The following is a 54647-nucleotide window of genomic DNA, read 5'->3' on the forward strand; positions in this document are numbered from 1 at the left end:
TTCCACGATGGTTGAGTTCGACGACCTGCCCTTCGATCCACACGCTCGACATGCGGTCGATGTAGGACTTCATCTTGTTCGAGAGCAGACTCAGCGGCCACGGGTTCTCCGCGGTGGTCTCGCCTGCAGTGGCCGCGAGTTCCTTGGGCTCGACCGATTCGCCGAGTGTGCCGGGTGTTCCGGAGATGCGTTGCGCCATGGTGTGCCCCTTTCGACCTCCACCCTAGCGAACGGCACTGACGCGGAGCACGCCGCGACGCACGCCGGTGAGGCCATCAGAGCTGAGGCGGTGATCTTGCGGCATTGAGTTCCCCGGGTTCCAGGGAACTCACTCGGTTCCGGTGCCGCGCGTCCTCAGATCGGTCGGGCTCTGCTTCCCGAACTCACCGAAGCGCGGCCGGGTGAGCTCCTCGGCGCTGATGCCCCGGGAGCGTGAGTCCAGTTCGGCAACGGCGTCGAGTTCGTCGGCGACAATGCCAGTTGAGGGGAACTTCCGCGCGGTGACGAGGAACCTCGACTCCAATGAGGAGACGAATCGGTTGTAGTCCTCAACGGACCGATCGAGGCTCGAGCCCATCCGGGAGACGTGGGTGACCAGAGTTCCGATGCGTTCGTACAGTTCGGTGCCGAGTTTGAGCACCTCGGCGGCGGAGGTCGACATATCGGCTTGGCGCCAGTTGAGGGCCACCGTCTTGAGCAGCACCAGCAGCGTGGCAGGGGAGGTGAGGACGACGTTCTTGCCCAGGGCGTGGTCGATCATCTTCGGGTAGGTGGATGCCGCCGATGACAGCAGGCCGTCTGTGGGTACGAAGCAGACGACGAAGTCGGGGGAGGTCTCGAACGATTTCCAGTATTCCTTCGAGGCCAGGGAATCGACGTGCCGCAGCAGGGCTCTGGCATGATCCTCATTCATCGCCTCGCCGTTTTCGCCCCCGTTCATGCGCGCCGACATGGGCGTCTTGGCGTCGATGATGATCGTGCCGCCGCCGGGAAGATTGACGACCATATCGGGACGGTGGCGCTGCCCGTCTCTCGATGTGCTGACCTGGGTGTCGAAGTCGACGTGGGGGAGGAGCCCTGCGTATTCGACGATGCGTTTGAGCTGGACCTCGCCCCAATCGCCTCGTTGGGTCGTTGAGTTGAGGGCATTGGCCAGGGAGCCGGTGGACTCCTGGAGGCGCAGATTCTGTTGGCTGAGATGTCCGATCTGCGAATTCAGCCGGGTGATCTGTTCGATCTGTGAGCGGTCCTGGGCGTGCAGGTTCTCCTGCAGATTCTTCACACTCGCGGCCAGGGGGCCGATCGCCGCGGTGATCTCTCCGGCCATTTGGGCATCGGCCTCGAGGTCCTCCGTCCGGTTCGTGAGGATCCGTGACGTGGTCTCGGCACGGGTGAGTCGTTCGATGTAGCGCGAGCGGGTGAGCGCACGACCGAGCAGGAAGCCGAGAAGGGCACTGAGGACGATCGCCAGGACGAAGGCGACGATGACACCTGAAGCGGGGAAAGCATTCATGGTCTCAGCGTGACAGAGGGCACTGACACGAGAATTCTTCGCCCACCTCGGCGCCGGGATAGACTTGACTACCGTGGCTCTGACTATTGGAATCGTGGGACTGCCCAATGTCGGCAAGTCGACCATGTTTAACGCACTGACAAAGAATCAAGTTCTCGCGGCGAACTACCCGTTCGCGACGATCGAACCCAATGTGGGCGTCGTGCCCCTGCCCGATGCGAGGCTGGGCCGATTGGCCGAGATCTTCGGCTCCGAGCGGATCCTCAACGCGACCGTCGACTTCGTCGACATCGCCGGAATCGTCCGAGGCGCCTCGGAGGGGGAGGGGCTGGGCAACCAGTTCCTCGCGAACATCCGCGAAGCCGATGCGATCTGCCAGGTCATCCGCGGATTCGTCGATGACGATGTCGTCCACGTCGACGGCAAGATCAGCCCCGCCGATGACATCGACACGATCAACACCGAGCTCATCCTCGCGGACCTGCAGACCCTCGAGAAGGCTCGCCCACGCATCGAAAAGGACGTCAAAGGCAAGCGGGCTCCGGCCGAACAGCTGACCGCCATCGATGCCGCCACCGAGGTGCTCGAGGGTGGCAAGACCCTCTACCAGGCCATGCAGGCCGACAATTTCGACGTCACCGAACTGCGCGAACTCCAGCTGATGACGGTCAAGCCCTTCCTCTACGTCTTCAACGTCGACGACGATGTGCTCGCCGATGAGGAGAAGAAGGCGGAGATGCGGGCATTGGTCGCACCCGTCGAGGCAATCTTCCTCGATGCGAAGTTCGAGTCCGAGCTGGCCGAACTCGATGAGGAAGAAGCACTGGAGATGCTCGAATCGACGGGGCAGGACGAGGCCGGACTCGATCAGCTCGCTCGCGTCGGCTTCGACACCCTCGGCCTGCAGACCTATCTGACTGCGGGTCCGAAGGAATCACGGGCCTGGACGATCCCGAAGGGGGCCACCGCACCCGAGGCGGCTGGCGTGATCCACACCGACTTCCAGAAGGGCTTCATCAAGGCCGAGGTCGTCTCCTTCTCCGATCTCGACGCCAACGGATCGATGGCTGCCGCCAAGTCCGCCGGCAAGGTCCGCATGGAAGGCAAGGACTACGTCATGGTCGACGGGGACGTCGTGGAATTCCGCTTTAACGTATAGCGTTATTGACGCGGTGCGTTAAGGATGTCATGCTGGTCTCGTGATCAGATCCTTCGCTGACAAGGCGACCGACCGTCTCTGGCGGCGTGAGAAGGTGCCATCGATCGATCCGCGTGTCCAGAAGGTCGCCATCCGGAAGCTGACGCAGATTCATGCGGCCCGATTTCTCGAGTCTCTGCGTGTCCCTCCGGGCAATCGACTGGAGCTGCTGAAGGGGGACCGCGGGGGTCAACACAGTGTTCGTGTGAACGATCGGTGGCGGATATGCTTCACCTGGACAGAAGGAGGTGCCGACAATGTCGAACTCGTCGACTACCACTGAGAAGTGGGATCCCATCCACCCGGGTGAAGTCCTGATGGAGGACTTCATTGAGGGATTTGGGATCACCCAGAACAAGCTCGCTGTGTCGATTGGTGTTCCGCCACGGCGCATCAACGAGATCGTGCACGGCAAGCGAGCGATCACCGCTGACACTGCACTGCGCTTGGGTCGCTATTTCGGGATCGACCCGCAGTTCTGGCTGAACCTGCAGACTCACTACGAGCTGGAGCTCGCCGAAGACCGAGCTGGGGAGCAGATCTCTGCGATTGCGCCACTGCAGACTGCGTGAGCGACGGATGGTCGAACACACCAAGGACGAGTTAGGGATCGCTCACAGTTGGGGAAGTGGGCCCGAGGTGATCTTCCTTAGCAACCCTCTCGCTGACCCAGCGGTATGGGCTACCGGGGTTTGCGGTGAACTCGTATCACTGGGGTATCAAGTGACTACGTTCGAGCATCGCCCGAGCGCTTTCGACTGGAGAAGCGTAGTCGCCTGCGTATCGGAATTCGTTGGTCGGCGGAGCGAGTCGGTGTCGCTAGTGGGGCGGTCTCAAGGGGCTGCGATCACCCAAGAAGTCGCGCTCGAAACCGGTGACCAGATACAGGCCGCAGCCCTGCTCGCTACGTACGGCCGACAGAACGAGATGGACAAGCTGCTGCAGCAGTCGTGGGACCACCTCGCCCAAGACGGCTCCGACAGCCTCCGGGCAGTGCTGCGATTCCTGACTTCGTTTCCCGCCGAGCAGTTGTCGGACGATGAGTTCATCCGAAGCCTAATGTCACCTCAAATCGGGTGGTCCAGCAGACCCGACCTCGATCTGCGGCTACGGGCAGCGACGTTCATCGAGACTTATCAGGATCGTCTTTCTGCTTTGTCTGGCGTTCTGGTTCCTTGTCTAGTGATGGGGTTCGAGTTAGACACCGACACCTTCGCCGCGCGAGCACGAGAAGTAGCCGAAGCTCTGCCGCGTGGGTGCTATCTGGAACTGGCAGCAATGGGCCACGCTGCGCCGATAAGCGATCCAGAGGCCGTCTGGCCTCCAGTCATCGATTTTTTTAGAGCGGCATTACCTGCCATATTAATCGGTTCTAGGTGTACTTCACCGGCTTGTCGTGATCGCACGCGCAGACTGCCTTGTAAGTGAGCACGCGGTTGGACTTAGTTTCAAAGTTCAAAAAGGGGTCGCCGACTACGGCTTTTAGGTTTCGGTCGACTCGTGCATGTCGTTCCTCGCGTTCCGATCTAGCATCTGTTGCGAAGCTCGCAGGGTGCTGACCTGGGCCAGAAGACGGTTCAAACTATAGTTCAAGACGGTCCAATCCGATTTCAGCCTCGCCCATTCACAGGCGTTCCGATTGTCGGTCCGGTCGGGAAGACTGTCGTCAGCACGAAGGGGTCTGCAGTTGATATCGGAGAGGCGCGCAGATGCGCGACTTAGATGCACTTGTGTGGGTGAGGCTGATTATTCAGGTGCGACTGCGGAGATGGTGCACGCATGACCGGCAAGAAGAGCACAGCGAAGCTACATCACTATGTGCCACAGGGGTACCTTCGTGGTTTCGCTACGAGCCAGGAACGCATCAGAGTCATCCCCCTTGACCGTTCCCGTCAGCCTTTTACGTCGAACGTGAAGAACGTAGCCGCGCAGAACCACTTTTATACCGTCGGTGAGTTCGAGGAGCCGGATGTGTTCGAGAAGGCGCTGAGCGAGGTTGAGGGCAAGGTACTCGCCATCATCAACGGCTTCGCCAACGGCAAGTTCCCTCCCTCCGAGGAGGATAGGTGGGCCTTCTCCCACTACGCGGCGTTGCAGAGCGTGCGTGGGCCGGCTACTCGGAGGACATCTGAGCATGTCCGTGCAACCATGGTCCGGCTGGAGGTGGGGGTCGGTGGCCGCGAAAACGTCGGTGCCTGGATCCGTGACAATCTCGGATTCGACCCGACGTCGGAGCAAGAGGATCGGATTTGGGGCGAGGCCACTCAGTCTGGTGGGCCGCCGATCGGATTCTCCAACCTGGTTCACATCCAGAACGCAGTCGAGACCGCGATCGAGCTGACTCCATACCTCGCCACCCGCCCATGGACGCTCGTTCGCTTCGAACAACGCTCCCTTATTACATCGGATGCTCCGGTCAGTCTGGTGCCCCGACCGGACGGCGAACCGCGGGAGGGAGTCGGCTTCGCGACAGCATGGGGCGTCACCTTCCCACTCACACGCAAGGTGGGGCTCCTAATGAGTGATCCAATGGCGGTGTTGGAGGGCACCGAAGCGGACGATCTGCGTGTCCGGCAGGTTCGAGAGATGGTGCTTTCCGGACGGATCGACCGAATCCAATCCGGGATCACGGCAATTGAGAAAATGTTCAACCTGCAGACTGCGTGGTCGGCTAGAGAGTACGTATTCCACCACCCTGAGGACGAGCAGCACGTTCCTGACAATCTGCCCGACGTTGAGCTGGTCAACATCAAACCGATGGGAGGACTCGTCGACATGGATTTCGACGGTGAGCCACTGTTCGCGCCCCATGGGCGCGATGGTCAGACGTGACATTCGGAACCGACGCGGGCTGATATCTACGGCAGGCGTACCGCCCACGAGCAGACTGCCAGACATGTGGGCATGTGGTGGAGTTCCGGTTCAACGTCTGACCGGCGCTGGGCGGTGCCGTGGTCGTCGCGGGCGCTGGTCTCGGCAGCGAGCCTGATTCGGTACCCGTTAAGCGCGCGATCGACATGGAAGGACACCCCTGTTCGTGGGATACGAAACGCTTCCTCGAAGCCAAGGACTTAGTAGAAGCCCGTGGCGACGGGCGACGGGAGTTGCGTTCAGTCGTCTAAGTTGATGGCGCGGAAGCGTCATTAGTTGTACTGCCCTACGTGTGGGTATGTGGTGGCGTTCTGCTGCACAGTTTGAACCACCCTCTTGGCCATTCCTATATCCGGAAGATATATTCCTGTTTCGTGAAGAGTCTTCCTCCACAGCTGACGCCGTTTGTGCGTTCCGACGCTGTCGGCGCGATCCTTGCTAAGACGCTTGGGCACCCTGACCGCGAGATTTCGCTCGCCGAGTTGGGCCGACAGACCGACGCGAGCAGTCCAGTTGTGCACAGAGGGGTCGGTCGCCTCGTTGACAGCGAAGTCCTCCGTGACCGTCATGATGGGCGTAACCGCCTGGTGAGCGCCAACTCCGAGCACCCTCTGTTCGGACTAATGCGAGATCTGGTTGCGGCTACGTATGGACCGATCCCGGTGCTTCGCGATCTCTTCGAAGACGTTGGTGGAGTTGAGCGATTACTCATCTATGGATCCTGGGCATCGCGACGAACGGGAGAAAGCGGGGCATTCCCGAATGACATAGACGTCCTCGTAGTAGGCGACACCTCGCGGAAGATGCTGACTAGGATCGCCAAAGATGCGAGTAGTCGGCTCGATGTGCCGGTCAACATCACAAGACTTGCGGTCGAGGATTGGGTCGCCGAAGAGGAGTCGCCTTTCGTTGAAACTCTCCGGTCACGCCCCACTGTTGACGTAATGTCTGGTGAAGTTGATGTCTGACGTAATCGAGCAGATGAAAGTCGCCCTACATGTAAGCATGCGGTGGAGTTCCGCTTCAACGTGTGACCGCAATCTGTGAACGACGGGTCTTCTGCCCGGCTTCCTCTCGCACTGGCGGATGAGCGTGTAGTACCCTGGCCGTGGGAGCGAATGCTCCCGACTGCACTTCCAGGCACCGATCGCCTGAATCATTGCGGAGAGACCCGACTCGCTCGGGACATGTCCGGATGGGGTGCGGCGCATATCTGCGCCGACTTCAACCACCGATGCGGAGCATCGGATGACGAGAGGACATGTAATGACATCGAAGGATGAGAAGAACCTCGCTCAGGTGATCGACAAGATTGCGAAGATGGACGAACCGGAGCAGTCACTGATGCGGAGAGTGCATGAGGTCATCGTGGACGCTGCGCCTGCGCTCAAACCGCGAATCTGGTACGGCATGCCCGCCTATGCGCAGTCCGCGAGCACACCCGCACTGGTGACGCTGCGCAACGACGAACGGGTCAATCTTGCGCTCACCGAGAAGGTTACGCTGCGCCCCGCAGGCGGTTCCGATGGGACACTGATGCCCGCTGCATGGTACTTCGAGAGCATCGACGATGCCACGGAAGAACGCATCGGGGAGATCGTCCGGTCGGCGATGTCCTGAGCTGGGCGAGTCTGCTCGACCGGCCTTGAGGCGCGCAGCAGCTGGATAACCTCACCGGAGCGTTGCGGCGCCACATCTTCGTCGACGGAGCTTCGCTCCTGCCGCCGGCGTGTTCGGCCTTGCCATTGTGAGCATGCCGCAAGGCAGGAGGTGCGCCTTGATGGCCGGTGCCGGAACGTGGTGGAGATCCGCTTCAACGTGAAGCAGGTGGCCAGTGCGTCACTGGATGTAGGAATCCTTCAGCTGATCGGTGATGCTGCGGGGTCTGCGCCCCAGGAGGCGCGTGAGCGTGGGATTCGAGGCCGAGAAATACCCGCTCCGCGTCGCCTGGAACATCGACACGGTGAAGCGCGCGACCGCCTCGGGCACACCGCTGGATGTCGCTTCGGCCACCCAGGCCTCGTCGTCGATGACGACGCGATCGATGCGGCGACCGGCGATATCTGAGGCGGAAGCAGCGAAGTCTGCGAGGGTGACCGGCTCAGGCAGCGTCAGATCGATCGGGCCGTCGAAGGGATCATCGGCCGTGAGGATCACCGCGGCGGCCTCTGCGGCATCGCGGCGATCGACCCAGGAGAAGGGGCCGTCGGCGGGCATGGCAATCACGCCGGTCTCCTGCCAAGCGCCGAGCAGCTGAGCGGGATCTCCGTAGAAGCCGTTGCGCAGCGAGGTCCAGTCGACTCCGGATTCTGATAGGTGCTGTTCGGTGGCGGCGTGGATCGCGAGCGGCGGGTAGGGAGAGTCGAACGCCGCCCCGTGGGTGCTCGTGTACAAGATCCGCTGAGCCCCTGCGTCGACGGCGGCATCAATCGCCCTGTGGTGCTGTGCGACGACGTCGGCAGTGAGGTCGCTGGAGGAGACAAGGAGCACCTGTTCGGCGTCAGCGTACGAATGACGCAGAGCCGCGGGATCGTCGTAGCTGCCCTGCCGTACGCGGACTCCTCGATCCGCCAGGTGCGTCGCACTCGTGGGGTCGCGGACGCTGACGCCGATGTGGTGCGGAGGTATTCGTTTCAGGAGGTGGTCGACCGTTGCCCCGTTGAGGGTGCCTGTTGCTCCGGTGACGATGATCATCCGCGTGCCTTTCGTGTGGGCGGTGACTCGACGGGTGCTCTGAGCTCACGTCGGTCAGGTGGCGAATCTGAAGTTGACTCACCGAGTCAATTTCATGATGGCCCCATCTTGCACTAACTTGACTGCTAGGATCAAGTTAATTGTCCATGCGGAAGGAAGCTTCATCGTGTCCGACTCCAGTGGTGCGCCGACCCTCCGTTCGGATGCCCGACGAAACGTCGATCGAATCCGCTCTGCTGCGGTTCAGGTGTTTCGTGAGCAGGGGTTCTCTGCGCCGCTCGAGGATGTCGCCGCGGCCGCCGAGGTGAGCAAGGCGACGATCTTCAATCGGCTCGGCGGGAGGCTCGGGCTGATCGATGCCGTCATCGACGAGGTCGTCGCGGTGGAGCTGCGCAATGTCATCGAGGATGCGCGATCCGTTGTTGATATCCGAGAGCGGATCTGTAGGTACATCGTGGCACTCCGTGACCTGCAGTATCGACTTCCAGCGGTCAACGATGTCCTGTTGCAGGAGTATCGCGACTCCGAGCCGCTGCTCGCCCTGTGTCATGCCGGAACGGCGTTCCATGACAGCCTGGTCGCTGAAGGCCTGGCTGCAGGTGTCCTGACTGCCGACATCACGCCGGCAGACTTTCAGGCACTCGCCCGAGACAACGCCCTGGCTCTCAAGCACGGCGGCCGGCCGCCTCGCGCCGACTACGATCGACGGACCGCATTCGTGCTCAAGGGGATCTGCGCATCGTCATGTGCCTCCGCCTCGTGACATGAGGCGACAATGCTGCTGTGTCGATGCGGTGCCTGTCGGCCCTCAGCCCTTCACCGCAGCCAGCTCCTCCCGAAGCAGCTTCGTCCCCGCACTCAGAGCGCTCATCTTCGACAGCGCGACATCACGTGCGAACGGGGCCATGCCGCAGTTCGTGCTCGGAATGAGCTTATCCGCGTCGACGAATTTCAGCGCCTTCCGCAGAGTGGCCGCGACCTCCTCCGGTGTCTCGATGGTCTCGTTCGCCACGTCGATGGCGCCGAGCATGACCTTCTTGCCGCGGATCAGCTCGATGAGGTCCATCGGGACATGGGAGTTCTGGCATTCGAGTGAGACGATGTCGATGCTCGAACGCTGCAGAAGAGGGAATGACTCCTCGTACTGGCGCCACTCGGACCCGAGGGACGCCTTCCAGTCGTTGTTGGCCTTGATCCCGTATCCGTAGCAGATGTGCACGGCGGTCTCGGCACGCAGACCTTCTGCTGCCCGCTCGAGCGCGGCGACACCCCAGTCCTTCATATCCTCGAAGAAGACATTGAACGCGGGCTCGTCGAACTGGATGATGTCCACCCCAGCCGCTTCCAGATCCTTCGCCTCCTGATTGAGGAGTGTGGCGAATTCCCAGGCGAGTTTCTCGCGGCTCTTGTAGTGGTCGTCATAGAGGGTGTCGATCATCGTCATCGGTCCGGGCAGAGCCCACTTGATCGGCTGATCGGTCTGCTGACGGAGGAACTTCGCATCGTCGACGAACACCGGCTTCTCGCGGCTCACGGCGCTGACCACCGTGGGCACGCTGGCGTCATAGCGGTCGCGGATGCGCACCGTCTCGCGCTTCTCGAAATCAACTCCGCTGAGATGCTCGATGAAGGTCGTGACGAAATGCTGACGGGTCTGCTCTCCGTCGCTGACGATGTCGATGCCGCGGTTGGTCTGCTCATGAGTCGAGATGCGCAGGGCATCGCGCCTGCCCTCGACCAAGGCCTCACCCTGGAGATTCCAGGGCGACCACAGGGCCTCCGGCTGCGCGAGCCAGGACGGCTTCGGCAGACTGCCGACGATCGAGGTGGGCAACAGCGGCTGCGTCATCGATTCTTCTCCTGCGCTCATGCGACTGGAACGGGTTGGTCGGATGCCCACTGCTCGAGCATTTCACGGTGCGGGTTGACGAAGTGCTCCTCGGTGAACTTCCCCTGTTGGATTCCGAACTGGCTGCGTTCGACGCGGTCGTAGGTGACTGGTGTCTCCGAGAAGTCCTGCCGGTCCAAGGTGGGTCGGTAGATCTCTCCGGCGGCCGCGTTCGCGTTGTAGATCTCGGGGCGATAGATCTTCTGGAAGGTCTCCATCGTGCTGATCGTGCCGATGAGCTGCAGGTCGGAGTAATCGCTGAGGAGGTCGCCGCGGTGATAGAAGGCGAGTGGTGCGACGCTGCCGGGCGGCATGAAGTATCGCACCTGCATCCCCATCTTCGCGAAGTAGTCATCGGTCAGAGAGTAGTCGTCCTGCCGGTACTCGACTCCGAGGATCGGGTGGCGAGCGTCGGTCTGCTGGTACGTCTTGCTTGTCGACACGCTGATGCAGATCACGGGTGCCACCTGGAAGCGTTCCCGGTAGGCGGGGGAGTCGAGGAAGTGCTGGAAGAGTTTGCCATGCAGATCACCGAAGTCATCGGGGACAGTGAACTCGGCCGCGGCCTCATTGGCCGCCGGCAGTCGCACGCTGAAGTCGAAATCGCGGACATAGGACGAGAAATTGTTCCCGACGATCCCAGGATGGCGCTGACCGGTCAGTCGGTCGTTGATCTGAATATCAAGGACCTCGAGAAGCGGGAACTCCTGCTTGCGACTATCCGAGGTGAAATGCAGCCCTCCGGAGACGATGTCGAGATCGAGAGCATAGCGATCCCGATCGGGGTTGTCCCACGATGCGAGCTCATTGAAGCGGCGATTGATGGTGCTCAGGGCGATGCGGAGGTTCTGCTGACGGTTCTCGCCCCTGGCGAGGTTGGCGAAGTTCGTAGTCGCCCGCGAGCTCTCCGCCGGCGAGTAGTCCTCGTCGAATCGAGTCGTGGTGATGCTGAACGTGAATTCAGGTGTCATGAACGTCCGTTTCGCTGGTTGATCGGCCGTTTGTAGCCGCTTGCAAAGCTGTGATCCATCCTGCACGTCCCGAGCGGTCATCGGGTAACTCGGGTGAGCTATGGATTCCTATAGTCTTGGTCTATGTCCCGAGGTCTGAAGAACATCACGCTGCTGCAACTCCAGTACTTCATCGAGGTCGCCTCGGAAGGGTCGATCACCGCCGCTGCCGATCTCCTCTATGTCTCCCAGCCGACCATGTCTGCCGCGATGAAGGACCTTGAGACCCGCGTGGATCGCGCTCTGCTCGTCCGCTCCGCCCGCGGGGTGACGCTGACCGACGACGGTGTGGAGTTCCTCGGCTATGCCCGACAGGTCGTCGAGCAGGTGGAACTCCTCGAGCAGCACTACCTCGGTCGCCCGCCGTCACGGCGTCTGCTCGGGGTGTCGGCGCAGCACTACTCCTTCGTCGTCGATGCCTTCGTCCGGATGGTCAAGGCCAGCGATGCGGCCGAATACGAATTCTCACTCCGAGAGACGCGCACATGGGACATCATCGAAGACGTCCGCACACTCCGCAGCGAGCTCGGCATCCTCTACCGAAACGACTTCAACAGGAAGGTCATCGACAAGCTGCTGCGGGATTCCGGGCTGGTGTTCCACCCGCTCTTCCGTGCCGCTCCGCATATCTTCATCTCTCGGACGAACCCGCTTGCCGCGCGGGATCGCGTGACTCTCGACGACCTCGCCGAACTGCCGCGACTCACCTTCGATCAGGGCGCGAACAACTCGTTCTCCTTCGCCGAGGAGATCCTCTCCACGCTGTCGAGCAGACAGGAGATTAGGGTCTCTGACCGTGCGACCATCTTCAACCTGATGATCGGACTCGACGGTTACACCATCTCGACGGGCATCATCAGCGACGACCTCGATCCGGCGATCGTCGCGATTCCGCTCGAGGTCGACGAACGCATCGAGATCGGCTGGATCGATCATTCGGGGATCCCCCTGACCGACCAGGCGCGGCGCTACCTCGACGAAGTCCGGGCCGTCGTCGCCGGATTCGGCATCGCGCTGCTCGACCAGCCATAACCGCTGACAGCGCCGAGGCGGTTCCCAGTTCCGTCGAGGTCGTCAGTTCGTCACTGCTCCCGCCGCATAGGCCGCCTGACCGACGTGCTGGATCGCGTCGTCGATGATCGAGATGAGACGAACTCCGCGAGTGACTGCGGGAGTCCAGTTCTCGTCGATGACCTCATCGAGGTCGGATTCGCTGAGCCCGCCGACATACCGGCCCAGAGCGGAGAGCGTGGCGTGGAGGTAGTCGCCCAGCAGTCCCTGATCGTCGACGACGACCTGTGTCGCCTGTTCTCGGGTGTGCCCGTAGCCGACGGAATCGCCGATCTCGCCGAGATCGAACCGGTCCCGGAAGTCCTCCCACACCTCGGTGCCGCCGGTGAGGTCGGCCAGCTGCACATCGGCTTCGCGCCCGCTGTGCCACAGCAGCCAGGCAACGGAATTGGGATGCCCGTCGGAATGGGCGTTGAGCTGCTCCGAGGTGAGCTCGGGCAGAGCTCTGGCCGCATCCACTGGGCGCTGGGCAAGGTCGGTGAGAATCTCGATGCTGTTCATAGGGCCATTGTGCTCCGCACAGGCCCACCTGTCATCCGAACGGTCTCAATCGGGCAGAAGATCTCAGTCGGTGCCGGGGCGGCGTCGATTGCGTTTGATCTCCGATCGCCGCTGCTCGCTGCGCGCCCGTCTGCGTCGTGAATTCCGGGACGGTTTGGTGGCACGCCTAAGGACGGGCGGAGCCAGTGCCTCACGAATCAGTTCGGCCAGTCGCTGCCGCGCCGCCTGACGGTTCTGCAGCTGGGACCGTTGATCTTCGACGGTGACGGTGAGCACCGTCCCGGCCAATCGCGAGGCCAGAGCGGACAGCAGCCGTGCCCGCTGGACCTCATCGAAGGCCCCGCAGGACCCGAGGTCGAGGCTGAGCTGGACCCGCGTGTCAGAGGTGTTCACGTGTTGACCGCCCGGGCCCGAAGAGCGAGAGAACTGCTCGACGAGTTCGGCGGCCGGGATCACCAACCCCTGGGGAGCACCCGGGCCGGAGGTGATGCGCAGATCTTCGGCCACGACTCAGTCCGCCTCGGTCCCTTCGGCGTCGCTGCCGTCACCCGTGCGGCTCTGGCCGTCACGCTTGTCCGGATCCTCCTCGCGCAGCCTCGGGACAACCTGCTGATCGGGCCTGATGCCTACCTTGTCGGCATAGAAGGCGCGAATCCGGTCCATGTCCCCGCCGATGTCTCCGCTCATCTCAATGGTCGGCCCCAAGCCGGTCGTACCCGTCGCCGAATCGACGAACCCGAGGGTGACCGGCATGCCGGTGGCCATCGCGATCCGGTGGAAACCGGACTTCCAGTGAGTGTGCCCGCCGCGCGTGCCGTCGGGGGTGACGACGAGGCCGAAGACCTCACCGGCATGGACACGGTCGACCACCTCGGCGACGATCTTGCTGGGATCAGTTCGATCCACAGGAATCCCACCGAGGCCGCGCATGATCGGACCCCGCCACCCGGTGAACAGACTCTTCTTGCCCAGCCAATGGACCTCGACGCCCAGGGTCCAGGCGATGGAGAGCATGATGGGAAAGTCCCAGTTCGAGGTGTGCGGTGCGCCGATGAGGATCGTGGGCCGCTTGGGGGCGGGCTCGGTGACGAGCTTCCATCGGCTGAAGGTCCAGAAGGCGCGGGCGGCGAGGCGACGAAGCATGCTCACTACGGTAGAGCACGGAGGTCGGCGAACCTATCGGAAATCGTGGAGGCGTCCCGAATAGCGGGCATGAGCCGCCACGAGGAGAGAGAAGAGACGGCGGTGGTTGAGGGCGAATCTGTATCTGAGGTAGAGCTCGCGCCTGTTCGGGTCCTTCAGCCCGCAGTGGAGAGCCCCCTCGGGCGTGAGGACGTATCTTAGGGTTCGGGGCAGTGCCCAGGACCCCGGAGAGTCGGGCTTCGAGCAGACGAAACCTTCGATCTCCCGCCACGGCAGAAACGTCTGCGGCAGGGCGATCCCACGTCGGGTTTCGACGATTCCGTCCCGGGTGAGCACCAGGGCAGGTGAGCGAACCCTCCCGATGGCCACGGCGATGGGGGCGAGCACCAGGCAGCCGAGGATGCCCACCACAAAGGCCCAGACTCGGAGATTGAACACGTAGAGGGCCCAACTTGTGCCCTCTTCGATCCCACCCCTGACCATGAGGAAGAAGATCCCGAGTAGGAACAGCCCTGTGACGAGGGCGAGGACGAGGGTGCCGTATTTCTTCGATGCCGGAATGGTGATGCTGCCACCGTGGTCGAGCCGGTGGATGACGGCAGCGGGGGTGAGATCTCTCGACATGAACTCGAGTTTAGTCAGCGGCGGGAGTCTTCTGTGCAGACGCCGAATTCCCCCATCTCGAGGCCACGGCTCGGTAAGGTCGGTCGCATGGGACTCAACGCCGACATCCTCATTGCGGACTCTCGACTTCGCGACGACCACCTGATGGCACTCGGCTTGAAGCCGCTGGACCGGCAGATCCGGGCCGAGGAGGTGCTGCTGACGCCCGCGGACGAGCGGACGTGCGTTGTTCGTGCGGAATCGAGCACGATCATCATCGATGGGGGAGAGGCCCTCGCCGAGGCGGTCGATGCGGAATCGCTCGCAGTGCCCGGGAAGGTCCATTTCGCCGCCTCGGTCTCGAGTGTGGGCTTCGTCGACTTCTGCGTCTTCGCCGATGGGCAGACCGTTCGTCATCTCCGGGAGGAAGACGGGGAGACGACTATCGACGAAGGTCGCCCGGTACCGGGCGAGGAGCTGATCCGAGTCCCCGCCGACGACGGTGATGCCGAGCAGGCTGCCGACGGACGCGCGAACCCCGAGGCGGTGGCGGAGGGCGAGACGGTGGCGGAGGGCGAGACGGAACTCGACGGGGACCTCCTCATCGAGAAGCTGACCGTGATCGCCGGTCTGCCAGAGTCGCTCGATCTGTTCGCACTCACAGGTGAGGGCTTCGACGCTGCCGCAGTCGCCCCCGAGCCGGAGTTCGAGACCGGCGTCGATGGGGACGCGGCGCGAACCAGCGGGGGAAGGAAGCCCGGTTTCCTCTCCCGCCTGCTCGGTCGCTGAGGCTCCGGGGAATAAAGTCGAGCTCGTCTCGGCTGTGGTGAGAAGCAAGAGCTGTCGTCAACGAAGGAGAATCACATGTCTGATGCCGATCGCGTAGTCATTCTCGGAGGGCACGGCAAGATCGCCCTGCTGGCCGCTCCCAAGCTCAAGAACGCCGGATATGCCGTGGACGCGGTCATCCGAAAGCCCGAGCAGTCGAACGATGTTGAAGCCGCCGGTGCCAACCCCGTCGTCCTCGACATCGAATCCGCCGACACCCAGGCGCTCGCCGACCTCTTCACAGGAGCCAAGGCCGTGGTCTTCTCCGCCGGTGCAGGAGGCGGAAACCCAGAGCGGACCAAGGCAGTCGATTTCGAGGCCGCCACCCGCTCCATCGATGCCGCAGCCCAGGCCGACGTCAACAGGTACGTCATCGTCTCCTATGCGACGGCGGGCATCGACCTCGACCGCGTCGATCCGGAGAACTCGTTCTACCCCTACGTCGAAGCCAAGCACGGTGCCGACGAATACCTGCGGGCCAGCTCGCTGGACTACACGATTCTCGGACCCGGTGGACTCACGCTCGAGCCTTCTCCGGGCACCCTCACCCTCGCCGATGCCCGCGGAGACGTCGACGGCCAGGCACCGGCCGAGGGCACCAACACCACCTCCCGCGAACTCGTCGCCGATGTCATCACTCACGTCGTCGACACCGGTGCGGGCGTGCGGGAGACCGTGAACTTCTACGACGGGAACACCCCCATCGCCGAGGCGGTCAAGTAAGCAGACGTCGATACCGGCAGCGATACCGACTCCGGCCTCAGCGCCGAAGGATCGGGCGGACACCGAGTGGTGTCCGCCCGATCCGCGCATTCAGCCGATCCGGTGCACGACCGCGGTCAGCCCTTCCGGTTCCACAGCTGGTGCGTGAGACCGCTTGCCGTGCTGAGCGATTCGATGGTGAAGTCCTCCTCGAGCCCGGCGATACCCTCCCACAGCGATACTCCCTGTCCCAGGGTGATCGGGACGATCATGAGGTGCATGAAATCGATGAGGCCGGCCTGCAGGAACTGCTTGACCGTCGAAGGTCCGCCGCCGATGCGCACTCCCAGCCCGTTCGCGGCAGCCTGAGCCTGTGCCAGCGCGTCCTCAGGAGAGGCGTCGATGAAGTGGAAGCTCGTGCCGTTGTCGAATTCCACCGGCTCATGAGGATGATGAGTGAGCACGAAGCAGGGGGTCTTGAATGGCGGTTCCTTGCCCCACCAGCCGCGCCAGCCGTCATCCGGCCAGGGGCCCGACTGCGGGCCGAATTTGCGTCGGCCCATGATCTCGGCCCCGATGCCCTGGCCCCAAAGGGCGAACAGCGCCCGATCGACTGTCACCGGAGCATCCACCTTATCGACGCCGTCGATGCCCCGCCCGTCGAACCAGGCGAAGAGCGACTGTGCATCCCCGATCGGCTTGCTGAAGGTGACATGATCTCCGGCGGCGAAGCCGTCGAGCGAGACGAATAGACTGCTGACACACGTTCTGGCCATGATCACTCCGATGTGATGGTGGATGAGAATTGTCCCTAGCGTAAGATGAAGTACTTGTAAATTGCAATCACTTGGAGGAATCGGTGCGAAGCGAACCGCGATCGGGATGCGCCATCAACGCGGCCGTCGAGGTCCTCGGCGACTCCTGGTCGCTCATCGTCCTCCGCGACATCGTCTTCGGCGGCCGGCGCTACTTCCGTGAGCTGCTCAGCCTCAATGACGAGGGGATCGCCTCGAACATGCTCGCGTCCAGGCTCCGGCGACTCGTCGATGATGGTCTGCTCACCCGGGAAGACGCGGCGAGGGGACAGCGTGCACGCTACTCGCTCACCGAGGCGGGAATCCAGACCGTGCCGGTCATGGTCGCACTCGGCACCTGGGGAATGAACCACCGCCGGACCTCACCGGAACTGACAGTGCGGGCGCGCATCCTCGCGGAGCATCCCGAACTCGTTACCGCTCTGATGGACGAACTGCGGGAGAGCCACCTCGGCGCGGCTCGGCCCGACCCGGCCGCACCCCGCGCCTCCGAGCGGCTGCAGGCGGCCTTCGAGGCCGAGCTGGGCGGGTCCTGACCTTCGCTGTCGACGTCAAAGAACCGAGATTCGTGTGACTCGAGCCCTTGCTAAGGCTCGGTAGTCTGTGCTTCGATTGAATAGTGATTGCAACTCGCAATCACTTTGCCGAAGGCGCCAGGATTGATGAAGGCGCCAGGATTGATGAAGGCACCAGGAGAGGAACGATGATGTTCACTGGACTTATGGCCAATATCAGCGTCAGCGACGAAGCCGGCGCGATCGAGTGGTACTCGACCCTGTTCGACCGCGGGCCCGACACCAGTCCGATGCCGGGTCTGAGCGAATGGCGATTCGCCGCCGAATTCGGCATTCAGGTCTGGGTCGATGCCGATCGTGCAGGGAGTTCGACGGTGGTTCTCGCCGCATCCGATCTCGACTCACTTGCCGAACGGCTGAGCGCCTCGGGGATCGACCATGATGGGCCGCAGCCCGGCGGAGGACAGCGGATCCTGCCGGTCGACGACTCCGACGGCAACCGGATCGTGTTCTCCGGTGAGTGAGAGCCCACCGCTGTCAGAGACCGTGCGGATCGGGGCCGAAATCGCCCACCCCGTCGCCGAGGTGTGGGCCGCGTTCGCCGATACCGCAGCCCGAGCGACATGGGGAGTCCCCGACGGTGAGGCAATGGTCTACGACCACGATGACTTCCGCGCCGGCGGATCGACGGCCTTCCGCTGCGGCACCCCGGGAGTCCTGGAGTTCCACGCCAGCGGAGACTACCCGCGCATCGAACCCGAGGCCTATGCCGTCAGCACCGAAACGCTCCGATCAGGCGACCAGATACTCTCGACCGCGATCGTGACATGGACCTTCACCGCGACACCCGCGGGAACGCACGTCGAGATCACGGACCAACTCGTGTCCTTCGTCGGGGAGGGCATGGTCGACGGGCACCGCAACGGTCATACGATTGCGCTGCGCCAGCTCGGCGATTTCCTCGACGCCGGCGGGCAACACTGAGACGCGGCACCCCCTGATGCCGACTGCACTCGGCACTCGATGCTCGGTTCCGGCCGTCCGTACGACCGGAGAACGTGGCCGCTCAGTCGCGCCGACCAAAGATCACAACTCGCTGCTCCACGGCAGATCCGCGCCCGTGCGGGCGACCGTGACGGCCGCCAGATGCGCCGCGTTCCCTCCGATTTCGGTCAGCTGGTCTGCGTGGAGGTCGGCGATCGGTGTCGGCAGTCGATGCAGATCGTGGACGAGGGAGACCATGAAGGAATCTCCGGCCCCGATCGTATCCGTGACCTCCGCGGTCTCAGCGGCGATGCGGCTGCGCGCTGAAGCCGTGGACAGCAGCGCACTGTCGCCCCCTCGGGTCATGGCGACGAGTCCGGCTCCGAGGCCGAGGATCCGATCGAGCTGAGTCTCGGCCGACTCGCCCGGATAGAGCCAATCGGCGTCGACATCGCTGAGTTTGACCACATCGACGCGGGCCGCGAGTGCTTCGAACCGCGCCCGTGACTCCGCGTGCGATCCGATGATGCTCGGCCGGATGTTCGGATCGAATGTCGTCAACGGGGTGGTTCCCGAGGAGGAATTCGGCGCCGAGGCGGTGTCCAGCAGCGTGTCCACGACCGCTGATCCCGGGGCCAGGAAGGCAGCGATCGACCCGATGTGCAGCGCCGAGAACGACCGATCGGCTACGAGACTGCCATCCGGACTCCAGCGCAGCCGGAAGTCATAGTCGGCGGATCCGTCATCGGCCAGGGTGGCCCGGGCTGTCGAGGTCGCACCTTTCGGCGTCGCATGCACCTGAACGTTCGAGGCCCGGAGGTGGGCGAGCAGGAAACCGCCGTGGAAGTCATCGCCGACGTCGGTGAGCAGCTCCACCTCCTCGCCGAGGCGGCCGAGCCCGAGAGCCACATTCGCCGGGGCACCGCCAGGGGCGTATCGATCGGGTGCGCCGGGAGTGGTCACGATGTCGATGAGGGCCTCACCGATGACAAGAATGCTCATTCTCCCGATTCTATGTGCTCCCTGCCTCACCCGGTGTGATCTGCATCAATAGTACTAGTGTCGGTCACAGAGGCGGTTTGCCGTGTTTTCATGTCAGTGGCGACTGGCAGGGTGTGGTCATGGATAAGAAGATCATGCAACCAGAATTCGAAACGATCATCGATGAAGCCTCTGCGCGCATCCTCACCCCCAGGGCAGGTGAATGCCTGGCCTGCTATGTGTTCCGCCAACTCGGTGAATTCGGATGCAATGGCACCCACCGGTTCGCCGTAACCTTCCGGGACCGGACCGCTCCTCGGGCCACAGCCCTGCTGGAGAGACTCGGCAGCATGGGAGCGTGCTGCTGCGACTGCGAGCTGTTCAACAACGCCTATTGGCTCGCCCCGAAACCGTGGTTCACCGGGTACTGGTTCGGTGAGATGCTCGGGACACGGTTCGAATCCGCAGAGCCGATCGATCTCCGAAAGGCCTTCGGAATCAACGAACCGTCGGCGAAGACCATCTACCTCTGCTGTCGATCCGTGCGGAGAGGATCGACGCAGCCATGCAGCAACTGGGCCCGCCTGCCGCGCCGATGACGGAGACGGCCTGCAGGCTGTGGCCGCTTGCGGGCCGAAGCGGCTTGCGAGCTGGAACGCCCACGGGCTGAAGCGGTGTGACGTCGGGCAGAATAGAGTCCATGCCGAACACAATCCCTCTGTTCCTCGACTGCGACCCGGGCATCGACGATGCCGTCGCCCTCGGATATCTGCTGTGTCAGGACGACATCGACACCGTCGGCATCGCCGCATCGGGCGGCAATGTTCCCACCGCACAGGTGGCCCGCAACACCCGCGGGTGGCTCGAACTCGCCGGACAAGGAGACATTCCCGTCCACGCAGGCCACCCTCTGCCCCTGGCCTGGCAGTCCCGCCGAGCCGCCTCAGAAGCAGGACCAGAAGCAGAAGCAGCGACAGGCCCTCATCGCGGGGAACCCGCGGGACGTGACTCTGGGGAACCGGCCGGACCGGAGTATGCGGATCTCACCCACGGGACCAGCGGAACCGGTCATGCGCAGGTTCCCGAACCGGCAGGAACCCCCAATTCGACCTCGGCGGCGCAGGCCTGGGTCGACGCCGCCCGAGCCCATCCGGGCGAGCTCATCGGCGTCGTCATCGGGCCTGCAACGAATCTCGCGCTCGCAATCGACCTCGACCCCGAACTGCCCGGCCTCCTCAAACGCCTGTTCATCATGGGCGGGGCCTTCAACTACCGCGGCAACACCCACCCGACCACCGAATGGAACGTCACCTTCGACCCCGAATCCACGTCCTCCGTTCTCGCCGCCTTCGGTCGCGCTCATACCTCCGGGACTGTTCGCCATCTGCCCGTCATCGCTCCGATCGAAGCCACCGAGGCGGTCGAGATGACTCCCGGCCGTCTGCAGGCGATCCTCTCCGGTGCCGCAGCCGGTCCCTGGTCGCAATGGCTGACTCAGTTGGCCGAAGCCCTGCGGTTCTACTTCGAATTCCACGAATCCGACGGACTCGGCTACATCGCGCACATCCACGATCCCTTCGTCCTCGCCTGCGCTCTCGCCTGGGCGCGCGGCGAGACCGCTGCGAACACCTCGGTTGCAGAAGCCACGGGGTCGCCCAACGACGACAGCCCCTCGATCCCCAACGGAACTCCCGGGGCGCTGCCCTGGGCGACGAGCATCAGTGCGCCGGTCGACGTGGAACTGACGGGTACACTCACACGTGGCGAAACCGTCGCCGATTGGCTGGGACGGTGGGGAAAGCCGGTCAACGCCGAGATCATCCGCTCGATCGACGCGCAGACCTTCCTCGACCACCTCGGCGCCACCCTGATGAAAGGACCATCCCGATGACCGCAGATTCACGACAGCCTGGGCAGGGGCCGACCGCACCGGTCGGTCCCGGACAAACCCGCACCCCGAAGCTTCCCCTCACCCTCACCCTGCTCGGCACCCTCGTCATCCTCGGCACCTATGTCGCCGTGCTGCTGACCCAACCGGCCAACCTCGGCATCGACCTCGGCCACACCACCCTGTGGGTCATCCTCGGCTACCTCATCGGCGGCATCCTCCTCGCGGCAGGCACCCTCCCGCTCATCCCACGCAGCATCATCGCCCTCATCCCCGTGGCCATCGCCCTCAACATCGTCATCGGGCAGATCATCGGCAATGTCACGCCGGTTCCCCTCTACCTCGACTCCATCGGCACCGTGATGATCGGCGTCCTCGCCGGTCCCGCCGCGGGAGCCTTCACCGGCATCGTCTCGAACCTCATCTGGGGCGTGACCCTGAGCCCCAGCGTCATCGCCTTCAGTTCCGGCGCGGCCTTCATCGGTGCCGCCGCCGGCTGGGCGGCCCGCCTCGGCGCCTTCCGCACACCCTGGTTCGCCGTCATCGCGGGAGCTATTGCCGGAGTTCCGGCCGGAGCGCTCGGAGCTCCCGTGGCCGCCTACGTCTTCGGCGGAGGCCTGGGCTCGGGCACCGGGGGAGTCGTCGCCATCCTCCAGGCCGCCGGCCTCGAGATGTTCAACGCCACCTTCGCCCAGAGCATGTTCTCCGACATCATCGACAAGGCGCTGATCTTCGCCCTCGCCTATGTCGTGCTCCGCACCCTGCCGCGACGCATCCTCGACCGGTACCCATTCACCGATCACAGTCTGCCGCGAAGAGCCGCGGAACCGGTTCCGGTCGGCTGAATGAGCGATGCCGTTCTCGAGCGGGAACGGACACGGAGGCGTTGGCACCCGGCCACCGAGATCATCATTCTCGTGTGCGCCCTCCTGCTCGTCTTCGGCGTCCCCTCTCCGCTCGTGCCCCTCGTGATCATCGCCCTCGCCCTCGGGGCCGCAGTCGTCTCACCGGCCGTGAGGTTCTCGAGCTGGATGATCGGCGTGGGAGTGCTGTGCCTGCCGACGCTCATCGTCGTCGGTGTCGTGCAGGGACTGTTCTACCCCGGCGCCGAGGCGCATGTGCTGTGGGAGCTCGGTCCCGCCCGGCTCACGGTCGAAGGTCTGAGCATTGCCGTGCAGATCTGGCTGCGGGTCAGCGCGCTCGTCTCCCTCTGCGCGCTCTTCGGCCTCGGCGCCGATTCCGCACGCATGTTCGACGGGCTCAGGGCACTGCGAATGCCTGTCAGCGTGGCCTATGTGTGTGCCTCGGCGATCGGCCTCATCCCCTTGCTGCGCACCCGCACCAGGCAGGCTATCGAGTCCCGGGCGGCCCGCGGCTGGCCCGTCGATCGCTGGTCGGTGCGGATCCGACTGCTGCCTGCTATCGTCGCTGGCCTCTTCACCTCGGTGCTCATCGAGGTCGAACAACGTCACGAGGTTCTCCAGCAGCGCGGTCTCGAAGATTCGGGTCCGCGGGTCTCGCTTCAGGACCACAATGATGACGGAGTGCAGAAGATCATTCGCCGAGGCGCTCCCGTGCTCACCCTTCTGCTCATCGCGGCCTCCGTGGCAGGGGTTCTCCCGCTGCCCGATGCCGCCGTGCTGATCGGAGGTGAGTGAGATCGCCGTCCTCTCACTGCGTGGAGTCGGATTCACCTATCGACAGAAGACTGCCGCCGCCCTGACCGACATCGACCTCGAAATCGAGCCGGGCAGCCTTCATGCGGTGCTCGGCCCCCTCGAATCGGGAACCTCGACCTTGGCCCGCCTCGTCGTCGGACTCCTCAGCGACCGAGGGGAGATGACCGGCCACCTCGAGGTTCACGGCACCGCAGTCATGCTCGGCGATGATCCGGAGGCCCAACTGAGCGGGATGACCGGTCGCGTGGCCGATGAGGTGCAGCTGCCCAGGCGACTCCACGGCGCCGATTCCGCCACCGCTCGGAGTTGCGCCGAGGCGGCGCTGCGGAGTCTCGGCATCGAGGACCTATGGCCGCGTCGACTGGACACCCTTTCGGGAGGGCAGCGCCAACTGGTCGCCCTGGCGAGCCTGCTGACTCTCGGCCCGGAACTCCTCGTCCTTGACCAGCCGTCCCTGTCCCTGGACCCCGCAGCGCGCACGCGCTTGGCGGATGCATTGAGTGACTACCGTGAGCGCGGGGGAGCGGTGCTCATCACCGGCCACCAGTCCGATGAGCTCACCGCAGTCTGCGACGAGCTCAGCCTCCTCGACCGCGGCAGACTCTTGCGGGTGTCCGAGCAGGAGCAATCATGGACACCGGCCGCGACACAGAGAGCGGCATCGACTGCGGCACTGACAGCCGGAGGGGTCTGGGCGACGGCATACACCGAAACCACTGAGCTCGCCTCGGACTCGGACACCACGCCAGAGGCCGAGAACTTGAGAACAGACGTCCCACCGCTGCTCGTTGTCGATCGTCTGCGCGTCGTCCGCGGAGAGTCTGCGGTGCTCGACTCCATCGACCTCGAGCTGCGGCGCGGCGAATCGGTGACCATCATGGGCCCTAATGGAGCCGGAAAATCGACGCTGCTGCGGGGTCTGCTCGGTCTGCTCGAACCCACGGCGGAGTGCACCGGCACGATCACGGTCGGCCACCTCGGCGCGGATCTGCGCATCGACGGCCTGCCGAGTCATGAACGGGCGGCCCACTTGGGGTGGGCGGGCCAGGATCCCGGGATCCAGCTCTCGGCACGGACCGTGGCCGCCGAGCTGACGACCGCCGTTCCGCTGCCTGCTCATCGTCGTCGGGACCGCGAATCCGTGTGGGCGAAGCGTCAGGCACAGGTCGGAGAGGCGATCGCGGCGGTGGAACTGACCGGGCTTGCCGAGGTCCATCCCTTCGACCTCGACATCGCCCGGCGCAAGGATCTCGTGGCGGCGACGGCGCTGCTGTCGGCAGCGACGATCCTGCTCCTCGACGAACCGACACTGGGCCGGGATCAGCGCGCCATCGACCGACTGAACTTGTTCATCGCCGATTTTCTCCACCGTGGCGGGGCCGTCCTCTCGACCACCCACGACCGCCGATGGGCGTACGAGAACGCACACCGGGTGCTCCATCTGCGGAAGGGGCGGCTCGAGACGATGGACACGTCCGCGGAATGAGCCCACCTGCTGTCTTCGCTCGCGCTGCGCCGCTACACGGCAGGGGTGGCCACCGCGGTGCCGATCATGTGGCCCGGAGCAGCCTATACGCGGAAGGAACTGGAACGGTCAGCCATCGGACTGCGCCGCCGGGAGTGGTGCTGTGGTGCGGCCACGATGGCGGTCGCGGCCCTGGCCGCTCAGACGGCTGTGCGCGTCGTCTCTGCTCAGAAGTCGTAGGAGGCATCTCCGAGGGAGGGACTCTGCCCGCGGAAACGCTGCAGGTGCAGATGCCGGAACAGACGGATGACCGGACGGATGAGCATTTCGATGCTGCCGATGACGAAGAGGCAGGTTCCTGCGAACATCAGGGAATCGGAGAAGAACATGAAGCTTCCGATGAGGAACCAGACACCGATGAGCACATCGTTGACGATGCTCACGACCTGATAGCGCTGGCGGATCACCAGCTCCTCGCGGCCGATGTGAAGCGTGATGTCGTGGCTCTTGCCCATTGCGGTCTCCTTCTGAGCTCGGGACTGGTCAGCCTCGATGATGGCGAGGATACTAACTCGATGGTAGACGTCATTAGGCTGGTCAGCGTTCACTTTGCACCGGGGTCCTCCGTGCTTGTGGGCACCCGTGTCAGTGCCTCGCCGTACCGTGAGGTCATGGATAGAAACGTGAACTCGTTCGACGCCCTCTACACCGAAGCCGGCGACCATCGGCCGCTCATGCCCTGGGACGAATTGCTCGCCTTCGTCCGCCGCTTCCCCCAGCTGGCCGCCTTCAACGCAGCACTGATCGCCCAGCAGCGCGGTTCCGCACGATTCGTCGAAACAGAAGAGGCCTGGCTGCACCGCTTCGATCGTCGGCTCAGGGACGACGCCGAGGCGCTCGTCATCCTCCATCCGTTCGCTCCGGTGAAATTCGTCTACGACATCGCCGATACCTTCGGGCCTGAAGTCCCCGCCGAGGCGATCGGTCCCTTCGGCGGCGCCGCGGCTCCGACCTGGGACGGCCTGCGTACGGTGCTCAGCCGGCTGCGCCACAAGCACCTGGGCATGGTCGATCTGCCGAAGACCCAGAGTCCGACCGTCATGCTCGGTCACTTGCTGCGCGAACTCGCCGAGGTGTTCGCCGGCCATCGCGGCGCCCGACCAGAACTCGGAATTGCTGCCGCGGGCAGCGACATCGACGGCAGTCAGGTTCGTTTCGAGATCGAGTGCGTCACCTGGCTGCTCGCCGGACGTCTGGGGCTGAAGATCGCCGCGCGAGGATCTCTCAGGGGATACCTCAAGGACGGCGACCTCATGCCCCCGGTCTCCCGCGACAGGGTGCTGCACACGGTCAATGCGATCGAGAAGCTCTTCGGCGGGGCGCTGACCTTCGGAGAAACGATCCGCGAAGACGTTCCGAGTCTCTTCTCCTCGCCGGCTCAGCTGGCGATCTGAGCTCGCCGATCGCTTGGGTAGGCACGGTCGACGAGCGCTCGGGCAGGTCCGGTCGCCGAATGCTCGGACAGGTCCGGTCGACGGTGGCATAGGGCTGCCGGCTCGGCATAGGCTGATCCGATGACGAGTTCACCGCCCCGCCGAATCTGCGTCCTCGGCAGCTCCGGGGCGGGCAAGTCCACGCTCGCCCTGCGCATCGCCGAGACCCTCAGACTGCCTCACATCGAACTCGACGAACTGCATTGGGGTGCGGACTGGACTCCCACAGATCCCGAGACCTTCGTGGCCCGGGTCGATGAGGCGATCGCCGGAGACTCCTGGGTGGTCGACGGAAACTATCAGAGCAAACTGGGCACTCGGATCCTCGAACGCGCCGACGCCATCGTCTGGGTCGATCCCGGACGCGCGACGATCATGCGGCAGGTCATCGCGCGCACGATCCGCCGGGCCGGGACGCGGCAGGCGCTGTGGAACGGCAATCGCGAGACCTGGGACGGGTTCAAGATCTGGAAGCGAGAAGAATCGATCATCTGGTGGGCGTGGCACTCTTCCGGGCAGGCCCGCACCAAGTTCGGTGCGATCATGGTCGACCCGGTATTTTCGCATGCTCAGCGTCGTCGGCTGCGGACGAGATCGGAGATCGCTGACTTCCTCGAAGACCTGTCGGCGAAGAACAGATCGACCTGAGCTCTGGTGATCGGGACCGAGCTGGCGGAGAATATGCTTCATGTCCGACATCCCGAATCGCTGGACGAAAGCCACCGTCTACCCTGACATGTGGGTCGACCCTGCCGAGGACCCGCGCAATACCGACGGGACGAGTCCCGACGGAGAAGCGGAAACCCAACTCGACTACATCCACGACTACCGCATCACTCTGCGGATGAAATGCGAAGGCCTCGAGCCCGATCAGCTGGCCGAGCGTTCGGTCCCACCATCGACCATGTCGTTGTTGGGCCTACTCCGACATATGGCCGAGGTCGAACTCGATTGGTGCAACTGGATCACCGACGACGCACCCCGACCGTCACTCTACGGCGGCTTGGACGCGGCCTTCGATATGGAGACCGCCGATGCCCAGACGGTGGCGGCCGTGATCGCCGATCTCGAACGGGAGCAGGCCCGCACCGATGCGGAGGTCGCCAGATACGAAGATCTGGGGACCCGCCTCGGCGACTCCCAGATCGCGGTGAGAGAACTCCAGATCCACCGCATCGAGGAATACGCCAGGCATTGCGGCCACGCCGACCTGCTGCGCGAATGCCTCGACGGCAGAACCGGGCAATGAGGGAGAGACGATGAGCCGCGCAGTCCAGATCACCTTCGATTGTCACGATCCGATCGGCCAGGCCAGGTTCTGGGCCGAAGCGCTCGGCTATGTCATCCCCGGACCGCCCGGCGTCCCGCTCGAGGACGGAGCCGACCCGTTCGAAACCTGGAACCGCTTCATCTCCGGACTCGGCATCGAACTGAAGCCTGAGGACATGCGGGCTGCGATCGAGGACCCTGAGGGTCACGGTCCGCGCCTGTTCTTTCAGATCGTGCCGGAGGGCAAGACCGTGAAGAACCGAGTCCATCTCGATGTGCGAACCGCCCCCGGGCTGGAGGGCCAGGAACGGATGGAGGCGCTCGAGGTCGTATGCCGCCGACTCCAGACTCACGGTGCGGCACGACTCAACCGCGTCGATCCAGCACCGCCGATGGAAGCCGGCTTTATCGTCATGGCCGACCCGGAGGGAAACGAATTCTGCCTCGACTGAATGAGGTCCTCATCTGCATGAGAATCCTCTTAGGCAGGTAGGTCGTCAGCCCGCGCGTTGCTACCGTTGACACCATGAAGACGAAGAGTACGGCAACGACTGCAGCCGCCGGCGCACTGGCCGTGGCATTCGCCCTGGCCGGCTGCTCCGGCACAGACGATGAGCAGAACCAAGGCGGCGGCGAGCAGTCGCAGGCAGCCGAGACCACAGCACCGGCAGGAGAATCCTCCGACGATGACACAGGCGACGACACTGGCGACGACGTCCACGACGATGCCGGCGAGCAATCGAGCGCACCTGCGGAGGGCTCCGGAGGACTGGCCCCGGATGCGGATCTCAGCAGCGAATCTCCGTCGGTGTCTCCCGAGGATGCGATCTCCGCGGCGCAGAAGGAAGCCGGGAACGGCACTGTCCACGCCATCGAACTCGACTACGACCGACGCGATGCCGCCTGGCAGTACGAGGTGAAGATCCTCAAGGACTCGACCGACCACGACATCTCCATCGACGCGGAAACGGGCGAGGTCGTCGACACCGAGAAGGACTCCACCGATGACAAGGAAGGGCCCATCGACCTCACGGATCCACTGAGCTTCGACGACGCCCTCAACCTCGCTGCAGACAAAAGCGGCGGCCGACTCACCAGTTGGAAGCTCGAACACGATGACGGTCGGGCGGAATACCAGTTCGACTTCGACGACAACGGTGAGGACACCGAAGTCACCGTCGACGTCGACAGCAAGAAGGTCACCGTCGACGACGACTGATCTCACGATCCCCGGCGTAGGCTGAGCCCATGGCCACGAACCCAGCCGCCCCACCCCGGCCCGCGGGCCGGCTCGAAGTCATCGCCGGACCGATGTTCTCCGGCAAGTCCGAGGAGCTCATGCGGCGGGTGCGCCGGGCGACGATCGCCGGCATCAATGTTCTCGTCGTCTCCCATGCCCTCGACACACGCGCCGAACTCACCGCGGTCACTTCGCACAACGGAGTCAACATCCCGGCGATTCCCATCGGCGACGTCGGCAGTCTCGCTCGAACGGCCCGGTCGGAGGCCTACGACCTCATTGCCATCGACGAGGCGCAGTTCTTCGGCGAGGGACTGGTTCCCCTGGTCGAAGAACTCATCGCCGAGGCCGTCCTCAAGCTCACAGCGATCTGCACCGTCTGCGGCCGCGATGCCGTCTTCCACCAACGACTCGACCGCACCGATGCCGAGACGGAGACGACATCTGCCGAACCCGCTTCGGCCGAGCCGACACCTGCCGAACCCGCGGCCACTGACATCGACGCCAGCCATATCGGCGGACTCGAATCCTATGCCGCCCGCTGTCGCGAACACTTCATGCCCGGGTCCCACACCCTCTGAGACGGCCGTTGGACCTGACAGGGGCCTCAGTCGCCGATGCCCTCCCAGACCTCACGCCAGATTCGGGCGAGGTCGGGTATCTGATAGTGGGCGTTGAGTCCGCTGGGCTGCGGGACGACGTGGAGTCCGATGTCCTCGGGCCATCCCTCGATGAGGCTGGTGTCCTGCTCGCCGAGCTGCGCCTTCCGCTGGGAGAACCCGATCCGGAACGAGGTGATCCCGGCGATAGCCACGCTGTGGGGTCGAATCTCGCCGAGGCGGTCGACCAGACGGGCCGCCCCGTCGCGGAGCTCCTGATCGTCGAGTTCGTCGGCGCGGGCAGTGGCGCGACCGACGAGGTTCGTGATCCCGATCCCGCGGCCGAGCAGCTGCTGTTCGTCCGCGGCTGAGAGTCCGCGGGATGCGTCGACGAGAGTGTCGGTCAGGCCGGCCTGGTGCAGGGACGGCCAGAATCTGTTTCCGGGGCGAGCGAAGGGCGCGTTGACTGCGGCCGTCCACAGTCCCGGGTTGATGCCGACGATGAGCATCCGCAGCGAACCGGGTTCGGCCGGGAGCACATCGTCGATGGCGTCGGGATCGTCGGTGGCGAAGTCCGCGAGATCGTCCTTCGTCGGCTTCCGGCCCTGCAGAGGAGAAGGCCGGCGGCGCGAGCTGGGTGTTTCGTCATTCACGGCTTCCACACTACCGTCGAGGCATGGACCACCGACATGTGAGCACGGCACCGGGGGAGTCAGCCCCGTTCCACTTCGACAATCTGTGGCGGGTCAATGCTTCGCCGGCCGCAGTGTGGCAGGTGCTGACCCGCGTCGAAGCCTGGCCACAGTGGTGGCCGGGCCTGCCGGTGGCCGAACCCGCCGATGACACCGTGGCTCCGGGCAGTCGCGCACACCTGCTGGTCACCAGTCCGATCGGACTCAGCCTCGATTTCGATATCGAGCTGCGCGATATCAGGGCCGAACGATTCGCCGCCTTCACGGCAACCGGAGACCTCCGAGGTGTCGGCGAATGGTCGCTGAGCAGGAACGGACCGATCACGACCATCGAATCCACGTGGTGCGTGACGACGACGCGCAGATCGATCAGGCTGCTCCGTCCCCTCGCCGCCCGCCTCCACGATTCGGTGATGCGGGCGGGCGAACGCGGACTGGCCGCCCACCTGGCCCAAGAACCTCAGCGTCCCTGAGGCGCACCGGTACCGTTGCTCGCTGACCAGGCGTCGATGCCGCCCGACAGCGATCGGATCCGCACCCGGGCGGGAGCACCCGCTGTGAGGATGTCGACCGCCTCGGCGGAGCGGACCCCGGACTTGCAGTGCACGATGATCTCGCGGACCGTGTCCGTGCCGACGACCTCTCTCTCGGCCCCGGTATCGACAAGCGGTGCCACCGCATCCCAGCCGCGGGACCGCACAGCGCCGAGCGGAACATGCACCGAGCCGGGAATCGAGGACAGCTCACGTTCCCAGTCCTCCCGCACATCGATGAGCAGCCGCTCACCCTCGCCGGCGAGGAACTCAACCACACCGATCTCCGTGCTCGATACCGACCGACCCAGATCTGCCCCGTCGTCGGCGGTGCGGTCCCTGGCAGCGCAGGCCACGGTCACCTCGGCGAGGTCGGTGACAGGGGGACGATCCGGATCGGGGGAGAAACGCAGCGTCGACGACTCACCGCTGAGTGCGTCGTAGCGCAGCAGCCGACCGATGTACGGTGCGCCGATGCCGCAGATGAGCTTGATCGCCTCGGTCGCCATCGCCGAACCGACGGTCCCGCACAGCACCCCGAAGACTCCGCCTTCGGCGCAGTTCGGCACCGAATCGGCCTCGGGAATGTCGGGGAACAGGTCGCGCAGCATCGGCCCATGGTCGGGGACGAAGGTGCTCACCTGACCGGAGTAGCGGAAGATCGTTCCCCACACCAAAGGCGTGCCCGTGAGCTCGGCGGCATCATTGGACAGATACCGAGTTGCGAAGTTGTCGGCCCCGTCGATGACGAGATCATGGGAGGCGAAGAGCTCGAGCGCATTGTCCGGGCTCAACCGGTCCGTGATCGCCCGCACCCGTGCGTTCGGGTCGAGCCGGAGGAGCGCATCCCGCGCCGAATCGACCTTCGCCCGGGAGACGTCGGCATCGCGATGGAGGATCTGTCGCTGCAGGTTCGAGGTTTCGACGACATCGTCATCGATGACCGTGAGCGCACCGACTCCCGCCGCTGCCAGGTACTGGAGCACGGGTGCGCCGAGTCCGCCCGCCCCGATGACGAGCACCGAGGCGGCCCGCAGCCGCCGCTGTCCCTCGAGACCGATGCCCGGCAGGCTCAGGTGGCGGGCATAGCGAGCGAGTTCGTCCCGGGAGAGCTCTTCCCCGGGTTCCACCAACGGCCCGGGATTGATCGCCGTGTTCACAGCGACTCCACCATTCCGGCGAAGCTCGAGGACGCGAGCGCCAAGGGCCGTTTCGGTATCCGACCGGCACCGGCGGCGATATGTCCGGCTTCGACGGCCAGAGCCATCGCCCGGGCCATGGAGTTCGCATCGTGGGCGCGGGTGACCGCTGAGGCCAGGAGTACCGCGGTGCACCCGAGCTCCATCGCCAGAGCGGCATCGGAGGCGGTGCCGACACCGGCATCGAGGATGATCGGCACCTGCGCCCTGGCGACGATGGTTTCGATGTTGTGCGGGTTGAGGATGCCCAGACCGCTGCCGATCGGGGCCCCGGCGGGCATGACCGCGGCCACACCGGCGTCTTCGAGCCGTTTGGCCAGGGCCGGATCGTCGTTCGTGTAGGCGAAGACGGTGAACCCGTCGAGGACGAGTTCCTCGGCGGCGCGGAAGAGTTCGATCGGGTCGGGCAGCAGTGTGTCCTCATCGGCGATGACCTCGAGCTTCACCCAGTTCGTCTCGAGTGCCTCCCGAGCCAGCTGGGCGGTCAGTATCGCGTCCCTGGCCGTATAGCAGCCGGCGGTGTTCGGCAGGACGCGGATGCCCAGGTCCTGCAGGAGTGCGAACACCGAATCGCGGGATTCGGCATCGAAGCGCCGCATCGCCACGGTCGTCAGCTCGGTGCCCGAGGCCTGCAGCGCCTCGGCGAGGATGCTCAGGGAACCGGCTCCGCCCGTGCCCATCACGAGCCGGGAGTTCATGGCCGCTCCATCGATGGTCCAGCTCATCTCAGCCTCCCTGCACAGCGGTGACGACGTCAACGGTGTGGCCTTCGTCCAGAGCGAACTCGGCCCATCGGCCGCGCCGGAGGACCTCTCCGTCGACGGCCACGGCGATGCCCAGACGTGTGCCGTCGCTCGGGGTGCCGTCGGAGGAGAGTTGCTTGCCGACGATGCCGGCGACGAGCTCGAGCGCCGAGGTGGGGCCGGCGAGTTCGTGTTCCTCGCCGTTGAGTGTGATGGTCGTTGTCATGAGCGGCTCCTTGCCGTGGTCGCGTATGGGGCAGTGAAGTTGAGGTCGGTGTCCGGGGGACGGATATGCGCCGGGGTGGTGAACCGCTCCGGCGACACCGCATCGAGCGCCCCGTCCGGCAGCCAGCCAGAGTCCTCGTTGCAGGTGACTCCGCTGTCGGAGGCGAGTTCGTAAACGAGTTCGGCGGTGAGTCTGCCGCCGAAGGGGGCGAGCAGGATGCCGTGGCGGAAATAGCCGGTCGAGATCACGCATCCCGGGTCGATGCGGCCGATGATCGGCACATCGTCGGGTGAGCCGGGTCGGGCTCGGGTGGTGATGTCGGTGATCTCGGCGTCGAGGATGCCGGGGACGAGTCGTTCGCCGTCCTGGAGCAGTCGGTGGACTCCGCCGGCGCTGAGCCCGCCGCGTCCGTCCTCCCGGGAGGTGGCTCCGAGCACAAGCTCCCCGTCGGGTCGCGGCACGACATAGATGGGACGAGCATTGACCAGACCGCGGACGGTGCGGGTGAGCAGGGGCGGCGAACTCTCCGGTAAGCGCAGACGGATGACCTCGCCCCACACCTCACGCAGCGGCAGACTCAGCGCCCCGGTGATCTCATTGCAGCCAGCCCCGGCGGCGATGACGACCTGGTCGGCCTCGAGCCTGCGTCCGTCATCGAGGTCGACTCCACAGGTGCGCTGCCCCGACCGGACCAGACCGGTCACTCGTTGGGTGACGAGGTGAGCGGAGACGGTCGAGAGCAGTGCCGCAGAGAGCCGGCGGGGATCGATGGCATGGTCGCCTGGGATCCTCACCGCCCCGCACACGCCCGGCCCCAGCGAGGGTTCGAGTTCGCGGGCCGTCGAGCCGCTGAGCAGCGTGGTCTCGAAGCCGTTCGCCTGCTGTAGGTCGGTGAGTTCGCGCAGCGAAGCGAGATCCGCCCGGTCTCCGGCGCAGACGAGGGTCTCGGCGTACGAATGCCCCAGATCGTGACCGGTCGCGTTCGCCACCGCTGCGGCGAACTCCGGGTAGAGCTCGGCGGAGGCGCGCATGAGCGGATACAGGGGAGACTGACCCCAGGCCACCTCGGCGGCGGGGGCGAGCATCCCCGCGGCGGCATGCGTGGCACCCGAGGCGGGGGCAGGATCGACGATGGTGACGGCGGCGCCGGAACGGCGCAGGAACCAGGCCGTCGACAGGCCGATGATCCCGGCCCCGACCACAATGACGTGCATGGGCTTCTCCCTCCGGCGGCATGATCCGCATCAGGTCTGACGGTCGGCACGAAGCCCTCTCAGCCTCTTTATGAGGCTCCCGCGAACTCCTCTACTCTAGGATCATGGCCCCCGATAAGACAATGCGCACCGCAGTCCGAGACGCTCCGAGTCCGTCCGAGACCAGGACCAGAGGCTTCCGCGAAGACCGGCTCGAGGAGGCGAGGCTCTACGTCTGCACCGATGCCCGCAGCCGACGAGGCGACTTGGCCGAATTCCTCGACGCCGCCTATGCCGGAGGAGCCGATATCATCCAGCTTCGGGACAAGGGCCTCGAAGCCCGTGCGGAGATCGACGCGCTGAAGGTGCTCAGAGAAGCAGCGCACCGGCACGGAAAGCTGTTCTCCGTCAACGACCGTGCAGACGTGGCACTCCTCGTCGGCGCCGACGTCTTCCACGTCGGACAGGGAGATCTCACAAGTACGCAGGCACGGGACGTGCTGGGACCCGATGTGATCCTGGGGCGATCGACTCATTCCCTCGAGCAGGCGAAGGCCGCCGAGGCGGACCCCGACATGGACTACCTGTGTCTGGGGCCCGTGTGGGAGACCCCCACCAAACCCGGCCGCGCAGCCATCGGGCTCGAGCCGCTGCGTGGCCTCGGTTCGGAGCTGAGCAAACCCTGGTTCGCGATTGGCGGGATCTCCGGTGGCGAGCGTCTCGCCGAGGTGACCGCGGCAGGAGCCGGTCGCATCGTTGTCGTCCGTGCGGTCACGGAGGCAGCTGATCCCCGCTCGGCAGCACGCGCGCTGAGGACCGCAGTGACGACGAATTCTGATGACAGCAGCGAGGTTCGCTGAGATGGGAGCACAGGACATGAAGATCCTCATCGCCGGTGCCGGGGCCACCGGCGGCGCGTTCGGAACCCGGCTGCTCGAAGCCGGACGTGACGTCACCTTCCTCGTGCGTCCGGCACGGGCGGAGAAGCTGCGGGCGCACGGCCTGCGCTTCATCGCCCCGGGGGAGGATCAGACGAACGACGTTGCCGTGCTCACTGCCGCCGAACTCGCCGAGGCGGCCGGGCCCGAACGTGGCGACACCGCATTCGACCTGGTGATCGTCGCCGTCAAGGCCAACGGTCTCGAATCGATCATCGACGACATCCGCCCGGCGGTAGGCCCCGGGACCCAGATCATTCCCTTCCTCAACGGCATGGCACAGATCGACCGGCTGACGCAGGAGTTCCCCGGGCAGGTCCTCGGCGGACTCGTCAAGATCGTCGGCACCATCAAAGACGATGCGATCGTCCAGATGACGGATCTGGCGGTGATGACCATCGGCGATCTCGACGGAGCCGAGGTTCCGGCCGACATCAGTAAGACACTCGACGTCCCCGGCTTCAAGCTGCAGATCATCGGCACCATCGTCGACGGACTGTGGGAGAAATGGGTCTTCATCGCCGCCGCCGGTGTCGTCACCTGCCTGTTCCGAGCCCCGGTGGGAGCGATCATGGAAGCAGGCGGCCGGGACCATGTGGTCGCCATCGTCGACGAACTCGAGGCCATCGCCGCGGCCGCCGGTCATCCGGTGTCGAAGAGCTCGCGGGAGATGACACTGTCGATGCTCACCGCTGCAGGATCGGACTTCACCTCATCGCTCTACCGGGATGTCACAGCGGGTCTGCCGAGCGAGACGGAGCACATCCTCGGGGATCTGGCCCGAGCGGCGAGTGAACTCGGTGTGGCCACGCCCCTGCTCGACCTCACACTTGTGCAGCTGCGAGCGGGTGAGACCCTCCGAGTGCGGTGATCTCGTCCTGACCGCGGCGCAGCATCGCCAGATAGGCCTCCGTCGGGACAGTGTGTTCGACGTCCGCGGCGCCGTGCGGGGCTGTGAACGTGATCAGCGGCACCTCGTCCCGGCGGCCGAGGACGAGCAGCGTCTCATAGCGTCCCGGTCCGACGGCATGAGAGGCACCGGAGGGCAGTTCGAAGGCGAGCCGCTCCACGGAGTTCTCCGCAGACGGGGCGCGGTGCATCTCCTGTTCGGCGACATCCGCGAACTGTTCGGCGGTGATGAGATAGGCCTTGGCCGGCGTCGGACCGGGCACGGCGTGGTCATAGAATGCCATGCCGCCGCCCCAGACACTTGAGTTCCCGGCGAAGTAGATCGAGCCGGGCAGTTCGATGCCGGTCTCCGCCCGCGGCGGACTGTGGTCCCGCGCCCCGGGATAGGTGACGAACGCTCCCTCCGGGCGACCGCCCTCGAGATAGCAGGCGAGCCTGTTCCGGGCCATGTTCGATCCGTAGCTGACGTACCAGACGAGTGATTCAGACATCTCCGTCTATCGTGCCATGTCGGCCTGAACTGTCGTCGAGCGGGTCGGTTCTCGGTGTGTCCGACCGGTGCCGCGCAGGGAGGATCGGTGCTCGGCGATCCGCCGGACCACCTCGGCGATGGCGGTCACCACGAGGGCGATCCCGACTCCCAGCGCCACACCGAGCAGGGGGCGATCCTCGAAGACCAGCCCGCCCAGCAGGCCGATGGATGTGGAATAGCTTGCCCAGGCGAGCGCACCGAGGGAATCGAAGATCAGGAACCGTCCCATCGGAAACGCGAGCACCCCGGAGGCGATCGTCGCCGCCGTGCGCCCGCCGGGCACGAATCGGCCCGCGATGAGCGCGGCACCGCCTCGGCGGGAGAAGATCCCCTCGGAACGGGAGAGGACCCGGCCCAGGCGCGGATGGCGGCGCCACCGTTGGACCACCCCGCCGCCGCTGCGACCGACGAGGTGGGCGGTGAAGTCCCCGGCTACCGCACCGACGACGGCCGCGGTGAACAGACCGAGAGGATGCGGCTGCCCGGTGGAGGCATAGGCGGCCGCCGTGATGAGCACTGTCTCGGACGGGACCACGGGCAGCAGCGAATCGAGTCCGGCACAGACGAGGATGAGCAGGTACACCCACGGGGAGGACACGGTATCGGTGAGCAACTGCAGGGCGAGGTCCATGCTCATCTACGCTAATGACCTGCGGAGACGGCGGATACGAGGCACAGCGCAGGGTCGCCTGCGGCGGACCCGTGGATGGCCTGAGGCCTACCCGGGGGTGCGAGCGCAGGCATGCCGAGGTCGGTATGCGGGAAACCGGAAGTTCGGACTGCGGTCGAACCCATGGGCGCTGGCAGACCCGCGTTGTTACGATCGACCCATGCCCTGGCCGACGTCGCTGACCGCTCGGATTCCCCGCGAGTCCCGCATGTTCGCGACCCGTTGGGCGGCAGCAGTGTGGGGCGTGCTCTGGGGCGGACTGCTGTTCCTGCCCCTCATCCTCGTCTCCTGCCTGCCGCCGAACTCCCGGTGGGCGAACAGAGTCAGCGGCTGGGAGCGCGCGCGTCAGTTCCGCGGCTTCGGGATCAGCCTGGGCCCAGATCTGCAACGACGCGTGTTCTTCTTCCTCAACGGCCTCATCGCCATCCTCATCCTCATCCCGGTCCTCAACCTGGCCAGCGGCTTCCTCTTCGTCACCCTCGGCTCGCTGATCCAGGGGCTCTTCATCGGCGGCAGCATCACCATCGGATTCGACGCCTGGACGATCACCCAGCCGACGCTGTTCGTCGGCGTCCACTACGGGGCGGCGAACCTGCTGGGTGTGATCGCGCTCGCCGAGGCGGCGAGCTGGCTGCACGGGAAGGTCGACGGAATGGTCACCGAGGTGACCCGGCCGCATGCTCGTCACACCCGCATCACCGAACTGCTCAAGACCCGACAGGGCGTGGTCGTGGCCATCGACGAGGAGCGGCGCCGGATCGAACGCGACCTCCACGACGGGGTGCAGCAGAACGTCGTGTCCCTGTCGGTGCTCATCGCCCGGGCACAGCGTGCGCAGGATCCTGCCAAGGTCGCCCACCTCCTCGACGATGCGCTGGTCCAGTCCCAGGACCTCATCGATGAGATGCGGGAGGTCGCCTGGAGGGTCTACCCGACGGCACTGGACGAACACGGTCTGGGCACCGTGCTCAACCGGGTGGCCGATCACTGCCCGATCCCGGTGACGATCCTTGCGGTCCCCGACCGACGGGTGCCCCAGGCCATCGAGTCCGCCGCCTACTTCGTCGTCCGGGAGGCCGTGACGAACGTCGTCAAGCACGCCGAGGCCGCATCCATCACGATCAGCGTCACCGCCGGGGAGCAGGCCCTCATCGCCGAGGTGGTCGATGACGGCCGTGGGGGAGCGGACCCGCACGGAAGCGGGCTGCAGGGACTCTCCCGCCGGGTGGGAGCCCTCGACGGCAGACTGAGAATCGACAGCGACGAGAAGACCGGAACCACTGTGAGAGCGGAGATCCCCTATGCCTGAGACCATTGCAACCCCGCACGCCTCGGAGACCGCCGAGGCGATGCGGGTCGTCCTCGCCGACGATGCTGTGCTGCTGCGTGAAGGAGTGCGCAGCCTCCTCGAAGACGAGGGCATCTCCGTCGTCGCCTCGGTCGATGACGGAGAGCAGCTGCTCGAAGCCGTGGCCGCACTGCGCCCGAACCTCGCCATCGTCGATGTCAGGATGCCGCCGACCCACACCACGGAGGGGCTCGAAGCGGCACTGACGATCAAACGCACCTACCCGGACATCGGGGTGCTCGTGCTCAGCCAGTACGTGCTGCGCGAATACGCCACCGAGCTGCTGGGCACCGAAACCGTGGGAGTCGGGTACCTGCTGAAGAACCGGGTGACCGATATCGACCGGTTCCTCGAATCGGTTCAGCGGATCGCGGCGGGCGGCACCGTCATCGATCCCGATGTCGTCCGCCAGCTGCTCAACACCTCGGAGAAGCAGAATTCCCTGTCCGCGCTCACACCCCGGGAGAACGAAGTCCTCGAGGCCATGGCCGAAGGCCTGTCGAACCGCGGCATCGCCGAGCGGCTCTACGTCTCGATCAGCTCCGTCGAGAAGGCGATCAGTGCGATCTTCGACAAGCTCGGACTCCATGCGGGAGAGACGACGAGCCGTCGAGTGGCAGCGGTGCTGGCCTTCCTCGACCAGTCCTGAGGCCGCGCACCCCAGCCAAGGACACCTGAATGTGGTAAGAATGGCCGGGTCCCGGTTGGGACACCAGTTCTCCGACAGGCAAGGGACACGATGAACGCAACAGCCACCTCGGCGGGGGAGACCCGCCAACTCAGGCGGGGGCTGAAGTCCCGGCACCTGCAGATGATCGCCATCGGCGGAGCGATCGGCACCGGACTCTTCCTCGGCTCCGGCGGGACGATCTCCCAGGCCGGCCCCGGAGGTGCGCTGCTGGCCTACGCGGCGATCGGGATCATGGTCCTCTTCGTCATGCAGTCCCTCGGGGAGATGTCGACCCACCTGCCCGTGGCCGGTTCGTTCCACACCTACGGAACCAAATACGTCAGCCCCTCCTTCGGCTTCGCCATGGGCTGGAACTACTGGTTCAACTGGGCCATCACCCTGGCCGCCGAGCTCGTCGCCGCCGGCGTCATCATGTCCTTCTGGCTGCCCGATGTGCCCGCCTGGGTGTGGGCCGCGATCTTCCTCGCGCTGCTCGGTGGACTGAACTTCCTCTCGGCCAAGGCTTTCGGGGAAGGCGAGTTCTGGTTCGCCGCGATCAAGGTCGCCGCGGTGCTGGTCTTCCTCGTTCTCGGTGTGCTCATGATCGTCGGCATCATCGGCGGAGACTCACCCGGGGTGAGCAACTGGACCCGAGGTGAAGCCCCGTTCGTCGGTGGTTGGGTCTCGATCATCAGCGTGTTCATGATCGCCGGCTTCTCCTTCCAAGGTACGGAACTCGTCGGCGTCACCGCCGGTGAGTCGGAGAATCCGCGTCGGGACATGCCCCGCGCCATCCGCACCGTGTTCTGGCGCATCATGCTCTTCTACATCGGCGCGATCGCCATCATCGGCTTCCTCCTGCCCTACACCGATCCGTCGCTGCTGACGGCGGCGAACAATGAGGACATCACGGCCTCGCCGTTCACTCTCGTGTTCGAACGCGCCGGGATCGCCGTGGCCGCCTCGGTGATGAATGCCGTCATCCTCACCGCCATCCTCTCGGCCGGCAACTCCGGCCTCTACGCTTCGACCCGCATGCTCTACGCCATGGCCAAGGAGGGAACCGCGCCGAGGCTGTTCGCCCGCCTCAACGAACGTGGAGTTCCCGTCATGGCGCTGTTGGCCACCGCAGCGATCGGTCTGTTCGGCTTCCTCACCGAGGTGATGGGAGACGGGGGTGCCTACACCTGGCTGATCAATGTCTCGGGCCTGTCCGGATTCATCGTCTGGGTCGGAGTCGCCTTGAGCCACTTCCGCTTCCGCCGTGCCTACGTCCGGCAGGGGAAGAACCTCGCCGATCTGCCCTACCGGGCCCCGCTGTTCCCGATCGGGCCGATCATCGCCCTCGTCATGCTCGTCGTCGTCATCATCGGACAGAACGTCCAGGCGGTCGTCGACGGTCACGTCCTCGAGGTGGCGTCGGCCTACATCGGTCTGCCGGCGTTCCTGCTGCTGTGGGGCATACACCGTCTGGTCACCGGCCGAGCGTCGCGCACGGTCAGACTCGAGGAGATGGACGTCGCGGGAATCGAGATCAAACCGGCCTGAGAGCCGATCCAGAGATTCGCGGAGGAGTGGCCGCAGGCCGTGGAGCGGGTTCGCGGCGAGTTCTCACAATGCGTTAAGCTAGGCTGGCCTAACACTTGAAGAAGGATCTCATGCGCAGAATTCTCGCTCCCATTTTCGCCTCCGTACTCCTGCTCTCCGCCTGCGGCGGCGGAGGGGGAGACAGCACCGAGGACACCGCCTCCGGCACCAGCGTCGACACCAAGTTCGGCAGCGTCGAGGTTCCTGCCGACCCGCAGAAGGTCGTCGCCCTCGGCTGGGGTGACGCTGAGACCGCTCTGGCCCTCGGCGTCCAGCCGGTCGGTGCCTCCGACTGGGTGGAGTTCGGCGGCAAGGGCGTCGGTCCCTGGGCCGAGGACCTCTACGACGAAGACCCCGAGATCATCGCCACCTTGGAACCCGACTATGAGGCGATTGCGGCCCTGGAGCCCGACCTCATCCTCGATACGAACAGCTCGGGCGAGCAGGAGCGCTACGACCGTCTCTCGGAGATCGCCCCGACCGTGGGTGTGCCCGAAGGCGGCGACAACTATCTGACGACCATGGATCAGCAGGTCGACCTCGTCTCGCAGGCGCTGGGCAAGCCCGACGATGGGCAGAAGCTCCTCGACGATCTCGACGGAAAGTACGAGGCGGCACGCAAGGCGCACCCCGAATTCGACGGCAAGTCGGTCACGGTCGCGGCGAAGACCGCCGACGGGTGGGGCGCCTACGTCGAAGAATCCGGACGCGTGCAGGTGATGAAGCAGCTCGGCTTCAAACAGTCCGAGACGATCGCCGCGCAGAAGGCCGAGGGCTTTTCGGTGCCGATCTCTGAGGAGAAGCTGAGCGATCTCGACGCCGATCTGCTACTCGTGTTCCCGATCTACATCGAGGATTCCGAGGTCACCGATGACGCGGCGTACAAGCGGATCCCGGCCGTCGAGGACGGACATGATCTGGTGCTGACCGACGACCAGGACGACATCCGCAAGGCCTTCTCGCTCAACTCGATCCTCTCGGCCGGCTACACCGCGGAGAAGCTTCCGGACCTCATCGCCGACAAGGTGAAGTAAGAGCGCCCCGGCAGGTGGCCTGCCGACGGGCCGGCCACCTCCCGATGGGCAGGCGCCTGCCGGTGACTCAGACTCACACAGCGGCACGCCATGCATCAAGACCGATGTCGATGATGCGGGCGTGCCGTTCGTCTGCCAGCGAGTCGATCGACACCCATTCGGCGCGATCGGTCGTCCCGTCGACTTCGAGGGTGCCGAGCGTGCCACCTGTGATCCGAGCCTGATAGACGACCCGCACCCCTTTGAACGGACGCGGAGTCGACCTGCCGAAGGTGGGGCTGCGACGATTCTCGGTGAAGCTGTGGGTCGTCAGCGGTCGAACGAGCTCGGCATCGAAGCCGGTCTCCTCCTTGATCTCCCTGATCGTGCCGACCTCGATGCTCTCCTCGTATTCGATCCCGCCGCCGGGCAGCGTCCACAGCGCATGAGCGCGATCGTTGCCGCCGTTGAACCAGCTGAGCAGGATCTCATTGTCCTCGTTGACGATCACCGCATATCCGGCAAGTCGCGTGTCATAGTCGGAGAAGTGCATGAACTCACCCTACCTGCGCCGGCCTCTTCCCATCCCGGTGCGGGGTGAATAGGCTGTGACCATGGCCGAAGCAGCGAAATACCCCAATGAGCACATCGTCCGCACTCGCGTGATCGCCGCCCCCGCCTCGGCGATCTTCGCCCTTCTCGCCGATCCCAACCGACACCCGGACACCGAACCGGGCGACTGGGTGAGAGGCGCCATCGACACCGGATCGATCACAGCGACCGGACAGATCTTCTCGATGGACATGTTCCACGAAGCGGCCGGCGGTGCCTACCGGATCGACAACACCGTGACCACCTTCGAACCCGACCGGGCGATTGCCTGGGATCCCGGCCAGGCCGACGAATCGGGCACCGTCGTTCCTGGGGGATGGCGGTGGCGCTATGACCTCGATGAAGGCGAGTCCGGCACCGAGGTGACGCTGACCTACGACTGGTCGCGCACCACCGAGGAGACCCGGGAGGCCTTCGGCGGATTCCCCGTCGTCCCGCCCGAATACCTCGATGCCTCGCTGGAGACCGTGGAACGGGCCGTGACGGGAGCGGAATGAGCGTCCGGGTAGGCTGGTGATCGTGACTGAGATCGCCAGCAGACTGGTCGGTGACACCGGCCCACGCATCGTCTTCCTCCACGGGCTCTTCGGCCGCGGTAAGAACTTCACCTCGATCGTCAAGGCACTCGAACCCGAGTATTCGAGCCTGCTCATCGATCTGCCCGACCACGGGGACTCCGAATGGACCGAGGAGTTCAGCTACATCGGCATCGCCGATTCCGTGGCGGAGAAGATCGCCGAGGTGACCGCCCCCGACGATCTGCCCGTGCACCTGGTCGGGCACTCCCTCGGCGGCAAGGTCGCCATGGTCCTGGCACTGCGGCATCCCGAGCTCATCGACCGCCTCGTCGTCGTCGACATCGCCCCGCAGGCCGGCGGCTCGCTCGGAGTGTTCGAGCATCTCCTCTCCAGCCTCAAAGCTCTCGATCTCGACGAGATCACGAACCGGTCCGAGGCGGACCGCGCCCTGCAGGGCCCGATTCCCGAGGACACGATCAGGGGATTCCTGCTCCAGAACCTCAGACCCACCTCGGCGGGATATGCCTGGCAGCCCAACCTCGATCTCCTCTACCGGAGCCTGCCCGCCATCGGCGACTTCCCCGACATGGACGGCCGCAGCTTCGACCATCCGGTGCTGTGGGTGGCGGGGGAGCGGTCGGATTACGTGTCCCGCGATGACCTGCCTGCCATGCGGGACCTGTTCCCGCGCACGACTCTGCTCACGGTCAAAGGCTCGGGTCACTGGGTGCATTCGGAGAAGCCGCAGGCCTTCGTCTCCGCACTGCGGACCTTCCTCGCCCGAGGCTGAGCGCGCAGTCCTGCGTGGGCCCACTTCGAGTCGCCCCGCCTGCGCGACGACCCCGCGACACGGCGCTGCAGACCCACATGACGCCGGGAATGTCTTCTCGTTCCGTTGCGGAATATGCTGGTCGGAGACGCTGTTGAGTCACACAGCAGGACGATTGTCACGACGCCTCAGGAGGATTGAGTGAGCACAACCATTCCGGCCGATCCCACACCGAAGTTCGCCGACTACGCCGACGGCTCCCGATTGGCCAGCACCGAATGGGTCGCCGAACACGCCGGCCAGCCCGGGCTCGTCATCGTCGAAAGCGACGAGGACGTCCTCCTCTACGAAACCGGGCACATTCCCGGAGCCGTCAAGGTCGACTGGCACACCGAACTCAACGATCCCGTCACCCGCGACTACCTCGACGGCGAAGGCTTCGCGAAGCTGCTCTCGGCCAAAGGCATCTCCCGGGAGGACACGATCGTCTTCTACGGTGACAAATCCAACTGGTGGGCCGCCTACGCCCTGTGGGTCTTCTCACTGTTCGGGCACGAGGACGTCCGCCTGATGGACGGCGGACGCGCCAAGTGGCAGGAAGAGGGCCGCGAACTCACCACCGAGAAGCCAACCCTCGAACCCAGCGAATACCCGGTGATCGACCGCGATGACTCGCGCATCCGTGCCTTCCTCCCCGAAGTCCGCGACACCCTCGGCGACCTGCCGCTCATCGATGTCCGCAGCCCCGAGGAGTACTCCGGCGAACGCACCCATATGCCCGCCTATCCCGAAGAGGGAGCGCTGCGCGGCGGACACATCCCCGGTGCCCAGTCCGTGCCCTGGGCGAAGGCCGCGAACGAGGACGGTACGTTCAGAACCGCGGATGAACTGCGTGAGATCTACACCGATCAGGCAGGTCTGGGCACCTCCGACGAGGTCATTGCCTACTGCCGGATCGGGGAGCGCTCGAGCCACACGTGGTTCGTCCTCCAGCACCTCCTCGGCTACGACAATGTGCGCAACTACGACGGGTCCTGGACCGAATGGGGCAATGCTGTGCGCGTGCCCATCGCCACCGGCTCCGAGGCCGGAGAGGTTCCTGGCCGCTGATGACTGCCGAGACCGACCCGATCGCACCCGAAACGACCGATCTTCCCGCGTCGCTGGCCGAGATCGTCACCGACTTCGCTGAGACCGATGCGGGGGACCGTCTGCAGCTGCTGCTTGAGTTCTCCTCCGAGCTGCCCGATGTGCCCGAGCGCTATGCCGACCACCCGGAGCTGCTCGAAGCCGTCCCCGAATGTCAGTCGCCGATCTTCCTCGTCACCGAGGTCGACAACGCCGAGGTGGGGGAAGAGGCCACCGTGCACCTGCACTTCTCGGCTCCGCCTGAGGCACCGACGACCCGCGGGTTCGCCGGTATCCTCCACGAGGGACTGGATGGCCAGACAGCTGGGACCGTGCTGGCGATTCCCGCCGACCTTCCTCTGCGGCTGTCGATGACGGAAATCGTCAGCCCCCTGCGTCTGCGGGGCATGAGCGGAATGCTCGCCCGTATCCAGAGGCAGGTGGCCGAGAGGATCGGAAAGATCACAGCGAACTGAGGCCGAAATCGTTTGGCTGAGCGAATGGATTGAGCTACATTGTGGTTAGCCTGCCCTTAACTCGCCAACGCTGAAGGACCACATCTATGACCGGTCTCGCCACCACACCTCAGGCGAGCGCATCAGCCCAGATCGGTCAGAAGACCTCGAAGGGCCTGCGCGCGAAGCGGGCTATCGGCCTCGTCGCCGCGATCATCGTGCTCGTCCTCGTGGTCTTGGCCTCGCTGGCCATCGGTACGAGAGACATGCCGCTCTCAGAGGTTCTCGACGCGTTCTTCAACCCCAGCGGCTCCGATGATCAGCTCGTCGTCCTGGAGTTGCGACTGCCCAGAACGCTGCTCGGGATCCTTGTGGGCATGGGGCTCGGTCTCGCCGGCGGACTGATCCAGGCGCTGACACGCAACCCGCTGGCCGATCCGGGACTCCTCGGAGTCAATGCCGGAGCCTCGTTCGCCGTCACGATCGGCATCGGCTTCTTCGGTGTCACCTCGATCAACGGATACATCTGGTTCGCCTTCGTGGGAGCGCTGCTGGCCACCACCGGCGTGTACATCATCGGGTCCTCCGGCCGGAACCGTTCCGTCGATCCGATCCGTCTGACCTTGGCAGGTGTTGCCGTCGCGGCCGTGCTGGCCGGTCTGACGAAGGGCATCCTGCTCACCAACGAACGGGCCTTCGACGCCTTCCGCTCCTGGGATGTGGGAGCGATCGCCGGACGCGGGTTCGACACGATCACCGCGGTTGCGCCGTTCATCATCATCGGCATCGTGCTCGCGCTGTTCCTCTCCCACTCACTCAACGCTGTGGCCCTCGGTGACGATCTGGCTGCCAGCCTCGGCACCTCGGTCAACCGCACCAGGGTGTTCTCGATCCTCGCCGTCACCCTGTTGGCCGGCGGAGCCACCGCTGCGGCCGGCCCGATCGGGTTCATCGGACTGATGATCCCGCACATCGCCCGGTGGATCGTCGGGCCCGACCAACGGTGGATCCTGAGCTATTCGGTCATCCTCTCGCCGATCCTCCTCCTCGTCTCCGACGTCCTCGGTCGCATCGTGATGAAACCGGGTGAGCTGCAGGTCGGAGTCGTCACCGCGTTCGTGGGAGCGCCCGTGCTCATCGCCCTCGTCCGTCGAAAGAAGGCAAGCGGCCTGTGAAATCAACGAATACCTCCGCGCCGTCCGCGGAGCTGGTTCCCGGGAAGGGCTCTGTGGCCGGGGAGAAGATCGATTTCGGTCGCCCCATGGTGCGCGTCTTCGGTCATCGCATCGATGTCCGGGTCGTCGCCACCGCGGGCATCGTCATGCTCCTCGCGTTGGCCTGCGGCTTCGCCGGTCTGCTGCTCGGCAAGTTCTCGCTGACTCCGATCGAGGTCTTCCATGGACTGTTCGGACAGGCTGAGAAGCGCATCGTCAATACCGTCGTCGGGGAGTGGCGGGCACCGCGAGTCCTTGCCGGCATCGTGCTCGGGGCGGGGCTCGGTGTCTCCGGTGCCGTGTTCCAGTCGCTGACCCGCAACCCTCTGGGCAGCCCCGATATCATCGGCTTCTCCACCGGCGCGTACACCGGCGGCATCGTCACCATCATCTTTTTCGGGACGAGCTTCGTCTCCACCGCCTTCGGTGCGATCGTCGGGGGCATCCTCACCGCGGCCCTGGTCTATGTGCTGACCTGGAAGGGCGGAGTCCAGGGCTTCCGACTCATCATCGTCGGCATCGCCCTGACCGCCATGCTCAATGCCTTCAACACGTGGCTGATCATGCGTGCGGACCTCGACCTTGCGATGGCCGCCGCCACTTGGGGTGCCGGCTCACTCAACGGAATGGGTTGGTCGACGATCCTGCCAGCGGCGATCGGCACCATCCTCCTCGGCCTCGGCTGCGGTCTCTTCGCCCGGGATCTCGGAACACTCGAACTCGGCGACGACACCGCGAAGGCACTCGGTGCGCGCAACGAACCGGTCCGTGCCGTGCTCATCCTCGTCGCCGTCGCCCTCGTCGCTGTGGTCACCGCGGCGGCAGGACCGATCGCATTCGTGGCGCTGGCAGCGCCGCAGATCGGACGTCGGATTGCCAAGGCACAGGGCACGAGCATGCTCAGCGCGGCCGCCGTCGGCGCGCTTCTGCTGGTGGCCGCCGACCTCATCGCCCAGCATGCTTTGGGCGACATCCAACTTCCCGTCGGTGTCGTCACCGTCTGCATCGGCGGAATCTACTTGATCTGGCTCCTCATCCAAGAAGCTCGGAAGGCACAATGAGCATCATCACCGAACCCTCACAGGCACCGTTGGTCGCGCAGGATCTGGATCTCGCCTACGACAATCGGCAGATCGTCAGCGACCTCAATGTCGCTATCCCGGAGAGGAAGTTCACCGTCATCGTCGGGCCCAACGCCTGCGGCAAGTCGACTCTGCTGCGTGCACTGGCGCGTCTGCTTCCCCCGGCCAAGGGCGCGGTGCTGCTCGATGGCAGCAACATCGCGAAATTGAAGACGAAGCAGATCGCTCGTCGCTTGGGTCTGCTGCCGCAGAGCTCGATCGCTCCCGAGGGCATCACCGTCGGCGAACTCGTCTCTCGCGGCAGGCATCCGCACCAGTCGTTCCTCAAGCAGTGGACCGATGCCGATGAGACCGCGGTGCTGGCAGCGCTGCGGGCGACGAACACGGAGATCCTGTCCTCCCGCCTCGTCGATGAGCTCTCCGGCGGACAGCGTCAGCGCGTCTGGGTGGCCATGGTGCTGGCGCAGGAGACTCCGCTGCTGCTCCTCGACGAACCGACGACCTTCCTCGACGTGGCCTTCCAGATCGAGCTGCTCGACTTGTTCTCCCAGCTCAACAACGAACACGGTCACACACTCGTCGCGGTCCTCCACGATCTCAACCAGGCGTGCCGCTACGCCGACGAGATCATCGCGATGAAGAACGGTGCCGTCGTCGCTCAGGGTGCGCCTTCCCAGATCGTCACCTCGGAGCTCGTGCATGAGGTCTTCGGAATCGAATGCACCGTCATCGATGATCCGGTCACCGGGGCGCCGATGATCGTGGCGGGCAAGCCGAAGAAGACCTTCGCCGAACGAGATGCGTCCACCAGGCTCTGAGCCTGTCGAGGAACCCTCACACGGCCGGGCTCCCATCACCACCCGACTGACAAAGGAATAGCAGATGAAGCGCATCTCGATCACCGTGTCCGCCATTGCCGCCTCCGCCCTCCTGCTCGCCGGATGCTCTGGCGCGGAATCGGCCGCCGATGAGTCCTCGGAAGCCCCCATCACCGTTAAAACCGGTCAGGGCGAGGTCGAGGTTCCGGCGAACCCTGAACGGATCGTTGCTCTGCAATCTGCGGCAGCCGACGTGGCGGCGGCGCTTGGGAAGGCACCGAGCGCTGTGGCCGGTTCGACCATGGCCGGTGAGGACGGACGCTATCCCTGGCAGCAGAATATCGACGCCGAGACGGTCGATATCACGCTCGTCGGGGAAGAGGACTTCACCGTCGACGTGGAGAAGATCGCTGCACTCGAGCCCGACCTCATCTTCGCAGCACCCTGGAACGTCACCGATAAGAAGGTGTACGAACAGCTCTCGGAGATCGCACCGGTGGTGACACCGGACTCGGAGGCAGCCAATCCCGACTGGGACTCCACAGTGAAGACAGTGGGTTCGGCGCTTGGTCTTGATGACGAAGCCGAGGATCTCATCAGTTCGACAGAGTCAGAACTCGGCGAGGAAGGCAAAGAACTCGGCGTCCAGGGCAAGACGTATCAGCTGATCTCTCCGCAGCGGGGTTCGATCTTCTTCGGCAAGGCGAAACCGCTCGAACTCTACGGACTCGAACCGGGCAAGCATCAGAGCGAAGACGAGGTCAACAGCTACGAACTTTCGTTCGAGAAGATGAGCGAACTCGATGCCGACTACCTGCTGATCTGGCCCTTGGACGATCAGGGCAAGAAACAAGTCGAAGAGAATCCGGCATATGACTCCCTGCCATCGGTGAAGAACGGAAACGCGGAATTCGTCGACACGGAGTTCGACTCGGCGCTCAACGGTGCGAGTCCGGCCAGTCTGACCTGGCTGAATGAGCAGGGCGGGATGAAGGAGATCTTGGGAAAGTAGGATCGCGGTCGCCCAGAGTCGCCGGTCTTGTGGTCAGGCCTCTGCGGTCCTGTGCTTGCCGCCCTTGAACAGCTTCGTGAAGGCGATGGCAATGCCGGCGACGATCGCTCCCCAGATGGCCCCGAGGATGAGTGAGAAGAAGGTGTTGACCAGCCAGGCGAGGAATCCTCCCACGCCTGCAATCGCGGCCAGTGGCTCCTCGAGGTGGTGGACGAAGCCGTAGAGCGCGTGCCAGCCGAGCTCGTCAGTGCCGACGAGGATGATGTGGCCGCCGACCCAGAGCATCGCGAAGGTGCCGACGACGGACAGGCCGGCCAGCAGCTTCGGCATAGCTTGGACGAGGAAACGGCCGAACTTCTGGGGTCCCGGTGCGACCCTCTGTGCCATGTGCAGGCCGATGTCATCCATCTTCACGATGAGTGCGACGACTCCATAGACGCCGATGGTGATGGCCAGAGCGACGATGACGAGGATGATGGCCCGGGGCAGGAGCGCTTCACTGGTCACCTCGTTGAGGGCGATGACCATGATCTCGCAGCTGAGCACGAAGTCGGTGGTGATGGCGGAGCGGACGATCTTCTTCTCGGCGTCTCCGTCGTCGGACTTCCCGTGCTTCGATTCCTTCTTCGGTTCCTGGTGGTGTTCGATCCAGCCGAACTTCTCGAAGATCTTCTCCGCGCCTTCGAAGCACAGGTAGGTGCCGCCGACCATCAGCAGGGGCGTCAGCAGCCAGGGCACGAACTGGCTGAGCAGAAGGATGATCGGCAGGATGATGACGATCTTGTTGACCAGCGAGCCCAGGGCGATGCGTTTGATGATCGGGAGTTCGCGGGCGGGGTTGACGCCCTCGACGAATTTCGGGGTCACTGCGGCATCGTCGACGACGACGCCGACGGTCTTCGCTCCTGCGCGTGAGGCACCCGCGGCGACGTCATCGAGGCTGGCTGCGGAGAGCTTGACCAGAGCCGCGACGTCGTCGAGGAGTGCGAAGAGGCCTCCGGCCATCTATCGTCGCCCGCCGCTGGTGTCGGGGCTTTCGGCAGCTTCGTCTCTGATGAGCACCCCGAGGTTGTTGTCTTCTGAGTCGTAGAGCTTGAGTTCTCTGCCGTCGGGTTCGACTCGACGCGCCTTCGTCACCCAGGTCACCATGTTGGGCGCTGCCATGAGCGTGGAGACCGAGGGCTTCACAGTGGGGCCGTTCTCTTCATCAGTCCAAGTGGTGACGATCCGGTTGGCCCCGTCGCTGCCGGAGAGCGAGCCGTCTTCTTTGAACTCGAGGAATGCGCGTGCGTTCTGCTCGGCAACCCATTTTCCGATGACCGAATGTGTCATTTGTCTTCCTTCTCCAGTCCGCCGATGACTTTGCCTTGACCGTCCATGACCTTCATGACATTGCCTTCGATCGATGCGCTGGCTGCTTTGCTCAGCCAGGTGTCCACTCCGGCGCAGGCCTTCTGTGTGGACATGAACGATTCGATGGTCACTGTGTCGTCTTCGACCTTCCACGTCGTCGAGATCGCGTTGCACCCGTCCGAGCCTTTGAGCGAGCCGTCTTCGGCGAACGCGAGGAATGGGTCGCCAGCTTCGGGGGAGGTCCATTTTCCGGTGGGATCGAGGGCGCCGGCGTCATAGGTCGGGCTCTCGCTGGCAGCGGATTCGCTCGGGGACGAAGTGCTCGGTTGTCGGGGGTCGACCCCGGTGTCGCAGGCGGCGAGTGGAAGAGCACAGGCGAGGATCACCACGCCCAGGGCGAGTCGGGCGCCGCCCCGGGACACGGCTGAGGTTCTGAACAGAGTGTGGTTCGGCATGTCCCGATCATAACTGGGGCTCTTGGCCGTCGTCTGGACACAACGCTGAGAAGCCGATGAATCCGACTTCTGTAAGTTGTGTTCACGAGCAACATGCATTGTTCTTGCACCTCGTCGTGATCAAACCGTAATCTTTCAGAGGTTGAAAGACTGCGCCCGGTCGCCGGGTCAGACGATCGCAACAGAGAATCCGATCAAGGGAATCAAAGAGTATGCAGAAGAAGCTCGTTCAGAGTTCGCTGGCATTGAGCGCCGCAGCGGCGCTCGGCCTCGGCGGTGCGCTCACTGCGTCGCCAGCCATGGCCGACAACGGTCCGCAGAAGTTGGATGTCCAGAGCGAAACTCAGGTCCAGAAGGCCCTTGCCGACGTCGACGGCATCAACGCATATGGTGCCAAGGGCGGCAAGCTCAACCTCGGCGTCGAGAAGAAGACTTCCGAGATCAAAGATCTCGAGAAGAAGTACAAGAACATCAATGTCACCGAGGGCGTCAAAGAACTCAAGCGCTACGCCGAGAACGATGTCGTGGGCGGCGCCGGTTACCTCGCCGAAGTCGACGGGGGATCGGGAGCATGCTCGACCGGATTCTCCGGTTGGGACGGTGACGGCAACCCGGTCATCCTGACCGCTGGTCACTGCTCGAAGATCATCGAAGAGTCCGGTGAGATCACTGGTGATTCCACCGTCAGTGAGACCGAAGAGCCTAAGTCCGCGCCCGCCAACGGCGGAGAAGGCTTTAAGAAGTCCGGCAATGGAGTGCTCGGTGACTGGGGCTACCACAGTTACGGCAGCGGAGATCTGCTCGATGGAAGTGAGGACCCGTCGACTGCCAAGGCCAGCGACATCGACTTCGCCGTAATCAACGTCGACAAGTCGAAGTACAACGTCAAGAATGGCGTGACCGATTGGTCGAGCGCAGATTCGAACGACCTGTCGTCGAAGTTGGCCACTGACATCACCAAGGTCGGTGCACACAAAGACGGAAAGATCCAGAAGTCGGGCCGGACTACAGGACTGACTGAAGGGGATGTCTTCACCGAGTACAACGATCAATTTGACTACGCGAACGTCGGCGGATACTGGGTCCACGGCTTCGGCGTGACTTCTCCCGAAAGCAAGCCCTTCTCACAGCCGGGCGACTCCGGTGGCGCAGTCTTCCAGGGAGACACCGCAGTCGGCGTCATCTCCGGTGGCGGACCTCTGGACGACGGCAGCGATCGCCAGTTCGGCTGGGTTGCCGATCTCGATCACTCGCTCGAGGAGTCCGGTGTCGATTTCAGCCTCAAGGACCCTGCCGATGAGACCCCAGAGGCCCCGGACGCTCCCGAAGCCAAGGATCAGACGATCGAACCCAAGGGTGATGTGAAGGGCAAGGCCGCAGCCGGTGCCGAGGTCAAGGTCGAGTGGCACGCCGCCAAGGGGGCCCAGGCCGCCAAGGATGGTTCTGAAACGGTGAAGGCCGACAAGGACGGCAACTTCACTCTCGAGGGCCCCGAAGCCGAAGGCGACTACGACTACTCGGCGACCGCTGTCGTCGATGGGCAGGAATCCGATTCGACCGACTTCACCGTCACGGTGAAGGAAGACGAGACCGAGACTCCTGCTCCTGTAGAGCGCGAGATCAACGTTGACCCCAAGGAGATCGCTGCCTCTGACTTCGTGAAGGAAGACAAGGGCGTGACGGTCTCGGTCAAGGGCTTCGAAGAGGGCGAGAAGGTCACCCTCAAGGTTGCTTCCGGTCCTGAGAACGTCAAGGGCATCACCCTCGACGAGACCGCCAATGAGGAAGGCGTTGCTGCATTCTCCATCTACGGAACCAGCGACTCCGACCCCTCGGTCTACCTCGGCAAGTACGACGTCCAGGTCACCGGCGCCAACGACACGGACGATGAGAAGGCTCTGGCCGGATCGTTCAACGTCGTCGAGGACGAAGACGGAAACGGCGGCGGCAACGGCGGCGATGACGATGGCAACGGTGATGGCGGATCGGATCTGCCTCGCACCGGTGCTGAGCTGACCGGCCTCGCGGCTGGTGCAGGTCTCCTCGTTGTCGGTGGAACCGCGGTGTTCCTGACCCTGCGTCGAAACAAGAAGAACTGAATACGGCTCACAAGGTCGCGTCAGTGACCTGCTGAGTGCACAGCTGAGCGCCCCTGGTCTTCGGACCAGGGGCGTTCTGTATTGTCGGCGGCTCCCGGGGGCGGACTGCGGGTCGAGGGCATTCAGCAACGCCCTTTGTTTCGTTCATTTAGTTCACAGTTTTCGAGCCCATTTCTTGGTACTCGCTGACCGCAGGCCGTAACCTTATCGTGACTTAGGTCATCAAGTTGTGATATTTCAAGCTCCCGATAAGAGAGACGAACACATATGCAGAAGAAACTCGTGCAGAGTTCGCTGGCACTGACCGCCGCAGCGGCGCTCGGTCTCGGCAGTGCGTTTGTTGCTGCCCCTGCCATGGCCGACGCCGGGCCGCAGAAGCTCAACGTGCAGAGCGACGCTCAAATTCAGAATGTACTTTCCGGCGTCGAAGGCGTGAACGCCTACGGCGAGAAAAATGGAAAGCTGAATCTCGGTGTGGTCGAGAAGACGGCCGACATGGAAAAGCTTGAGAAGAAGTACGAGAACGTTAACTTCGTCGAAGGGATCAAGCAACTTGATCCTTACGCGGAGAACGATCTCGTAGGTGGTGCAGGGTACCTCGCAAACTCTCCCGCGGGGAGTGGCGCTTGTTCGACAGGTTTCTCTGGATGGAACTCGGCGGGTGATCCCGTGGTTCTGACCGCTGGACACTGCTCAAAGAATTACAATCCAGACACCGGCGTGATCTCCGGCGACACTACCGTCAACGAAACCGAGTTGCCTTCGACCGCTCCTGCCAATGATGGAGAAGGATTCGATCCATCGGGCAACGGCGTCATCGGCGAGTGGGGCTTCCACAGCTACGGAAGCGGGGATCTCCTCACCGGCAACGATCCGGATGCTTGGCCACAGCCGAAGGATTCGGACATCGACTTCGCTGTGATTAACGTTGACGATTCGAACTACGCTGTCAAGAATGGCGTGACCAACTGGGATTCCGCCAGCACAAACGACTTGGGTGCAGATCTTGCAACCGAAATCACCAAGGTCGGTGCGCATTCCGACGGCACTGTGAGTAAGTCCGGGCGCACCACGGGGCTGACCGAGGGTGAAGTCTTCACCAAGTACAACGACGCATTCGATTTCTCCAACATCGGTGGTTACTGGGTGCACGGCTTTGGTGTGCTCTCACCACAGTCGAAGCCGTTTTCGCAGCCGGGCGACTCAGGTGGTGCGGTATTCCAGGGTGAGACGGCGGTCGGAGTCATTTCCGGTGGTGGACCTTACGATGCGACTCAGCAGTTCGGCTGGGTAGCCGACCTTGACTACTCGCTGGAGCAGTCTGATGTCGACTTCTCGCTTGAGAAGCCGGACGAGGAGCCTCCGGGTGACGACGATCAGAACGCCGACGCCGCTGCTGAAGGTGACGACGCGAACGCTGATGACTCTGCCGATGGCAACGAAGCAGAAGCCGATGCAGATGCTGCCGCTGAAGGCGACAACGCTGATGCCGACGCCGCTGCTGAAGGTGACGACGCGAACGCAGATGCCGCCGATGACGCCAAGGGAGCAGAAGCTGACGCCGCTGCCGAGGGTGACGACGCGAACGCTGACGACTCTGCCGATGGCAAGGATGCGAACGCTGCTGCAGCTGCTGACGGCAAGGACGACGACGCTGACGGATCTGACGACGGCGAGGAGCCGACCGTTCCCGACGCTCCCAAGGTCGGAGACCAGACCGTCGACGAGGGTGGAAACATCACCGGCAAGGCTGCTCCCAATGCAGACGTGAAGCTGACCTGGAAGGCCGCCGGCGATGCGCAGGCAGGCTCTGCAAAGGCACAGGCTGACGTCCCGGCAGCGGGCAATGTCACTGTCAAGGCTGACGGTGAAGGCAACTTCAAGGCTGAGGCTCCTGCCGAAGCCGGCGAGTACGCCTACACCGCCACT

The 54647-nt window shown here is 64.4% G+C and carries 65 protein-coding genes and 1 riboswitch (2 of these 66 only partly in view); of the genes, 42 read left to right on the top strand and 23 right to left on the bottom strand.

Features of this window, described 5'->3' with window-relative positions; genetic code table 11:
- Together xseA and CV023_RS01270 are read right to left on the bottom strand one after the other, a co-directional pair.
- Window positions 1-199: the 5' portion of an exodeoxyribonuclease VII large subunit gene (gene xseA / locus CV023_RS01265; RefSeq protein WP_230743657.1), read on the bottom strand. The gene continues 1091 nt to the left of window position 1, outside the view; 199 of the gene's 1290 nt are visible here — the first part of the coding sequence; the start codon lies at window positions 197-199; the stop codon falls past the left edge of the window.
- A gap of 129 nt (window positions 200-328) precedes the next feature.
- Window positions 329-1513: a DNA recombination protein RmuC gene (locus tag CV023_RS01270; RefSeq protein WP_230743658.1), complete on the bottom strand. Its 1185-nt coding sequence runs from the start codon at window positions 1511-1513 to the stop codon at window positions 329-331.
- Window positions 1514-1586: 73 nt separating this feature from the next.
- On the opposite strand from CV023_RS01270, the gene ychF reads away from it, so the two are divergent.
- The 7 genes from ychF to CV023_RS01300 all read left to right on the top strand — a co-directional run bounded on the left by ychF (window position 1587) and on the right by CV023_RS01300 (window position 7202).
- Complete coding sequence (gene ychF / locus CV023_RS01275; protein ID WP_230743659.1) at window positions 1587-2672, top strand: redox-regulated ATPase YchF; 1086 nt, start codon at window positions 1587-1589, stop codon at window positions 2670-2672.
- Window positions 2673-2766: 94 nt separating this feature from the next.
- Complete coding sequence (locus CV023_RS01280) at window positions 2767-2994, top strand: type II toxin-antitoxin system RelE/ParE family toxin (protein WP_284934788.1); 228 nt, start codon at window positions 2767-2769, stop codon at window positions 2992-2994.
- Window positions 2969-3283 carry a HigA family addiction module antitoxin gene (locus tag CV023_RS01285; RefSeq protein ID WP_230743661.1) on the top strand — a complete coding sequence of 105 codons (315 nt, stop codon included), beginning with the start codon at window positions 2969-2971 and terminating at the stop codon, window positions 3281-3283. The genes CV023_RS01280 and CV023_RS01285 overlap by 26 nt, the downstream gene beginning before the upstream one ends.
- 7 nt (window positions 3284-3290) lie before the next feature.
- Window positions 3291-4139, top strand: a complete 849-nt coding sequence (locus tag CV023_RS19085; protein ID WP_350309924.1) for an alpha/beta fold hydrolase — start codon at window positions 3291-3293, stop codon at window positions 4137-4139.
- Between the two features lie 351 nt (window positions 4140-4490).
- On the top strand, window positions 4491-5543 hold the full coding sequence (locus CV023_RS01290) for a DUF4238 domain-containing protein (protein WP_230743662.1): 1053 nt from the start codon (window positions 4491-4493) through the stop codon (window positions 5541-5543).
- Window positions 5544-5956: 413 nt separating this feature from the next.
- Window positions 5957-6550 (top strand): hypothetical protein, encoded by a 594-nt coding sequence (locus CV023_RS01295; RefSeq protein ID WP_230743663.1) that lies wholly within the window; start codon window positions 5957-5959, stop codon window positions 6548-6550.
- Between the two features lie 298 nt (window positions 6551-6848).
- Window positions 6849-7202: a DUF1801 domain-containing protein gene (locus tag CV023_RS01300; RefSeq protein ID WP_230743664.1), complete on the top strand. Its 354-nt coding sequence runs from the start codon at window positions 6849-6851 to the stop codon at window positions 7200-7202.
- 219 nt (window positions 7203-7421) lie between these two features.
- On the opposite strand, the gene CV023_RS01305 is transcribed toward CV023_RS01300, so the two are convergent.
- Window positions 7422-8276 (bottom strand): NAD(P)H-binding protein, encoded by an 855-nt coding sequence (locus CV023_RS01305; protein WP_230743665.1) that lies wholly within the window; start codon window positions 8274-8276, stop codon window positions 7422-7424.
- Between the two features lie 58 nt (window positions 8277-8334).
- Between CV023_RS01305 and CV023_RS01310 the strand changes: the two genes are divergently transcribed.
- Window positions 8335-9039 carry a TetR/AcrR family transcriptional regulator gene (locus CV023_RS01310; protein ID WP_230743666.1) on the top strand — a complete coding sequence of 235 codons (705 nt, stop codon included), beginning with the start codon at window positions 8335-8337 and terminating at the stop codon, window positions 9037-9039.
- A 45-nt stretch (window positions 9040-9084) separates the two neighbouring features.
- On the opposite strand, the gene CV023_RS01315 is transcribed toward CV023_RS01310, so the two are convergent.
- The gene (locus tag CV023_RS01315) at window positions 9085-10125 is read right to left on the bottom strand and encodes a methionine synthase (protein ID WP_230743667.1); all 1041 of its coding nucleotides are present in this window, start codon (window positions 10123-10125) and stop codon (window positions 9085-9087) included.
- Between the two features lie 17 nt (window positions 10126-10142).
- Window positions 10143-11135: a putative oxygenase MesX gene (locus CV023_RS01320; protein ID WP_230743668.1), complete on the bottom strand. Its 993-nt coding sequence runs from the start codon at window positions 11133-11135 to the stop codon at window positions 10143-10145.
- Between the two features lie 123 nt (window positions 11136-11258).
- On the opposite strand from CV023_RS01320, the gene CV023_RS01325 reads away from it, so the two are divergent.
- Window positions 11259-12206, top strand: a complete 948-nt coding sequence (locus CV023_RS01325) for a LysR family transcriptional regulator (protein ID WP_230743669.1) — start codon at window positions 11259-11261, stop codon at window positions 12204-12206.
- A gap of 42 nt (window positions 12207-12248) precedes the next feature.
- On the opposite strand, the gene CV023_RS01330 is transcribed toward CV023_RS01325, so the two are convergent.
- From CV023_RS01330 to CV023_RS01345, 4 genes are all read right to left on the bottom strand, one after another.
- Window positions 12249-12746 carry a mycothiol transferase gene (locus tag CV023_RS01330; protein ID WP_230743670.1) on the bottom strand — a complete coding sequence of 166 codons (498 nt, stop codon included), beginning with the start codon at window positions 12744-12746 and terminating at the stop codon, window positions 12249-12251.
- 63 nt (window positions 12747-12809) lie between these two features.
- On the bottom strand, window positions 12810-13253 hold the full coding sequence (gene arfB / locus CV023_RS01335) for an alternative ribosome rescue aminoacyl-tRNA hydrolase ArfB (RefSeq protein ID WP_230743671.1): 444 nt from the start codon (window positions 13251-13253) through the stop codon (window positions 12810-12812).
- Between the two features lie 3 nt (window positions 13254-13256).
- Window positions 13257-13889 carry a 1-acyl-sn-glycerol-3-phosphate acyltransferase gene (locus CV023_RS01340; RefSeq protein WP_230743672.1) on the bottom strand — a complete coding sequence of 211 codons (633 nt, stop codon included), beginning with the start codon at window positions 13887-13889 and terminating at the stop codon, window positions 13257-13259.
- Window positions 13890-13922: 33 nt separating this feature from the next.
- Window positions 13923-14513, bottom strand: coding sequence for a hypothetical protein (locus CV023_RS01345; protein WP_230743673.1), 591 nt, complete (start codon window positions 14511-14513; stop codon window positions 13923-13925).
- Window positions 14514-14600: 87 nt separating this feature from the next.
- On the opposite strand from CV023_RS01345, the gene CV023_RS01350 reads away from it, so the two are divergent.
- Window positions 14601-15281 (top strand): hypothetical protein, encoded by a 681-nt coding sequence (locus CV023_RS01350; protein ID WP_230743674.1) that lies wholly within the window; start codon window positions 14601-14603, stop codon window positions 15279-15281.
- Between the two features lie 75 nt (window positions 15282-15356).
- The gene (locus tag CV023_RS01355; protein WP_230743675.1) at window positions 15357-16043 is read left to right on the top strand and encodes an SDR family oxidoreductase; all 687 of its coding nucleotides are present in this window, start codon (window positions 15357-15359) and stop codon (window positions 16041-16043) included.
- A gap of 116 nt (window positions 16044-16159) precedes the next feature.
- On the opposite strand, the gene CV023_RS01360 is transcribed toward CV023_RS01355, so the two are convergent.
- Window positions 16160-16798, bottom strand: coding sequence for a dihydrofolate reductase family protein (locus CV023_RS01360; protein ID WP_230743676.1), 639 nt, complete (start codon window positions 16796-16798; stop codon window positions 16160-16162).
- A gap of 83 nt (window positions 16799-16881) precedes the next feature.
- On the opposite strand from CV023_RS01360, the gene CV023_RS01365 reads away from it, so the two are divergent.
- From CV023_RS01365 to CV023_RS01375, 3 genes are all read left to right on the top strand, one after another.
- Window positions 16882-17373 carry a winged helix-turn-helix transcriptional regulator gene (locus CV023_RS01365; RefSeq protein WP_230743677.1) on the top strand — a complete coding sequence of 164 codons (492 nt, stop codon included), beginning with the start codon at window positions 16882-16884 and terminating at the stop codon, window positions 17371-17373.
- 167 nt (window positions 17374-17540) lie between these two features.
- Entirely contained in the window at window positions 17541-17876 is a 336-nt protein-coding gene (locus CV023_RS01370) for a VOC family protein (protein WP_230743678.1), read from the top strand.
- Window positions 17869-18336: an SRPBCC domain-containing protein gene (locus CV023_RS01375; protein WP_230743679.1), complete on the top strand. Its 468-nt coding sequence runs from the start codon at window positions 17869-17871 to the stop codon at window positions 18334-18336. The genes CV023_RS01370 and CV023_RS01375 overlap by 8 nt, the downstream gene beginning before the upstream one ends.
- A gap of 102 nt (window positions 18337-18438) precedes the next feature.
- Here CV023_RS01375 and CV023_RS01380 read toward each other — a convergent pair whose 3' ends face one another.
- Window positions 18439-19338, bottom strand: a complete 900-nt coding sequence (locus CV023_RS01380; protein ID WP_230743680.1) for a carbohydrate kinase family protein — start codon at window positions 19336-19338, stop codon at window positions 18439-18441.
- A 119-nt stretch (window positions 19339-19457) separates the two neighbouring features.
- Here CV023_RS01380 and CV023_RS01385 point away from each other — a divergent pair, with 119 nt between their 5' ends.
- The 5 genes from CV023_RS01385 to CV023_RS01405 all read left to right on the top strand — a co-directional run bounded on the left by CV023_RS01385 (window position 19458) and on the right by CV023_RS01405 (window position 24370).
- A complete protein-coding gene (locus CV023_RS01385; protein WP_230743681.1) occupies window positions 19458-19916 on the top strand; it encodes a DUF2695 domain-containing protein in 459 nt (152 codons plus the stop codon).
- Window positions 19917-20017: 101 nt separating this feature from the next.
- Window positions 20018-21208 (top strand): nucleoside hydrolase, encoded by a 1191-nt coding sequence (locus CV023_RS01390; RefSeq protein WP_230743682.1) that lies wholly within the window; start codon window positions 20018-20020, stop codon window positions 21206-21208.
- Complete coding sequence (locus CV023_RS01395; protein WP_230743683.1) at window positions 21205-22050, top strand: histidine kinase; 846 nt, start codon at window positions 21205-21207, stop codon at window positions 22048-22050. The genes CV023_RS01390 and CV023_RS01395 overlap by 4 nt, the downstream gene beginning before the upstream one ends.
- A complete protein-coding gene (locus CV023_RS01400) occupies window positions 22051-22863 on the top strand; it encodes an energy-coupling factor transporter transmembrane component T family protein (RefSeq protein ID WP_230743684.1) in 813 nt (270 codons plus the stop codon).
- Window positions 22856-24370 (top strand): ATP-binding cassette domain-containing protein, encoded by a 1515-nt coding sequence (locus CV023_RS01405; protein WP_230743685.1) that lies wholly within the window; start codon window positions 22856-22858, stop codon window positions 24368-24370. The genes CV023_RS01400 and CV023_RS01405 overlap by 8 nt, the downstream gene beginning before the upstream one ends.
- Before the next feature lie 206 nt (window positions 24371-24576).
- Here the strand turns inward: CV023_RS01405 and CV023_RS01410 are convergent, their stop codons facing one another.
- The gene (locus tag CV023_RS01410) at window positions 24577-24957 is read right to left on the bottom strand and encodes a YrhK family protein (RefSeq protein WP_330166639.1); all 381 of its coding nucleotides are present in this window, start codon (window positions 24955-24957) and stop codon (window positions 24577-24579) included.
- A 63-nt stretch (window positions 24958-25020) separates the two neighbouring features.
- Here CV023_RS01410 and CV023_RS01415 point away from each other — a divergent pair, with 63 nt between their 5' ends.
- The 6 genes from CV023_RS01415 to CV023_RS01440 all read left to right on the top strand — a co-directional run bounded on the left by CV023_RS01415 (window position 25021) and on the right by CV023_RS01440 (window position 28932).
- Window positions 25021-25803: a hypothetical protein gene (locus CV023_RS01415; protein WP_230743686.1), complete on the top strand. Its 783-nt coding sequence runs from the start codon at window positions 25021-25023 to the stop codon at window positions 25801-25803.
- Between the two features lie 120 nt (window positions 25804-25923).
- A complete protein-coding gene (locus CV023_RS01420) occupies window positions 25924-26490 on the top strand; it encodes an AAA family ATPase (RefSeq protein WP_230743687.1) in 567 nt (188 codons plus the stop codon).
- A gap of 40 nt (window positions 26491-26530) precedes the next feature.
- Complete coding sequence (locus CV023_RS01425) at window positions 26531-27091, top strand: DinB family protein (protein WP_230743688.1); 561 nt, start codon at window positions 26531-26533, stop codon at window positions 27089-27091.
- A gap of 10 nt (window positions 27092-27101) precedes the next feature.
- On the top strand, window positions 27102-27563 hold the full coding sequence (locus CV023_RS01430) for a VOC family protein (protein WP_230743689.1): 462 nt from the start codon (window positions 27102-27104) through the stop codon (window positions 27561-27563).
- A 74-nt stretch (window positions 27564-27637) separates the two neighbouring features.
- The gene (locus tag CV023_RS01435) at window positions 27638-28330 is read left to right on the top strand and encodes a PepSY domain-containing protein (RefSeq protein ID WP_230743690.1); all 693 of its coding nucleotides are present in this window, start codon (window positions 27638-27640) and stop codon (window positions 28328-28330) included.
- A 29-nt stretch (window positions 28331-28359) separates the two neighbouring features.
- Window positions 28360-28932 (top strand): thymidine kinase, encoded by a 573-nt coding sequence (locus CV023_RS01440; RefSeq protein WP_230743691.1) that lies wholly within the window; start codon window positions 28360-28362, stop codon window positions 28930-28932.
- Between the two features lie 26 nt (window positions 28933-28958).
- On the opposite strand, the gene CV023_RS01445 is transcribed toward CV023_RS01440, so the two are convergent.
- On the bottom strand, window positions 28959-29603 hold the full coding sequence (locus CV023_RS01445; protein WP_230743692.1) for a mismatch-specific DNA-glycosylase: 645 nt from the start codon (window positions 29601-29603) through the stop codon (window positions 28959-28961).
- A gap of 23 nt (window positions 29604-29626) precedes the next feature.
- Here CV023_RS01445 and CV023_RS01450 point away from each other — a divergent pair, with 23 nt between their 5' ends.
- Window positions 29627-30115: an SRPBCC family protein gene (locus CV023_RS01450; protein ID WP_230743693.1), complete on the top strand. Its 489-nt coding sequence runs from the start codon at window positions 29627-29629 to the stop codon at window positions 30113-30115.
- On the opposite strand, the gene moeB is transcribed toward CV023_RS01450, so the two are convergent.
- The 4 genes from moeB to thiO form a co-directional block, all read right to left on the bottom strand.
- The gene (gene moeB, locus CV023_RS01455; protein ID WP_230743694.1) at window positions 30103-31335 is read right to left on the bottom strand and encodes a molybdopterin-synthase adenylyltransferase MoeB; all 1233 of its coding nucleotides are present in this window, start codon (window positions 31333-31335) and stop codon (window positions 30103-30105) included. The two genes, CV023_RS01450 and moeB, sit on opposite strands and share 13 nt — an antisense overlap.
- A complete protein-coding gene (locus CV023_RS01460; protein WP_230743695.1) occupies window positions 31332-32099 on the bottom strand; it encodes a thiazole synthase in 768 nt (255 codons plus the stop codon). Before CV023_RS01460 ends, moeB begins: the two co-directional genes overlap by 4 nt.
- A gap of 1 nt (window position 32100) precedes the next feature.
- On the bottom strand, window positions 32101-32343 hold the full coding sequence (thiS, locus tag CV023_RS01465; protein ID WP_230743696.1) for a sulfur carrier protein ThiS: 243 nt from the start codon (window positions 32341-32343) through the stop codon (window positions 32101-32103).
- Window positions 32340-33557 (bottom strand): glycine oxidase ThiO, encoded by a 1218-nt coding sequence (gene thiO / locus CV023_RS01470; RefSeq protein ID WP_230743697.1) that lies wholly within the window; start codon window positions 33555-33557, stop codon window positions 32340-32342. Before thiO ends, thiS begins: the two co-directional genes overlap by 4 nt.
- Window positions 33548-33650: riboswitch (TPP riboswitch) on the bottom strand. It overlaps the preceding gene by 10 nt.
- A gap of 11 nt (window positions 33651-33661) precedes the next feature.
- Between thiO and thiE the strand changes: the two genes are divergently transcribed.
- Together thiE and CV023_RS01480 are read left to right on the top strand one after the other, a co-directional pair.
- Window positions 33662-34396 carry a thiamine phosphate synthase gene (gene thiE, locus CV023_RS01475; protein ID WP_230743698.1) on the top strand — a complete coding sequence of 245 codons (735 nt, stop codon included), beginning with the start codon at window positions 33662-33664 and terminating at the stop codon, window positions 34394-34396.
- 1 nt (window position 34397) lies between these two features.
- Complete coding sequence (locus tag CV023_RS01480; RefSeq protein ID WP_230743699.1) at window positions 34398-35345, top strand: 2-dehydropantoate 2-reductase; 948 nt, start codon at window positions 34398-34400, stop codon at window positions 35343-35345.
- On the opposite strand, the gene CV023_RS01485 is transcribed toward CV023_RS01480, so the two are convergent.
- Together CV023_RS01485 and CV023_RS01490 are read right to left on the bottom strand one after the other, a co-directional pair.
- Window positions 35299-35874, bottom strand: coding sequence for a histone deacetylase (locus CV023_RS01485; protein ID WP_230743700.1), 576 nt, complete (start codon window positions 35872-35874; stop codon window positions 35299-35301). The two genes, CV023_RS01480 and CV023_RS01485, sit on opposite strands and share 47 nt — an antisense overlap.
- A gap of 6 nt (window positions 35875-35880) precedes the next feature.
- Complete coding sequence (locus tag CV023_RS01490) at window positions 35881-36546, bottom strand: DedA family protein (protein ID WP_230743701.1); 666 nt, start codon at window positions 36544-36546, stop codon at window positions 35881-35883.
- A gap of 199 nt (window positions 36547-36745) precedes the next feature.
- On the opposite strand from CV023_RS01490, the gene CV023_RS01495 reads away from it, so the two are divergent.
- The 4 genes from CV023_RS01495 (at window position 36746) to CV023_RS01510 (ending at window position 41224) form a co-directional block, all read left to right on the top strand.
- Window positions 36746-37894 carry a histidine kinase gene (locus CV023_RS01495; protein ID WP_230743702.1) on the top strand — a complete coding sequence of 383 codons (1149 nt, stop codon included), beginning with the start codon at window positions 36746-36748 and terminating at the stop codon, window positions 37892-37894.
- Window positions 37887-38582: a response regulator gene (locus tag CV023_RS01500; protein ID WP_442859906.1), complete on the top strand. Its 696-nt coding sequence runs from the start codon at window positions 37887-37889 to the stop codon at window positions 38580-38582. The genes CV023_RS01495 and CV023_RS01500 overlap by 8 nt, the downstream gene beginning before the upstream one ends.
- A gap of 90 nt (window positions 38583-38672) precedes the next feature.
- Window positions 38673-40151, top strand: a complete 1479-nt coding sequence (locus CV023_RS01505) for an amino acid permease (protein WP_230743703.1) — start codon at window positions 38673-38675, stop codon at window positions 40149-40151.
- A gap of 110 nt (window positions 40152-40261) precedes the next feature.
- Complete coding sequence (locus tag CV023_RS01510) at window positions 40262-41224, top strand: ABC transporter substrate-binding protein (RefSeq protein WP_230743704.1); 963 nt, start codon at window positions 40262-40264, stop codon at window positions 41222-41224.
- 73 nt (window positions 41225-41297) lie between these two features.
- On the opposite strand, the gene CV023_RS01515 is transcribed toward CV023_RS01510, so the two are convergent.
- Entirely contained in the window at window positions 41298-41756 is a 459-nt protein-coding gene (locus CV023_RS01515; protein WP_135447272.1) for an NUDIX hydrolase, read from the bottom strand.
- A gap of 61 nt (window positions 41757-41817) precedes the next feature.
- On the opposite strand from CV023_RS01515, the gene CV023_RS01520 reads away from it, so the two are divergent.
- The 8 genes from CV023_RS01520 (at window position 41818) to CV023_RS01555 (ending at window position 48811) form a co-directional block, all read left to right on the top strand.
- Window positions 41818-42312 carry an SRPBCC domain-containing protein gene (locus CV023_RS01520; protein WP_230743705.1) on the top strand — a complete coding sequence of 165 codons (495 nt, stop codon included), beginning with the start codon at window positions 41818-41820 and terminating at the stop codon, window positions 42310-42312.
- Window positions 42313-42334: 22 nt separating this feature from the next.
- Window positions 42335-43123: an alpha/beta fold hydrolase gene (locus CV023_RS01525; RefSeq protein ID WP_230743706.1), complete on the top strand. Its 789-nt coding sequence runs from the start codon at window positions 42335-42337 to the stop codon at window positions 43121-43123.
- Window positions 43124-43303: 180 nt separating this feature from the next.
- Window positions 43304-44212 (top strand): sulfurtransferase, encoded by a 909-nt coding sequence (locus CV023_RS01530; protein WP_230743707.1) that lies wholly within the window; start codon window positions 43304-43306, stop codon window positions 44210-44212.
- Window positions 44212-44706, top strand: a complete 495-nt coding sequence (locus tag CV023_RS01535) for a SufE family protein (RefSeq protein ID WP_230743708.1) — start codon at window positions 44212-44214, stop codon at window positions 44704-44706. The genes CV023_RS01530 and CV023_RS01535 overlap by 1 nt, the downstream gene beginning before the upstream one ends.
- Before the next feature lie 86 nt (window positions 44707-44792).
- Window positions 44793-45860 (top strand): iron chelate uptake ABC transporter family permease subunit, encoded by a 1068-nt coding sequence (locus tag CV023_RS01540; RefSeq protein WP_230743709.1) that lies wholly within the window; start codon window positions 44793-44795, stop codon window positions 45858-45860.
- A complete protein-coding gene (locus tag CV023_RS01545; RefSeq protein ID WP_230743710.1) occupies window positions 45857-46960 on the top strand; it encodes a FecCD family ABC transporter permease in 1104 nt (367 codons plus the stop codon). The genes CV023_RS01540 and CV023_RS01545 overlap by 4 nt, the downstream gene beginning before the upstream one ends.
- Entirely contained in the window at window positions 46957-47799 is an 843-nt protein-coding gene (locus CV023_RS01550) for an ABC transporter ATP-binding protein (RefSeq protein WP_230743711.1), read from the top strand. Before CV023_RS01545 ends, CV023_RS01550 begins: the two co-directional genes overlap by 4 nt.
- A gap of 64 nt (window positions 47800-47863) precedes the next feature.
- Entirely contained in the window at window positions 47864-48811 is a 948-nt protein-coding gene (locus CV023_RS01555; protein WP_230743712.1) for an ABC transporter substrate-binding protein, read from the top strand.
- Between the two features lie 33 nt (window positions 48812-48844).
- Here the strand turns inward: CV023_RS01555 and CV023_RS01560 are convergent, their stop codons facing one another.
- From CV023_RS01560 to CV023_RS01570, 3 genes are read right to left on the bottom strand one after another with little or no spacing between them, the layout of a single operon-like run.
- Window positions 48845-49816: a DUF808 domain-containing protein gene (locus CV023_RS01560; protein ID WP_230743713.1), complete on the bottom strand. Its 972-nt coding sequence runs from the start codon at window positions 49814-49816 to the stop codon at window positions 48845-48847.
- Entirely contained in the window at window positions 49817-50143 is a 327-nt protein-coding gene (locus CV023_RS01565) for an META domain-containing protein (protein ID WP_230743714.1), read from the bottom strand.
- The gene (locus CV023_RS01570) at window positions 50140-50619 is read right to left on the bottom strand and encodes an META domain-containing protein (RefSeq protein WP_230743715.1); all 480 of its coding nucleotides are present in this window, start codon (window positions 50617-50619) and stop codon (window positions 50140-50142) included. Before CV023_RS01570 ends, CV023_RS01565 begins: the two co-directional genes overlap by 4 nt.
- A 212-nt stretch (window positions 50620-50831) precedes the next feature.
- Here CV023_RS01570 and CV023_RS01575 point away from each other — a divergent pair, with 212 nt between their 5' ends.
- Window positions 50832-52718: an LPXTG cell wall anchor domain-containing protein gene (locus tag CV023_RS01575; RefSeq protein WP_230743716.1), complete on the top strand. Its 1887-nt coding sequence runs from the start codon at window positions 50832-50834 to the stop codon at window positions 52716-52718.
- A gap of 267 nt (window positions 52719-52985) precedes the next feature.
- Window positions 52986-54647, top strand: the 5' portion of a protein-coding gene (locus CV023_RS01580; protein ID WP_230743717.1) for a S1 family peptidase. 567 nt of this gene lie beyond the right edge of the window; the window shows 1662 of its 2229 coding nt (coding positions 1-1662); it begins with the start codon at window positions 52986-52988; its stop codon lies off the right edge, out of view.

The sequence above is a fragment of the Brevibacterium sp. CCUG 69071 genome, from assembly GCF_021023135.1.
In the GTDB taxonomy this organism is placed as follows: domain Bacteria; phylum Actinomycetota; class Actinomycetes; order Actinomycetales; family Brevibacteriaceae; genus Brevibacterium.

Bases quoted from the DNA above. Each gene is read 5' to 3' on its own strand.
- CV023_RS01340 (WP_230743672.1), bottom strand. From the start codon at position 13,889: ATGCTTCGTCGCCTCGCCGCCCGCGCCTTCTGGACCTTCAGCCGATGG.
- CV023_RS01515 (WP_135447272.1), bottom strand. From the start codon at position 41,756: ATGCACTTCTCCGACTATGACACGCGACTTGCCGGATATGCGGTGATC.
- CV023_RS01425 (WP_230743688.1), top strand. From the start codon at position 26,531: ATGTCCGACATCCCGAATCGCTGGACGAAAGCCACCGTCTACCCTGAC.
- CV023_RS01305 (WP_230743665.1), bottom strand. From the start codon at position 8,276: ATGATCATCGTCACCGGAGCAACAGGCACCCTCAACGGGGCAACGGTC.
- CV023_RS01450 (WP_230743693.1), top strand. From the start codon at position 29,627: ATGGACCACCGACATGTGAGCACGGCACCGGGGGAGTCAGCCCCGTTC.
- CV023_RS01555 (WP_230743712.1), top strand. From the start codon at position 47,864: ATGAAGCGCATCTCGATCACCGTGTCCGCCATTGCCGCCTCCGCCCTC.
- CV023_RS01400 (WP_230743684.1), top strand. From the start codon at position 22,051: ATGAGCGATGCCGTTCTCGAGCGGGAACGGACACGGAGGCGTTGGCAC.
- CV023_RS01460 (WP_230743695.1), bottom strand. From the start codon at position 32,099: ATGAGCTGGACCATCGATGGAGCGGCCATGAACTCCCGGCTCGTGATG.
- CV023_RS01370 (WP_230743678.1), top strand. From the start codon at position 17,541: ATGATGTTCACTGGACTTATGGCCAATATCAGCGTCAGCGACGAAGCC.
- CV023_RS01300 (WP_230743664.1), top strand. From the start codon at position 6,849: ATGACATCGAAGGATGAGAAGAACCTCGCTCAGGTGATCGACAAGATT.
- CV023_RS01500 (WP_442859906.1), top strand. From the start codon at position 37,887: ATGCCTGAGACCATTGCAACCCCGCACGCCTCGGAGACCGCCGAGGCG.
- CV023_RS01505 (WP_230743703.1), top strand. From the start codon at position 38,673: ATGAACGCAACAGCCACCTCGGCGGGGGAGACCCGCCAACTCAGGCGG.
- CV023_RS01565 (WP_230743714.1), bottom strand. From the start codon at position 50,143: ATGACACATTCGGTCATCGGAAAATGGGTTGCCGAGCAGAACGCACGC.
- CV023_RS01495 (WP_230743702.1), top strand. From the start codon at position 36,746: ATGCCCTGGCCGACGTCGCTGACCGCTCGGATTCCCCGCGAGTCCCGC.
- CV023_RS01570 (WP_230743715.1), bottom strand. From the start codon at position 50,619: ATGCCGAACCACACTCTGTTCAGAACCTCAGCCGTGTCCCGGGGCGGC.
- CV023_RS01385 (WP_230743681.1), top strand. From the start codon at position 19,458: ATGGATAAGAAGATCATGCAACCAGAATTCGAAACGATCATCGATGAA.
- CV023_RS01355 (WP_230743675.1), top strand. From the start codon at position 15,357: ATGTCTGATGCCGATCGCGTAGTCATTCTCGGAGGGCACGGCAAGATC.
- CV023_RS01330 (WP_230743670.1), bottom strand. From the start codon at position 12,746: ATGAACAGCATCGAGATTCTCACCGACCTTGCCCAGCGCCCAGTGGAT.
- CV023_RS01430 (WP_230743689.1), top strand. From the start codon at position 27,102: ATGAGCCGCGCAGTCCAGATCACCTTCGATTGTCACGATCCGATCGGC.
- CV023_RS01510 (WP_230743704.1), top strand. From the start codon at position 40,262: ATGCGCAGAATTCTCGCTCCCATTTTCGCCTCCGTACTCCTGCTCTCC.
- CV023_RS01345 (WP_230743673.1), bottom strand. From the start codon at position 14,513: ATGTCGAGAGATCTCACCCCCGCTGCCGTCATCCACCGGCTCGACCAC.
- CV023_RS01485 (WP_230743700.1), bottom strand. From the start codon at position 35,874: ATGTCTGAATCACTCGTCTGGTACGTCAGCTACGGATCGAACATGGCC.
- CV023_RS01395 (WP_230743683.1), top strand. From the start codon at position 21,205: ATGACCGCAGATTCACGACAGCCTGGGCAGGGGCCGACCGCACCGGTC.
- CV023_RS01290 (WP_230743662.1), top strand. From the start codon at position 4,491: ATGACCGGCAAGAAGAGCACAGCGAAGCTACATCACTATGTGCCACAG.
- CV023_RS01350 (WP_230743674.1), top strand. From the start codon at position 14,601: ATGGGACTCAACGCCGACATCCTCATTGCGGACTCTCGACTTCGCGAC.
- thiS (WP_230743696.1), bottom strand. From the start codon at position 32,343: ATGACAACGACCATCACACTCAACGGCGAGGAACACGAACTCGCCGGC.
- CV023_RS01420 (WP_230743687.1), top strand. From the start codon at position 25,924: ATGACGAGTTCACCGCCCCGCCGAATCTGCGTCCTCGGCAGCTCCGGG.
- CV023_RS01270 (WP_230743658.1), bottom strand. From the start codon at position 1,513: ATGAATGCTTTCCCCGCTTCAGGTGTCATCGTCGCCTTCGTCCTGGCG.
- CV023_RS01320 (WP_230743668.1), bottom strand. From the start codon at position 11,135: ATGACACCTGAATTCACGTTCAGCATCACCACGACTCGATTCGACGAG.
- CV023_RS01380 (WP_230743680.1), bottom strand. From the start codon at position 19,338: ATGAGCATTCTTGTCATCGGTGAGGCCCTCATCGACATCGTGACCACT.
- thiE (WP_230743698.1), top strand. From the start codon at position 33,662: ATGGCCCCCGATAAGACAATGCGCACCGCAGTCCGAGACGCTCCGAGT.
- CV023_RS01285 (WP_230743661.1), top strand. From the start codon at position 2,969: ATGTCGAACTCGTCGACTACCACTGAGAAGTGGGATCCCATCCACCCG.
- CV023_RS01435 (WP_230743690.1), top strand. From the start codon at position 27,638: ATGAAGACGAAGAGTACGGCAACGACTGCAGCCGCCGGCGCACTGGCC.
- CV023_RS01550 (WP_230743711.1), top strand. From the start codon at position 46,957: ATGAGCATCATCACCGAACCCTCACAGGCACCGTTGGTCGCGCAGGAT.
- CV023_RS01315 (WP_230743667.1), bottom strand. From the start codon at position 10,125: ATGACGCAGCCGCTGTTGCCCACCTCGATCGTCGGCAGTCTGCCGAAG.
- CV023_RS01440 (WP_230743691.1), top strand. From the start codon at position 28,360: ATGGCCACGAACCCAGCCGCCCCACCCCGGCCCGCGGGCCGGCTCGAA.
- CV023_RS01415 (WP_230743686.1), top strand. From the start codon at position 25,021: ATGGATAGAAACGTGAACTCGTTCGACGCCCTCTACACCGAAGCCGGC.
- CV023_RS01360 (WP_230743676.1), bottom strand. From the start codon at position 16,798: ATGGCCAGAACGTGTGTCAGCAGTCTATTCGTCTCGCTCGACGGCTTC.
- CV023_RS01520 (WP_230743705.1), top strand. From the start codon at position 41,818: ATGGCCGAAGCAGCGAAATACCCCAATGAGCACATCGTCCGCACTCGC.
- CV023_RS01540 (WP_230743709.1), top strand. From the start codon at position 44,793: ATGACCGGTCTCGCCACCACACCTCAGGCGAGCGCATCAGCCCAGATC.
- thiO (WP_230743697.1), bottom strand. From the start codon at position 33,557: ATGCACGTCATTGTGGTCGGGGCCGGGATCATCGGCCTGTCGACGGCC.
- CV023_RS01490 (WP_230743701.1), bottom strand. From the start codon at position 36,546: ATGGACCTCGCCCTGCAGTTGCTCACCGATACCGTGTCCTCCCCGTGG.
- CV023_RS01575 (WP_230743716.1), top strand. From the start codon at position 50,832: ATGCAGAAGAAGCTCGTTCAGAGTTCGCTGGCATTGAGCGCCGCAGCG.
- CV023_RS01480 (WP_230743699.1), top strand. From the start codon at position 34,398: ATGGGAGCACAGGACATGAAGATCCTCATCGCCGGTGCCGGGGCCACC.
- CV023_RS01560 (WP_230743713.1), bottom strand. From the start codon at position 49,816: ATGGCCGGAGGCCTCTTCGCACTCCTCGACGACGTCGCGGCTCTGGTC.
- CV023_RS01325 (WP_230743669.1), top strand. From the start codon at position 11,259: ATGTCCCGAGGTCTGAAGAACATCACGCTGCTGCAACTCCAGTACTTC.
- CV023_RS01390 (WP_230743682.1), top strand. From the start codon at position 20,018: ATGCCGAACACAATCCCTCTGTTCCTCGACTGCGACCCGGGCATCGAC.
- CV023_RS01535 (WP_230743708.1), top strand. From the start codon at position 44,212: ATGACTGCCGAGACCGACCCGATCGCACCCGAAACGACCGATCTTCCC.
- CV023_RS19085 (WP_350309924.1), top strand. From the start codon at position 3,291: ATGGTCGAACACACCAAGGACGAGTTAGGGATCGCTCACAGTTGGGGA.